This window comes from Thermus aquaticus (assembly GCF_001280255.1).
GTDB lineage: Bacteria > Deinococcota > Deinococci > Deinococcales > Thermaceae > Thermus > Thermus aquaticus.
Genome location: NZ_LHCI01000106.1, coordinates 470,358 through 524,360, shown reverse-complemented (window position 1 = coordinate 524,360; position 54,003 = coordinate 470,358). Strand labels below are relative to the sequence as shown.

The window sequence follows — 54,003 nt, the reverse complement described above, 5'->3', positions numbered from 1 at the left end:
ACGCCGAAGGGCACCCCGGCGGCGATGACCACCCGCTCCCCCACCTGGGCCAGGCCCAGGGCCTTCACGGCCTCGAGGGCCAGGCGCACCATGTCGTCGGTGTCCCGGGGGTCGGGGGCCAGGTGGGGAATCACGCCCCAGACCAAGGCCAGCTGGTTGCGGACCTCGGGGTTTGGGGTCAGGGCCAGGATGGGCACCTGGGGCCTGGTGCGGGCGATGCGCCGGGCGGAGCCCCCGGTGGCGGTGAAGACCACGATGGCCCTGGCCCCCACCGCCTCCACAATGTCGTCGGCGGCCTGGGCGATGGCGTCCTGGGTGGTGGGCGTGGGGGCGGGCCTCAGGACGTTGAGCTTCTGGATAAACTCCGGGGAGGCCTCCACCGTCCTGGCTATCCGGGCCATCATGGCCACCGCCTCCACCGGGTACTTGCCGGCGGCGGTCTCGGCGGAGAGCATCACGGCGTCGGTGCCGTCAAAGATGGCGTTGGCCACGTCGGAGGCCTCGGCCCGGGTGGGTCTTGGGTTTTGCACCATGGACTCCAGCATCTGGGTGGCGGTGATCACGGGCTTTCCGGCGGCGATGCACCGGAGGATGATGCGCTTTTGCACGATGGGGACCTCCTCCAGGGGCATCTCCACCCCCAGGTCCCCCCGGGCCACCATGATGCCGTCCGCCTCCTCCAGGATCTCCTCAAACCGCTCCACCGCCGAGGGCTTCTCAATCTTGGCCATGAGGCGGGCGCGGGAGCCGTAGCGGGCCAGGTAGTGGCGGGCGAGAAGAAGGTCGTCCCGGGTGCGCACGAAGGAGACGGCCACCCAGTCCACGCCGATCTCCGCCCCCAGGGCCAGGTCCTGGATGTCCTTCTCCGAGAGGGCGGGGATGGAGAGGTCGGCCCCGGGGACGTTGATGCCCTTGTTGTCGGAAAGGACCCCCCCCACCTCCACCACGGTGTGGATCTCGTCCCCCACCACCCGCTCCACCCGGAGGCGGATCCGCCCGTCGTCCAGGAGGAGGACCTGGCCTGGCACCACGTCATCGGGCAGGCCCCGGTAGGTAAGGGAAACCCGGGTCTCGTCCCCCTCGAGGGGAACGCGGGTGAGGACGAAGGGCTGGCCGGGCTTTAGCTCCACCCGGCCCTCCTTGAAGCGGCCGATGCGGATCTTGGGCCCCTGGAGGTCCTGAAGGAGGGCCAGGGTCCGGCCTAGCTCCTCGGAGACCTGCCGCACCCAGGCTGCCCGCCGCTTGTGGTCCTCGGGAGCCCCGTGGCTGAAGTTCATCCGGAAGACGTCCGCCCCCGCCTCGGCCAGGGCGCGGATGGCCTCTAGGGAGTCCGTGGCCGGGCCCAGGGTGGCCACGATCTTGGTGCGCTTAAAAGGCCCCATAACCCAGGAAGCGGGCCGCCGGTCCCAGCTCCTCCTCTATGCGCAGAAGCTGGTTGTACTTGGCCAGACGGTCGGAGCGGGAAAGCGAGCCCGTCTTGATCTGGCCGGCGTTGACCGCCACCGCCAGATCGGCGATGAAGCTGTCTTCCGTCTCCCCCGAGCGGTGGCTGATGACCGCCCGGTAGCCGGCCCGCTGGGCCAGGCGGATGGCCTCGAGGGTCTCGGAGAGGGTGCCGATCTGGTTCACCTTCACCAGGATGGCGTTGGCCACCCCGGCCTCAATCCCCCGCTTGAGCCTCTCGGGGTTGGTGACGAAGAGGTCGTCCCCCACCAGCTGCACCTTGCCCCCAAGACGCTCGGTGAGGAGGCGCCAGCCCTCCCAGTCGTCCTCGGCCAGCCCGTCCTCGAGGGAGCGGATGGGGTACTTCTCCACCCAGGCCTCCCAGAAGGCCACCATCTCCTCGGAGGTCAGGACCTTCCCCTCCCCCTCCAGGTGGTACCTGCCGTCCCGGTAGAGCTCGCTCATGGCGGGGTCCAGGGCCAGGGAGACCTCCTGGCCCGGGGTGTAGCCCGCCCGCTCAATGGCCATGAGGAGGAGCTCCACCGCCTCCTCGTTGCTCTTGAGGTCCGGGGCGAAACCGCCCTCATCGCCCACGTTGGTGCTGTAGCCCCTCTCCTTCAGAACCCCCTTGAGGTGGTGGAAGACCTCGGCCCCGATCCTCAGGGCCTCCCGGAAGCTTTCCGCCCCGGCCGGCACCAGCATGAACTCCTGGAAGTCCACCCGGTTGTCGGCGTGCTTGCCCCCGTTGATGACGTTCATGAGGGGCACCGGGAGGACCACCCCCTGCACGCCCCCTAGGTAGCGGTAAAGGGGAAGCCCCAAGGCCTCGGCCGCCGCCCGGGCCGTGGCCAGGGAAACGGCCAGGATGGCGTTGGCCCCCAGATTGGCCTTGTTGGGGGTGCCGTCCAGCTCCAGCATGGCGCGGTCCACCCCCTCCTGGTCCAGGGCATCCCGGCCGATGAGCTCGGGAGCGATGCGCTCCAGGATGTTCTCTACCGCCCGGCGCACGCCCTTGCCCAGATAGCGCCGGCCTCCGTCCCTAAGCTCCAGGGCCTCGTGGGTGCCGGTGGAGGCCCCGGAGGGAACCATGGCCCGGCCCCTCACCCCCCCTTCCAGCTCCACCTCGGCCTCTACCGTGGGAAAGCCCCGGGAGTCCAGGACTTCCCGCGCCCTCACGCTCACAATCGTGGTCATGGCAACCTCCCTCATGGGAGGAAGCAACTGGAAACGCTTCCTCCACCCGTCCTCTAGCTTACACCCGGAGGGGCACCACCACCGCCTGGTAGCCCCCCTCCTCCAGGGGGCGCACCAGGGTGGGGCTGGTGGGCCCCGAGAAGCCCAGCTCCGCCCGGCCCGAAAGGGGGGCCAGGGCCTCGAGGAGGTAGCGGGCGTTGTAGGCCAGGCTCATAGGAGCCCCCTCCAGGGAAACGAAAATCTCCTCCTGCCCCTTGCCGTAGTCCCCCTCGGCGGAAAGGAGGACCCGCCCCTCCTCCAGGAAGAGGTCCACCCGATGGTTCTGCTTGTCGGCCAGGACCGAGACCCGCTTCAGGGCCTCCCGGAAGGGTTCCACGTCCAAGGCCGCTTTGAGGGGGAACTCCTTGGGGATCACCCGCTCGTAGTCGGGAAACTCCCCCTCCATGAGCCGCACTGCCATGCGCAAGGCCCCCTCCTCCTGCCGCACCGCCAGGCCCAGGGTGCCGGGCCCCAGGGCCAGGACCACCTCGCCCTCGGCGCTCCTCAGGACCCGCACCAGCTCGTCCACGCTCCTGGCCGGGACCACGGCCTTCTTGGTGAAGGGCTGGGGCCTCTCCAGGTCAAAGAGGGCCAGGCGGTAGCCATCCGAGGCCACGGCCCGGAAGCCCCGGTCGGAGAACTCCAGCTGCACCCCCCGGAAGATGGCCCGGTACTCCTCGTTGCTAGCGGCGTAGCGCACCTGGGAAAGGGCCCGCTGAAGCTCCTCCGCCAGGAACTGGGCCCGCTGGGTGAAGGCCTCCTCCCCACCCTCTAGGTCGGGGAAGAGGAGCTCGGGGTAGCCCTCCATGGGGGCCAGGGCCAGCCGGGTGGTGAAGCGCCCCGAGGCCAGGGCCAGCTCGCTTCCCAGGCTGAGCTCCACCGTCTCGCCGGGAAGGCTTCGCACCAGCTGGAAGAAGGGCTGAGAGGGGATCAGGTACCGCCCTTCGCCCTCCAGCTGGGCGGGAAGGCGCACCTCCAGGTCCACCTCGCCGTTGCTGCCGAAAAGGACCAGGGCGTCCTTTTCGGCCGCCAGGCCCAGGTAGGTAAGAAGGGGGTTGGAGCTTCTAGAGGGGATGACCCGTTCCAGGAGGGCGATCCTCTCGGCCAACAGGTTTTTGGGAAGGGTTACGCGCATTTTGGGGTCCTCCTTCTTTTACTGTTACTAAAGGCTCTTTTAAAGATCTTAAAAGAATAGCCGTAGTAGTAATAGGGCCTGTGGATATGTGGATAAAGGGAGGAAAAAGCCCTCCTGGAGGGCAAAGGGCCTGTGGATAACTCCTGTGGAAAACCGGGCTTGGCCTGTGGATAAGGTGTGGATAAGTGGCGGGTTATCCACAGGCCTCGAGGACCCCCCAGTTTTCCACAGGTTGTCCACAGGGTTATCCACAGGTTGGGCCGGGTTATCCACAGGGTTATCCACAGGTTATCCACAGGCCTCACCCCACCTTCTCCCTGAGGGCGCGCAGGATGGCCTGGACCTCCCGGTCGCTTTCCGAGAGCTCCTGAACCTTTTGGATGGCGTAGAGCACCGTGGTGTGGTCCCGGCCCCCAAAGAGCTGGCCGATCTCGGGCAAAGAGGCCCGGGTGAGTTCCCGCACCAAGAACATGGCCATCTGCCGGGGCAGGACCACCTCCTTGCGCCGGCCGCCCCCCACCAGGTCCTCCGGGCGGAGGCCGAAGTGCTCCGCCACCGCCCGCACGATCTCCTGGGGGTCCACCTCTACCTCCCGGGGAGCGAAGATGTCGGAGAGGGCCTTGGCGGCCACCTGGCGGGTGAGCTCCACGCCGTTTAAGGAGGCGTAGGCCACCACCCGCATCAGGGCCCCCTCCAGCTCGCGGATGTTGGAGGTGACCTGGCGGGCGATGTACTCCAGGACGTCCTCGCCGATGCGGAGGCCCCTCTGCTCGGCGTTCATCTTCAGGATGGCGATGCGGGTCTCCAGATCGGGGGGCTGAATGTCGGTGATGAGCCCCCACTCAAAGCGGCTCCTCAGGCGGGCCTCGAGGGTGAGGATGTCCTTGGGAGGGCGGTCGGAGGAGAGGATGATCTGCTTGTGGGCCTCAAAGAGGGCGTTGAAGGTGTGGAAGAACTCCTCCTGCGTCCTTTCCTTGCCGGCGATGAACTGGATGTCGTCCACCAGGAGGAGGTCCACAGAGCGGTACCGCTCCCGGAACTCCGCCATGCGGTCCTCGCGGATGGCGTTGATGAGCTCGTTGGTGAAGGTTTCGGTGGAGACGTACTCAATCTTGAGGCTGGGGAAGCGCTTGGCCACCGAGTGGCCCACGGCGTGCATGAGGTGGGTCTTGCCCAGGCCCACCCCCCCGTAGATGAAAAGGGGGTTGTAGGCCTTGCCGGGCGACTCGGCCACGGCCACGGCCGCGGCGTGGGCCAGGTTGTTGTTGGGCCCCACCACGAAGTTCTCAAAGGTGTACTTGGGGTTGAGCTTGGACTTCCCCTGGTCGGCCTGGGGGGCGGCCTGGAAGATGTCCACCTGGACCGGCTGGGCGGCTCCGGGCACCACCAAAAGCTCAAAGCGGGGTACCTGGGCCCCCAGGAGGCCTAAAGCCTCCTGGATCAGGGGGGCGTAGTGCCGCTTGATCCAGTCCAGGGCGAAGGAGGTGGGCACCGCCAGCTCCAAAACCCCCTCCCGGATACCCAGGGGGCGGATCCTTTCAAACCAGGTGTGGTACTCCACCTCGGTGATGTTGCGGCGGATGTGCTCCAGAACGTGCTGCCAGACCGCCTCGTGCGTCAAGGCCACCCCCCGTCCAAGGGAACATTCTACGCCAGGGCCTTGGGTAAAGTGGAGGGCGGGATGGGGTACGACGTGGTGGTGGTGGGTGGGGGGCACGCGGGCCTCGAGGCCGCCTGGGCTGCGGCCGCCCTGGGGGTCCGGGTGGCCCTGGTCACCGTGAACCCGGAGCGCATCGGCATGATGCCCTGCAACCCGGCGGTGGGGGGGCCGGGGAAGAGCCAGCTGGTGGCCGAGCTGGTGGCCCTAGGGGGGCTCATGGGACGGGCGGCGGACGCCGCCGCCATCCACACCCGGGTCCTAAACCGCTCCAAGGGCCCGGCGGTGCAGAGCCTTAGGGTCCAGGTGGACCGGGACCTCTACGCCCTAAAGGCCCAGGAGATCCTGTCGGAAAGGCCCATCGCCGTGGTGCGGGGAGAGGTGGCCTCGCTCTGGGTGGAGGGGGGAAGGCTCCTTGGGGTGCGCACCGTGGACGGCCGGGGCATCCCCGCTAGGGCGGTGGTGGTGGCGGGGGGGACCTTCCTCTCCGGAGTGGTCTGGTACGGGCGGAAGTCCCGTCCCGCCGGAAGGCAGGGGGAGCCCCCGGCCCGCTTCCTCTCCCAGAGCCTGAGGGCGGTGGGGCACAGCCTGCGCCGCTTCAAGACCGGGACCCCGCCCCGGATCCGGGCGGACTCCGTGGACTTCTCGGAGCTTAGCCTGGTCCCCCCCGAGGTGCCTCCGGGGAGCTTCACGGGGAGGCCCGGCCCCTATGCCGACCGGCTTCCCACCTGGCAGACCCGCACCACGGGGAGAACCCACCGGCTCATCCTGGAGAACCTGCACCTTTCCCCCCTCTACGCCGGGGACATTCAGGGCATCGGGCCCCGCTACTGCCCCTCCATTGAGGACAAGGTGGTGCGCTTCGCCGACAAGGAGAGCCACCTCCTCTTCGTGGAGCCCGACGGCCTTGCCACCAGCGAGGTCTACCTGCAGGGCTTCTCCTCAAGCCTTCCCCCCGAGCTCCAGGAGGAGATGGTGCGAAGCCTTCCCGGCTTCTCCCGGGCGGTGATCCAGCGCTACGCCTACGCCGTGGAGTACGACAGCCTGGACCCCACCGAGCTCACCCGGGGCCTCCAGTCCCGCCTTCTGCCCGGGCTTTTCAGCGCCGGGCAGGTGAACGGCACTTCGGGGTACGAGGAGGCCGCCGCCCAGGGGCTTCTGGCCGGGTTGAACGCCGCCCGGTACGCCCTTGGACTGCCCGAGGTCCACCTGGGCCGGGAGACGGGGTACATCGGGGTCATGGTGGACGACCTGGTGGGCCGGGGGACCGACGAGCCTTACCGGATGATGACCAGCCGGGTGGAGCTAAGGCTTCTCTGCCGGGCCGACAACGCCGACGAGCGCCTGGTCCCCCTGGCCGTGGCCTGGGGCCTGAGGCCCAGGGAGGACCTGGAGCGGGTGCGGGCCAAGTACGCCCGGGTGGAGGCCGAGCTTAGGCGCCTCGAGGCCCTGCGGGTGGACGGGGTGAGCGGCCTCCAGTGGCTGAGGCGGCCCGAGAACACCTACGAGGCCCTTCTGGAGCGCTTCCCCTCCCCCACCCCCCTTTCCCCGGAGGAGCGGGAGCAGGTGGAGATCCGGGCCAAGTACGCCGGCTACATAGAGAGGCAGGAGAAGCTCCGGGAGAAGATGCGGGACCTGGAGGCCCTGCGCCTGCCCGAGGGGCTGGACTACCCCAGGGTCCCGGGGCTTTCGCGCGAGGCGGTGGAGAAGCTTTCCCGTTTCCGCCCCCGCACCCTGGCGGAGGCCGCCCGGGTGCCCGGGGTGCGGGACTCGGACCTCACCGCCCTGTTGGTCCACCTGAGGCGGGAGGGCTAGTGTTTCACGGGAAACAGGGGGGAGCGTGGGCCTGAGCCCGGAGGGTGAGAGGCTTCTTCTAGAAGGGGGCAGGGCCTTGGGTCTGGACCTCTCGCCCCACCTGAAGGCCTTTTCCACCCTCTACGACCTCCTCCTGGAAGGGAACCGCAAGGTGAGCCTCACCGCCTTGCGCACGGAAAGGGAGGTGGTGGCCAAGCACTTCCTGGACTCCCTGACCCTGCTCCTCCTTCCCCTCTGGGAGGGGCCCTTGCGGGTTTTGGACCTGGGGACGGGGGCCGGCTTCCCCGGGCTTCCCCTCAAGATCGTCCGCCCCGAGCTGGAGGTCGTCCTCCTGGACGCCACCCGGAAGAAGGTGGCCTTTCTGGAGGAGGTGGTGGCCGCTTTGGGGCTAAAAGGGGCCTTTCCCCTCTGGGGCCGGGCCGAGGAGGTGGCCCACCTCCCGGAGCACCGGGAGGCCTACCAACGGGTCACGGCCCGGGCCGTGGCCCACCTCTGCGTTCTGGCGGAGCTGGGCCTGCCCTTCTTGGGGCCAGGGGGAGTCATGGTGGCCCAGAAGGGGCCCAGGGTGGCGGAGGAGCTCGCCCCCCTGCCCAAGGCCCTGGGCCTCCTCGGGGGTAGTCTGAGGGAGGTCCGCTCCCTGCGCCTCCCCTTTTTGGAGGAGGAGCGGGCCCTGGTGGTCCTGGCCAAGGAGGTTCCCACCCCCGCCGCCTACCCCCGCCGCCCCGGGGTTCCCGAGAAAAAACCCTTATGCTAAAGGGCGAGGTGCGCCGCATCGCCGTGGTCAACCAGAAAGGGGGGGTGGGCAAGACCACCACCGCCATCAACCTGGCGGCCTACCTGGGCCGCATGGGCAAGCGGGTGCTTTTGGTGGACCTGGACCCCCAGATGAACGCCACCAGCGGCCTGGGCGTGCGCGCGGAAAAGGGGGTGCACCAGCTTCTGGAGGGGGAGCCCCTGGAGGCCTTGGTCCAGCCGGTGGACGCCTTCCACCTCCTCCCCGCCACCCCCGACCTGGTGGGGGCGGCGGTGGGGCTTGCGGAAAACCCCCTGGCCCTGGCCGAGGCCCTGAAGAACGAGGCCTACGACCTCACCCTGCTGGACGTCCCCCCAAGCCTCTCCCCCCTCACCTTGAACGCCCTGGGGGCGGCCCAGGGGGTCATCGTGCCGGTGCAGGCGGAGTACTACGCCCTGGAGGGGGTGGCTGGCCTTCTTTCTACCCTGGAGGAGGTGCGGAGCCGCCTCAACCCCGCCCTGAGGCTTCTTGGCATCCTCGTCACCATGTACGACGGCCGCACCCTGCTCTCCCAGCAGGTGGAGGCGGAGCTCAGGGCGCACTTCGGCGAGAAGGTCTTCTGGACGGTGGTCCCCAGGAACGTGCGCCTGGCGGAGGCCCCCAGCTTTGGCCGCACCATCGCCCAGCACGCCCCCACCTCGCCGGGGGCCCACGCCTACCGGCGTTTGGCGGAGGAGGTGATCGCCCGTGTCCAAGAAGGCTAGCGGTCTTGGGAGGGGCCTCGAGGCCCTCCTGCCCAAGGGGGGCGGCGGGGTGGTGCGCCTCCCCCTCTCGGCCATCCGGCCCAACCCCGGCCAGCCCCGGCGGCACTTCTCCCAGGAGAGCCTGGAGGAGCTGGCCCAGTCCATCAAGGAAAAGGGGCTCCTCCAGCCCATCCTGGTGCGGCCAAAGGGGGACGGGTACGAGCTGGTGGCCGGGGAGAGGCGCTACCGGGCGGCCCAGATGGCCGGGCTTACCGAGGTGCCGGCCCTGGTGCGGGACCTCACCGACCGGGAGGCCCTGGAGCTGGCCCTGGTGGAAAACCTCCAGCGGGAGGACCTCTCCCCCCTGGAGGAGGCCCGGGGCTACCAGGCCCTTCTTTCCATGGGCCTGACCCAGGAGGAGGTGGCCAAGCGGGTGGGCAAGGCCCGCTCCACGGTGGCCAACGCCCTGAGGCTTCTCCAGCTTCCGGAAGAGGTCCTGAGGGCCCTGGAGGCAGGAGAGATCACCGCCGGGCACGCCCGGGCCCTCCTCATGCTGGAGCCCGAGGACCGGCTTTGGGGCCTCAAGGAGATCCTGGAAAAGGGGCTTTCCGTGCGGCAGGCCGAGGCCCTAAGGGAGCGCCTGGGCCGAGAGAAGGGGCCCAAGGAGCCCTCCCCCCTCTCCCTGGAGCTTTCCCGGCACCTGGGCCTGCCCGTCAAGGTGCTGGGGGGACGTCGGGGCCGGGTGGTCATCCACTACCGCTCTTTGGAGGAGCTGGAGGCCCTTCTGGAGCGGCTCGGCTACCAGGCGTAGCCCAGGTCCACCCGCACCGCGCCCATCCGGTCCGTGCGGTAGACCTTCACCCCGTGGGCCTGCAGGCGCTCTAGGACCTCGGGGTGGGGGTGGCCGAAGGGGTTCTTCCCCACACCGATCAGGGCGATCCGGGGCCTGGTCTGGGCCAGGAGCGCCTCGGAGGTGCCGGTCCTGGACCCGTGGTGGCTCACCTTGAGGATCTCCACGGGGCCAGGGGCCAGCTTTTCCTCCACCTCCGCCGGAAGGTCCGCCAGGAGGAGGGCTTTGGCGCGCCCCAGGTCCAGGAGGAGGGCCAGGCCGTCCCGGTTGTCGTCGTGGGAGAGGTGGCGGGGCCAGAGGACCTGGATCCGCCCTTTCCCCACCCGGAGGGCCGTGCCCGCCCCGGGCCTCAGGGTGGGCACCCCTTTGGCCTCCAGGGCCTGGACCAGGGGGTGGTCCTGGGGAAAGGCGGGGGAGAGGAGGGCGAGGCCCACGGGAACCTCCTCCACCACCCGCAAAAGCCCCCCGAAGTGGTCGGCGTCGGGGTGGGTGGCCACCAGGACCTCGAGGGCCTCCACCCCCAGGGCCCTCAGGGCCCGCGCCACCTTCTCCCCCTGCTCCGGCCTCCCCCCGTCCACCAGGACCTCGGCCCCTCCCATGCGGGCCAGGAGGGCGTCCCCCTGGCCCACGTCCAAAAGCCAGAGGTCCACGGGCTTGGGGAGGCCCGTGGCCAGGCCCACCAGGGCGGGGAGGCTTGCCAGGAGGAGGGCTTTCCGCCAGGGGAGGAGGTGGTGGAGGGCGAGGAGCGGAGGAAGAGGCCCCAGGTAGTAGAGGGCGAAGCCCTGGGGGCTGATCTCCCCCAGCCGGAGGAGGGGCCCCTGGGAGGCCACCCCGGCCAGGAAGAGAAGCCCCTGGGCCAGGGGCTCCACGGCCCAGGCCAGCGCCCCGCCCAGAAGGAGCTTCAGGAAGCCCAGGGGGACCAGGAGGGCCACCACAGGGGCGGCCAGGAGGTTGGCCAGGGGGCTCAGAAGGGGCAGGAGGTGGAAGCGGTGCAGAAGGAGGGGAGCCAGGAAGGCCTGGACCGCCAGGCTGGCGGCCAGGCCCCCGAGAAGGTAGCCCTTAAGCCCCGGCGGAAGCCTGAGGGCGGGCAGGACCAGGGCCAGGCCCAGGACGGCGAGATAGGAGAGCTGGAAGCCCAGGCCGAGGATGGCCTCGGGCCTGAGGAGGAGCTGGAGGAAGAGGGCGAGTCCCAGGGCCTGGACCACCCCCGCCGCCCCCAGGCCCAGGAAGAGGCCCAGGAGGGAGAGGCCCGCCATGAGGCTCGCCCGGACCAGGGAGGGGCTTGGCCCCGCCAGGAAAAGGTAAAGGGGAAGGAGGGCCAGGGCCAGGAGGTAGCGCCACCGCCCCAGGGGGAGGAGGAGAACAGCCCCCACTAGAAACCCCACGTGGAGGCCGGAGACCGCGAGAAGGTGGGCCAGCCCGGCCTTTTGGAAGAGAAGGTAGGCGTCTTCCAGCCCCCTTTTGTCCCCCAGGACCAGGCCCTCGAGGACCTCCTTGGCGGGCGGGGAAAGGCCCTCTGCGAGCCGCGCCCTAAAGGAGGTCCGGGGGTCGGGCAGGGCCGAAAGGCGCTTGGCCTGTTCCACGTGAAACACGCCCTTGACCCCCTGGGCCAGGAGCCAGGCCCGCTCGTCAAACCCGCCGGGGTTGCGCCGGGGCTCGGGCGGGGCCAGGTAGCCCCGGAGGTGGTAGACCCCGTCCTCGAGGGGAGGGAAGTGCTTCACCCTGAGGCGGTGGCCCTCCCACCGGGTGAACCCCTCCCGGACGGCCAAGGTTCCCTCCACCCTAAGCCCGTAAGGGGGCTCCGGGACGGGAAAAAGGAGGCCCCGCAAGAGCACGAGAACGAGCCCCAGGAAAAAAGGGAGGCCAAGGCGGAGGCCCAGGGGGGCCAGGAGCAGAAGGGCGGGGTAGAGGAGGGCCAAAGCCCCCAGGAGGCCCCCCAGGCCCAGACCCACGCCGGAGGAAGAAAGGGCTCCTTTCACGGCCTCACGTAAGGGCGGATCCTTTCCAGGGTGCGGGGCCCAATGCCCTTCACCTTGAGGAGGTCCTCCACGGTTCCGTAGGGCCTCCCCTCCACGATCCTCCGGGCCAGGGTGGGGCCTATCCCGGGAAGGGCCTCCAGCTCCTCCAGGCTCGCTCCGTTCAGGCTCACGGGCTCCGGGGCGGGAGGGGTGAAGGAGGCTTCGGACAGGGCCTCCACCCGGACGGGGAGAGGCCTGGGGGCCAGCTTGGGCCAAAGGCTGAGGAGGGCCAGAAGGGCTACCGCCAGGAGGTAGCCAAGGACCACTCCGTCAGGGCCAGGCCGAGTCCTCCTAAGACCACGCCCAGAAGGGCCCAGAGGTCGGCACCCGGGTTCAGGGCCACGAAGGCCACGGTGTAGCCCAGGGTGAGGAGGGCGAGGACCTTGAGGGGAAGGGCCAAAGGGTTCCCGCCCCCCCGGGGCCTGGCCGGTGGGGTGGCCTCCTTGGCCTCCTGGGGCTCCGGGGCTAGCTCCACCGAGGCGGGCTTGGGCGTGGCCTCCTCCTCCCAGAGGGGGGCTTTGGGCGTTTCCCTGGGCTCTAGTGGCCGGGAGGCCTGGGTGGCCTTCCGGGCGCGGGCCACATGGGGCTTCAGCCCCTCCAGGAAGGCCTTGAGCTCCTCCAAGGGAAAGGCCCGAAGGGGGATGGCGAGGGCCTCTTCCTCACTCTGGACCAAAAGGCTTCCCCCTTCCCCCCGGCCCACCCGGCGGATGCGGGCAAGCTCCATCTTCTTTACCCCAGCCTCGTCCACCAGGACCAGGTGGGTTTCCGTCACCGCCAGAAATCCGCCTGGCCCCTCCAGGCGCGCCAGGGCCCGCTCTCCCAGGCGGGAAAAGGCTTCCTCGTACTTGCCCATGGCCCCATTGTATACTCCCCCTCGTGCCCCTCCGCCTAGGCCACCGCGGCATCGCCCTGGGGGTGCGGGAGAACACCCTCGAGGCCTTCAGGAAGGCCCTGGACTCGGGCCTAGACGGCTTTGAGCTGGACGTGCACCTGACCAAAGACGGGGTCCTGGTGGTCCACCACGACTTCACCCTGGGAGGCGCTTCCATCGCCGGCCTTTCCCTGAGGGAGCTTCCCCCCTACGTGCCCACCCTGGAGGCCGTTTTAGAGAGCTTTCCCGGCGCCTGGATCAACGTGGAGCTCAAGAGCCTGCCCCCCGAGACCGATGGCCGGGAGGAGGCTTTGGCTCGGCTCCTGGCCCGCTCTCCCTCGGAAAGGGTCTGGGTGAGTTCCTTTGACCCCCTGGCGCTGGTGCGCCTGAGGCGCCTCGGCGTCGCGCCCCTAGGCCTCCTCTACGAGAAGCCCGAGGCCCTGGAGCTGGCCCCCTGTCTGGGCGTGGCCTGGGTGCACCCCTGGGTGGGCCTCTTGGACGAAGAGGAGGTCCGCCGCCTGAGGGCCCGCTACCGGGTCCTGGCCTGGACGGTGAACGACAAGCGGGAGGCCCAGGCCCTCACGGCCTGGGGGGTGGATGCCCTGGTCACGGACTTCCCGGAGGTCCTCGTATAATGGGGGGGCTATGGCGAACCTGAAGAGCCTTCCCGTGGGTAAGAACGCGCCCCAGGTGGTCCACATGGTCATTGAGGTCCCCCGGGGTTCCGGCAACAAGTACGAGTACGACCCGGAGCTGGGGGTTGTCAAGCTGGACCGGGTCCTGCCGGGAGCCCAGTTTTATCCCGGGGACTACGGCTTCATCCCCTCCACCCTGGCCGAGGACGGGGATCCCCTGGACGGCCTCATCCTCTCCACCTACCCCCTTCTGCCGGGGGTGGTGGTGGAGGTGCGCCCGGTGGGCCTTCTCCTCATGGAGGACGAGAAGGGGAGCGACGCCAAGATCCTGGGGGTGGTGGCCGAGGACCAGCGCCTGGACCACATCCAGGACATCGGCGACGTTCCCGAGGGCGTCAAGCAGGAGATCCAGCACTTCTTTGAGACCTACAAGGCCCTCGAGGCCAAGAAGGGCAAGTGGGTCCGGGTCACCGGCTGGCGGGACCGCCAGGCGGCCTTGGAGGAGATCCAGGCCGCCATCGCCCGCTACGGCCGCTAAAGGGGGCTAAGCGCCCCGCCTGGCTTTTGGCCACGGCGGGGTGCCCTTTCCAGCCCCGACTTGGGCACCCCGTGTTGCGAAACCAAAGCGCGGGCGCTTAGGCTCCCAGGGATAGAATCCTCCTTGGGAGGTGTTTATGGTCTGCCCGGTTTGCGGCGAGCCCCTGGACCTGGAGGGCTACGAGGCGGGGGACCTCCTGGACTGCGAGGCCTGCGGGGCGGGGGACGAGGTGGTCCTCCGTTTCTCCGACGGGACCTTGGAGGAGGAGGTGCGGGCCCTCAAGGCCGACCCTCTGGAGGCCCTGAGGCGGCTGGAGGAGGGCGTGGGGGAGGAGGCCCCGAAGGAGGCGGAGGACGGGCGCAACCTGGAGCCCGACTACCTCACCGTCCACGTGGAAACCGACGGGGGGCCCCTGGCCCTGAGGCGGGTGGTCTTCCCGGGAGCGCCCGACCTTCTGGAGTTCACCCTGCCCTCGGGCTCCGTGTACGAGTTCCCCTTCCGCCAGGTGGTGAAGACCCTGAGGCCCATCCTGCTCTAGCCCCATGCGCCTGGTCCTGGTTCCCACCCCCATCGGCAACCTGGAGGACATCACCCTGAGGGCCCTCAGGACCCTGAAGGAGGCCGAGGTGGTGGCTTGCGAGGACACCAGGCGCACGGGGCTTCTCCTTCGCCACTACGGCATCCCCACCCCTACCCTGCGCCTGGACCAGCACACCCTGGACCGGGCCAAGGAGCTCCTCGCCCCCTACGCCTACGTGGCCTACGCCACGGATGCCGGCACCCCGGGGATCTCGGATCCGGGAGCGGAGCTGGTGCGGCTGGCCTTAGAATGGGGCTGGCGGGTGGAAGCGCTTCCTGGCCCCACCGCCCTCATCCCCGCCCTGGTGGCCTCGGGCCTGCCCACCCACCGCTTCACCTTTGAGGGCTTTTTGCCCAAGGCGGGAAGGGAGCGCAAGGAAAGGCTTCAGGCCCTGGCCCGGGAAGGGAGGACCGCGGTGCTCTACGAAAGCCCCCACCGCCTGAGGAAGACCCTAGAGGACCTCATGGAGGTCTACGGGGAGGCCCACCCCGTGGCCGTGGCCCGGGAGATCAGCAAGGTCCACGAGGAGGTCTTCCGGGGAAGCCTGAAGGAGGCTTGGGCCCGCTTCGCCGAGCCCAAGGGGGAGTTCGTCCTGGTCCTGGGGCCCAAGGAGGCCCCGGCCCCGGACGCGGAAAGGCTTCTTGCGGAGCTCAAGGGCCAGGGCCTTTCCGGGAAGGCCCTCTTCCGGGCCCTGGTGGCGGCCGGGGTTGCCCGCAACGAGGCCTACCGCCTCAGCATGGAGGAGAGATGAAGCGCATCGGCGTCTTTACCAGCGGGGGCGACGCCCCCGGCATGAACGCGGCCATCCGGGCCGTGGTGCGCCAGGCCTACGCCATGGGCGTTGAGGTCATCGGCATCCGTAGGGGCTACGCCGGCATGATCCAGGGGGAGATGGTCCCCCTGGGGGTGCGGGACGTGGCCAACATCCTGCAACGGGGAGGGACCATCCTCCTCACCGCCCGGAGCCAGGAGTTCCTCACCGAGGAGGGGCGGGCCAAGGCGGTGGCCAAGCTGAAGGCGGCGGGGATAGAGGGCCTGGTGGCCATCGGCGGCGACGGCACCTTCCGCGGGGCCATGCGCCTCATTGAGGAGCACAAGATCCCCGTGGTGGGGGTGCCAGGCACCATTGACAACGACCTTTTTGGCACCGACTATACCATCGGCTTTGACACCGCCGTCAACACGGCCCTGGAGGCCATTGACCGCATCCGGGACACCGCCGCCAGCCACGAGCGGGTCTTCTTCATAGAGGTCATGGGGCGGCATGCGGGCTTCATCGCCCTGGATGTGGGCCTGGCGGGGGGCGCCGAGGTGATCGCCGTGCCCGAGGAGCCCGTGGACCCCAAGGCCATCGCCGAGGGGCTTCTGGAGTCCCAGAGGCGGGGCAAGTCCAGCTCCATCGTGGTGGTGGCGGAAGGGGCCTACCCCGGGGGGGCTACGGGGCTTCTCAAGGCCATCCAGGAGCACCTCCAGGTGGAGGCCCGGGTCACGGTGCTGGGCCACATCCAGCGGGGAGGAAGCCCCACGGCCAAGGACCGCATCCTGGCGAGCCGCCTGGGGGCGGCGGCGGTGGAGGCCCTGGCCGGGGGGACCAGCGGGGTCATGGTGGGGGAGGTGGAGGGAGAGGTGGAGCTCACCCCCCTCAAGGAGGCGGTGGAGCGCAGGAAGGACATCAACCGGGCGCTTCTTGCCCTATCGCGGATTCTCGCCCTCTAGGGCCAGGGCCTTCCTGAGCCAGGGGGTCTGCCAGGCCAGGCGGAAGGCCTCGCGGGCGAAGGGGCTCTGTCCTATTCCCTCGTAGATGGGGGTGGGGAGGCGCACCGAGGGGTAGCGGAGGGTCCCCCCCACCACCTCCCAGGGGAAGCCGGTCCACAGGCTAAAGGCCAGGAACAGCCCCAAAAGAAGCCCTCCCAGGGCCCCGAGCAGGCCCTCGAGGCCCCGGGAAAGGGCGGGGAGGGGCAGGCTCTTGGCCAGCGTCCCCAGAAGGAGGCCCAAACCCAGGCCCCACCAGGGGCCCTTTAGCCCTAGCTGGGCCAGGACCAGGTAGAGGAGGACCCCAAGCCCCATCCCGGCCCCCAGAAGCCCCTCCCGGTAGCCCAGGGCCAGGCCCAGGGCCAGGCTGAAGAGGGCCAAAAGGTCCACCCAGGTCAGCATGGCTAGAGTTTACTCCCGGATGCCGAAGCCCCTCGCCCTTAGGGCGGCGAAGATGCCCGCCATGGCGGCGTCCACCTCCTCGTCTTTGAGGGTCCTCTCCGGGTGGCGGAAGCGGAGGTGGAAGGCCAGGCTCTTCTCCCCTTCCTTGAGGGGCGGGCCCTGGTAAAGGTCAAAGAGGGCGAGGCTTTCCAAATAGGGACCCGCCGCTTCCCGGATGACCCTTTCCACCTCTCCGTAGGGGATGGCCTCGGGAACCACCACCGCCAGGTCCCGCAAGGCCTGGGGGTAGCGGGAGGGGTCCCGGAAGGCCAGGGGCTTTTCCGGGAAGGGCAGGGTGAGCTCAAAGATCCAGACCGGAGGGAGCGCCAAAGCCCGGGCGATCCCCGGGTGGAGCTGGCCCAGGAAGCCCTTCGCTTCCCCTTCCACCAGGACCCGCCCCGAGACCCCGGGGTGGAGGAAGGGGTAGGGGTGGGCCTCCACCCGAAGCTCCAAGCCAAGCCTCCTAAAGAGGGCCTCCAGGTAGCCCTTGAGGAGGAAGAAGCCGGACAGGGCCTCTCGGGCCCAGGGAAGCTTCAGGCCCTCGCCGAAGAGGAGGCCCGCCAGGTGGGTCCTCTCCTCCCCCAGGCTCCCCGCCACGCCGTAGACCCGGCCCAGCTCAAAGAGGAGGGCCCGCTCCGGGCGGTCCAGGGCCAGGTTCTCCTTGAGGGTCTTGAGGAGGCCGGGGAAGAGGTGGGTCCTGAGGGCGGCCTTCTCCGGGGCCAGGGGGTTTTTCAGGCGCAGAGGGTAGGGGGGGAGGCGGAAGAGGGGGGCCTCCTCGGGGTCGGCGAAGCTGTAGGTGTAGACCTCCTGGAAGCCCAGGCCCGCCAGGAGCTCCTTGAGCCTCTCCTCCTTGCGGTAGGAGGCCTCCACGCTCCGGTTGTCGGGGGCGGGGAAGAAGGCGGGGAGGTCCAGGGGGATGGTCTCATAGCCCTGGATGCGGGCCACCTCCTCCACCAGGTCCTCCTCCAGGCGGAGGTCCAGGCGGTGGCTGGGCGGGGTGACCCGGTAGGGACCCTCCCCCTCCACCCGGCATCCCAGCCGCCTCAGGATGCTGATCTGGGCCTCCTCCGGGTACTGCGTGCCCAGGAGGGCGTTGGCGTACTGGGGGCGGAAGGGGATGGGCTCGGGCGGGCTGGGGTTTCCCACCTCCAGGATGGCCTCGGCCACCCGGGCCCCGGCCAGGGCCTGGAGGAGGCTCAGGGCCCGCTTCTGGGCGGGGATCTGGCCCAGGGGGTCCACGCCCCGCTCAAAGCGGTGGCTGGCCTCGGTGCGGAGGCCGTGGCGGCGGGCGGTCTTGCGGATGGCGACCGGGTCAAAGAGGGCCACCTCCAGGGCGATGGCCTCCGTGTCCGCCCGCACCTCGCTCTCCGCCCCGCCCATGACCCCGGCCAGGCCGATGGGCAGGCTCCTTTCCCCCTGGATGGCGGCGATGACCAGGTCCTCCGGGTGGAGGGCCCGCTCCACTCCGTCCAGGGTGCGAAGCCTCTCCCCCTCTCGGGCCCGGCGCACCAGGATCCCCTCCCCCACGAACCGGAGGTCAAAGGCGTGCATGGGCTGGGACCTCTCCAGCATCACGTAGTTGGTGATGTCCACGACGTTGCTGATGGGGCGCATGCCGGCGGCGAAGAGGGCCCGCTGCAGGGGGATGGGGCTTGGCCCTACCCGGAGGCCAAAGGCGTAGGCCAGGGTGAAGTGGGGGGCGCCCAGGGGGTCTTCCACCTCCAGGCGGAAGGGAAGGGGCAGGGCCTCGGCCCGGTAGAGGACCTGGGGCTCCACCAGGGCGTAGCCCAGGGCGTGGAGGTCCCGGGCCAGGCCCAGAAGGCCCAGGGCGTCCGGGCGGTTGGGGGTGACTTCTATCTCCAAGACCACCTCCCCGGGCCAGGCCTCAGCCAGGGGGGTGCCGGGAGGAAGGGCCTCAGCGGGGAACTCCAAAAGCCCCCCGCCGTACTCCCCCACCCCGAGCTCCTTGGGGGAGAGGGCCATGCCGAAGGAGCGCACCCCCTGGATGACCCGCTCCCCCACCTTCAGGCCCTGGAGCTCGGTTCCGGGCAGGGCCAGGGCCACGCCGATCCCAGCCCGGGCGTTCTCGGCCCCCGAGACCACCTCCACCACCTCTCCGGCGTCCAGGACCAGGCGCTTTAGGCCCGTCCCCGGGACGGGGTGGGCCTCGAGGACCCGGGCGAAGACCACCCCAGGAGGGATCTGGAAGAGGCGCTCCACGCGGTCCGTCTCAAAGCCCAGCCCCGCCAGGCGTTCCTCCAGGACCTCGGGGCTTTCCAGCTCGGGGACGTACTCCTTGAGCCAGGAGAAGGGCACCCTCATAGAACCCCCCGGAACTGCTCCAGGAACTTCAGCCTGCCGGCGAAGAAGTAGCGGATGTCGGGGATGCCGTAGCGCAGCATGGCGAGCCTCTCCACACCGAGGCCGAAGGCGAAGCCCGTGACCCCCTGGTAGGCGGGGGGAAGGCCCAGGCTTTGGCGGTACTGGTCCACCGCCTGGAAGACCCTAGGGTGGACCATGCCCGCCCCACCCAGCTCCAGCCACTTCCTCCCCTCGGGCCACCAGATGGCGAACTGGGCCCCGGGCTCCACGAAGGGGAAGTAGACGGGCTGGAAGCGCACCCGGGACTCAGGGCCGTAGAGGGCCTGGGCCAGCTCGTAAATCGCCCCCTTGAGGTGGGCCATGGTGATGCCCTCCCCCACCACCAGCCCCTCCAGCTGGTGGAAGACGGCCTCGTGGGTGGCGTCGGTCTGCTCAAAGCGGAAGACCCGCCCCGGCACCACGATGCGGAAAGGGGGGGTGTGGGCCACCATGTAGCGGACCTGCATGGGGGAGGTGTGGGTGCGCAAAAGAAGCCGCCCCTCCACCTCCTCCCCCAAGGGGCCCTTCAGGCGGAGGCCTTCTTCCTCCAGCCAGAAGGTGTCCCACATGTCCCGGGCGGGGTGGTGCTCGGGGATGTTGAGGGCGTCAAAGTTGAAGAACTCCCCCTCCACCTCGGGCCCCATGACCGCCTGGTAGCCCAGGCCCCGGAAGATGGCGATAAGCTCCTTTTCCATGAGGGTGATGGGGTGAAGCCCCCCTGCGAAGAGGCTTACTCCGGGCAGGGAGACGTCCAGGCGCTCCCCTTCCAGGGCCCGCCTTAAGGCCTCCTCCTCTAGGGCCTTTTCCCGCTCCTCCAGGGCCTTCTCCAGGGCCTCCTTTAGGGCGTTTAGGGCCTGGCCCCGCGCCTTTCTTTCCTCCAGGGGGAGGGCGGCGAGGGCCTTCATCTCCTGGGTGATGAGGCCCTTCTTGCCCAGGTACCGGGCCTTGAGGGCCTTCAGGGCCTCGAGGTCCTGGGCGCTTTGGATGGCGGCTAGGGCTTCTTCCAGCTCCCGCATCCTAAAGAGGATACCCCATTCCCCGCACCCAGCGGAGGAAGGCCTCGGGCGGCCTTGGGGCCTCCCCGCCGTCTTTCCAGGCGAAGCGGAGGTCCCTTAGGGGCCCTTCCCCCACCCCCATCCCCCGGGGGAAGAGGGGGCGGAGGTCCAAAGGCCCCACCTCCTCCCCCAAGAAGGCCTCCTGGAAGCGGGCCACCTCCTTCTCGTGGCCAAAGTGAAAGGCGTAGAGGGCATCTTCCAGGGCGAAGAGAAAGCGGGGCCTAGGGGAAAGCTCGGGGAAGGCCCCTTCCCAGGGCCTTTTCAGGAAGGCGAAGGCCCGCCCCGGCCTGAGGCGGAAGACTACCTCCAAAGCCTCCCCTAAAAGCCCAAAGCTCCCCACGAAGGGGCGCACCAGGTCGTACCCCTGGACGTTCTTGACCACAAGGCCCCCGGCCCGCACCACCTCCCCCTTGGGGGTGCGGAAGGTGAGGCCCAGGACCTCGGCGGGGAAGAAGAAGGTCTGGGCGAAGCCCCCCCGGGCCACAAGCCCCCCCACGCCCCCGGGAAGCTCCACCGGGGGAAAAGGGGGAAAGAGGCCCGTTCCCTCGAGGGCCTCGTAGACCTCCAATAGCCCCACCTCCCCCGGGGCCACCAGGTACTGATCGGCGGCGTGGACCTCCATGGGGCCATGGTACGCCCTGCCTAGGCCACTCGGAAACGGGGTATGCCCGACTCTTGAGCGAGAGGGGGCCTTGGGGCGGGGTTGTAGTGCTATAATGCCCTTGTCCCGGATAACCGGGAGAGGAGCTTGAAAGCCAGTTTTCCTGTTCGGGACGGCGATACTCGCTTATGCATCTCCTTTCGCCTTTCCTCCGCAGACTTTCCACCGGCCTAAACCCCCCAAAACCCTCGTTTTCTACCTACGCATATTCCAAGTTTCATCTTTCTCCCAAAACCCTCCTCCACGAGCCCCGTCCAGTACAGGAAAAAGGTAGGGGTAGGGTTGCAGAAGGTCTAGCCCCGTAAGGGGATTGCGACCCGTTCAGGACGATGTAATCAAACGGGCGAGTCAATGGATTCGTTGCAGAAGGTTTAGCCCCGTAAGGGGATTTGCCGGGCGTGGTGTGGAGGGGCGTCTACCTTACCGGAGCCAGGGCCAGGGCCAGGAGGGCCAGGGCCACGCCCAGGCCCACGGCCAGGGGAAAGCTGTGGAGGAAGAGGGGGTAAAGAAGGCCCGCCAGGGTGCCCCCCAGGTAGAAGGCCGCCACATAGGCCCCGCTCCCCCCGGGCCCCCGCCTCCCCGCCGCCCCCGAGGCCAGGCTCTGGGCGGTGAAGAGGGCCGCCATCATGAGGACGAAGCCCAGGGCCAGGCCGGGCGGGGGCAGGAGGAGCAGGGCCATGCCCAGGATGACCCCCAAGAAGGCCAGGCGGAAGGTGGCCACGGGGCCAAACCTCCGGGAGAGGAAGCCGGAGAAGGCGCTTCCCGGGATGCCGAAGAGGTAGGCCAGGTAAAGGAGGCCCACCTGGCCCGGCCCAAAGCCCATCTCCAGGAGGCGGTAGGGGAGGAGGTTGGCCAAAAAGAGGTTCAGGAAGAGGAGGATGCCCCCCACCAAATAGAGGGGCCAGGCCCTGAGGTCGTACCGGGGCGGGCCCAGGACGAGGAGGCTCTTTGGGGCGCGGAGGAGGAGAAGGCCCAGGATCAAGGCGGGCAGGGAGAGGAAAAGGAGGGCCTTTCGCACCCCAAACGCCTCGGCGAGGAGGCCCGACAGGACCCGGCCCAACCCCCCGCCCAGCACGTTCCCTGCCATGTACACCCCCGCCATCTCCAGGGCCTTTTGGGGGAAAAGGCGGGGCACCAGGGCGATGGCCAGGGCGGGGACCATGGCCGCCCCCACCCCCTGGAGAAGGCGGGAAAGGATCCAAAGGAAAAGGCTTGGGCTGAGGGCCCCCAGAAGCCCCCCAAGCCCCACCAAAAGGAGCCCCCCGCCCAGAACCCTCTCCGCCGGCCAGGGGAGCCTGGGTACCAGGGGCGAGAGGAGGACCAGGAGGAGGAGGGGGAGGCCCACGCCCGGCCCCGCCGCCCCCGGGGGCGCACCGAAGAGCCTTTCCAGGAGGGGAAGGAGGGGAACGACGGCGTAGAGGGCGCTGTAGAGGGCCACCCCGGAGAGGAGCACGGCCAGGCCCACCCCCTTATCCTAGGCGTATGCGGGCCCTAAAGGTGGCCCTCCTCCTGCCCCTTCCCCCCATGAGCTACCTGCCCCCCCTGGGGCAGGAGGGGGAGGCTCCCTTGGGCCTTCGGGTGGCCGTGCCCTGGCGGGGGGAGGTGCGGGTGGGGGTGGTGGTGGGGGAGGAGGAGGTGAGGCCGGGGCCCGGCCTGCGCCACGCCATCGCCTATCTGGACCAGACCCCCTACCTGCGCCCGGAGGAGATCCGCTTTGCCGAGGAGGCCGCCCGCTACCTCTTCGCCCCCCTGGGCCAGGTGCTGGCCGACTTCCTGCCCCCCTTCCCCGAGCTCAAGCACCGGGTCCGCCTCTACCCCGGCGCCGACCCCAAGGTCCTGCCCCCGGGCCTCGAGGGCCTTTCGGACTGGCAGGAGGCCAAAGGCTTTGACCCCAAGCTTTTAGACCTCCTGCGGGAGGCCGGGGTCCTGGAGGAGGAGGTGGCCTTCAAGGAGGGGAAGAGGGTGCTTCTGCCCCTCAAGGAGGACCACCCCGACCCCGAGCTCTCCCGCGCCCTTAGGCGCCTCAGGGAGATGGGCCACGCCGAGAGCCTCGCCGCCTGGGCCCGGGCCACGGGGCTTGGGGTGCGGCGGCTCAAGCGCCTTCTGGAGGAGGGCTATGTGGGCTACGGCCCCCCGCCGGAGGCCAGGGGGGAGGAGGGCGGGGTGGAGCCCCTCTTCCTGCCGGAGAGGCCCGAGCGCCTGAACGGGGGGCGGTTTTCCGAGAGGCTAAGGCTTTTAAAGGGGCTTCTGGCCCGGGGGAGCCACCTGGTCCTCTTTCCCGAGGTGAGCCTCCTTCTGCGCTTTCTGGCCTTCTTCCCCGAGGCCAGGGCCTACCACGGGGGGCTTTCCTTATGGGAAAGGGAGGCCCTTTTTAAAGACCCCGGGGGCGTGGTGTTCGCCACCTACGGGGGGCTTTTCCTCCCCTTCACCCCGGACTCCTTGGTGGTGGTGGAGGAGGGGAGCGAGAGCTACAAGCTCGCCTCCGGCACCCGGGCCTTCGTTCCGCCGCTGGCGGAGCTCCGGGCCAGGCTTTTAGGCGTTCCCCTCACCTACCTCTCCCTGGTCCCGGCGGTGGAGGTCCTGGACAGGCCCGGCCTCACCTTTCCCGTCCCCAAGCCCAGGGTCATGCTCCTGGACCTGAAGCGGGAGAAGGGCTACCCCTTCACCGGCCGGGCCCTGGCCCTTTTAAAGCAGGTGGAGGAAAAGGGCAGGCAGGCCGTGGTCCTGGCCGCCCGCAAGGGGTATAGCGCCCTCCTCCTCTGCGGCGACTGCGGCTACAAGCCCACCTGCCCCAACTGCGCCCTCTCCTTGCGCTACCACCGGGAGGGCCGGGACAGGCTCCTCTGCCACCAGTGCGGCCACCAGGAGCCCCCGCCCCTCCTCTGCCCGGAGTGCGGCTCCCCCCTTTTAGAGCCCAAGGGGCCCGGGCTGGAGTGGCTCACTCAGGAGCTCAGGCGGCACCTGGCCCTGCCCGTTCTGCGCTACGCCAAGGAGGGCAAGGACGACCTGAAGCCCCTCCTGGAGGGAAAGCCCGGGGTGGTGGTGGGGACCACGGCCCTTTTGCGGGGCCCGAGCCTCCCCGAGCTGGCCCTCGTCCTCCTGCCCTACGCCGACGGCTTCCTCTACGATTCCGACTTCCGGGCGGCGGAGCGGTACCACCGCCTCCTCTGGGCCCTGACCGAGCTCAGGCCCGGGCGGAGGCCCCTGATCCTCCTCCAGACCTACACACCCGACCACCCCGCCCACGAGGGGCTTCTGGAGGGGAGCGTGGAGGCCTTCCCCTGGGCGGAGAAGGCCCTGAGGGAGGCCCTCCACTACCCCCCCAAGGTGCGCATGGTGAAGCTGGAGGTGAGCCACCGCCAGGAGGCGCGGGCCCTGGAGGCCGCCTTCGCCCTAAAGGAGGCCCTGAAGGGGGTGGCCCGGGAGGAGGAGGTCCTGGGCCCCGCCCCCGCCCCCGTCCCCAGGGTCAAGGGGGTTTACGTCTACCACCTCCTCCTGAGGGGGAGCACGGAGCGCCTGCAGGAGATGCTTGCCCGCCTGGACCGGCGGCGGTTTAAGCTGGACCCCGACCCCCACCGCTTCGTGGGGCTTTTGGAGGACTGAGCGTGGAGGGCTGGCGGGCCTGGATAGAGGTGGACCTGGATGCTCTTTGGGCCAACTACCTCCTCCTCAAGGCCAGGGCCCAGGGGGAGGTGATCCCTGTCCTCAAGGCGGACGCCTACGGCCACGGGGCCCTGTCCATCGCCCGCTTCCTAGAGGAAAGGGGGGTGGGGCGGTTCGCCGTGGCCACCATCGCCGAGGGGCGGGCCCTCCGGGAAGGGGGGGTGTGGGGGGAGGTGCTCCTTCTGGGGAGCCTCCACCCCCTCGAGGCCGAGGCCGCCCTAAGGTGGGGCCTCACGCCCACCCTCTCCACCCTGGAGGCCGCCCGGGCCCTGGCTGAGAGGGCCCGGGCCCTGGGCCTCACCCCCAGGGCCCACCTCAAGGTGGACACGGGGATGAACCGGGTGGGCTTCCCCTGGGAAGAGGCCTTGGCCGCCCTGAGGGCCGTGGAGGCCCTGGGGGTGCGGGTGGAGGGGGTGTACAGCCACCTGGCCACGGCGGGGGAGGACGAGGCCTTCGTGGAGGTGCAACGGGGGCGGTTTCAGAGGGTGCGGGAGGCCCTGGGGCCGGGGTATTTCTACCACCTGGAAAACTCCTATGGCCTCCTCCTCCACGGGGGGGAAAACGCACGGGTGGGCCTCGCCCTCTACGGCCTGGTGCCGGGGTTTGGCCTGAGGCCCGTCCTCCGGCTTCTCGCTCGCCCCACCCTGGTCAAGCGCCTGAAGGCGGGGGACCGCGTGGGGTACGGGGGGGCGTTCGTGGCCCAAGGGGGGGAGTGGCTGGCCACCCTGCCCGTGGGCTACGCCGACGGGCTTCCCCGGGGGGCGGTGGCCTTCGTGAGGGGGCCTGGGGGCGAACCCTTTAGGGTGGCGGGGCGGATCTCCATGGACCAGACCACGGTCCTCCTCCCCGGTCCCGTAGACCTTTGGGCGGTCTTTGAAGTGCTCTCCCCGGACTTCGGCCCCACGGGCCTCCTGGCCTGGGCCGAGGCCCGGGGCACCATCCCCTACGAGGTGGCCGTCCACCTCTCCCGCCGCCTGCCCCGGGTCTACCTCCTGGAGGGGGTAGAGTGGGCCCGTGCAGGCGGTTAGGCTTTTTCAGGGTTATCTCTGGCACCCCAAGGAGGCTTCCTTGGACCCCAGGGCCCTCCTCCCTGGGGAGGTTCTGGGGGCGCGGCTCCTCATAGACCCCGTGCCCCCGCCCACCCCCTTCTTTGAGGACGGCACCCCCACGGCCACCCAGGCCTTTTACCAGGTCACCCTGCTCCTCCTCACCGAGGAGGCCCCGGAGGCCCTGAAGCCCCTGGCCGAAAGGGTGGCGGAGGCCCTTAGGGAGCACCTGGAGGGCCTCCCCCCCGGGGTGGGCTGGCTCCTCCTGGAGGACCTGAGGCCCCTCTAACGTTTCCGCAGGAGAAAGGCCAGGATGAGGGAGAGGCCCCCTAGGGCGAAGGCCAGGAGGCTTTCCCGCCTCAGATAAAGCCCCTGGGGCCAGAGGGGCTTCAGAACCCCGGTCTCGTAGGCCCGGGCCTGGTCCAGGGGGGTTTCCGCCAGGAGGTCCACCAGGGGCGGGCTTCCCGGTGGGGCCATCAGGGTCCAGGGGCCGCCATCGGGGCTTGTGGGGCGCAGGTACCAGGGGGCGAAGGGGTCAAAGAGGCCCACCCCGCCGTAGACCCCATAGTGCCCGGGAGGAAGGCCGGTGTCCAGGAGGACCCAGTCCCCCTCCCGCCAGGCCCGGACGGGCGCCTTTTCGCTTTTGGGGGTCCGCCTTTCCGCCCCGAAGCCCGTGAGGACGTAGGCCACCTCCCAGCCCTGTCCCTTAGGGGTGGAGAGGCCCGGCACCAGGGTCTCCTCCCCGCCCTCCGCCGTGTCCAGGAAGAGGACCACCGTGGCCAGGCTGAAGCCCAAGGGGCCCTCGAGGGGGTTGGGGTAGCGGGCCAGGCGCACCTTGAGGACGAGGCGCCCCTCCCTCGCCTCCCCCGCCACCGCCAGGAGGTCGGCGAAGCCCTCCCCCGCCTCCTGGTATAGGGCGGCCCGAGGGTACTGGTAGGCCAGGCCGTGGTCGTCCCCTAAGGGGTCTTGGAAGAGGAAAAGCACGCCCACGGTTATACCAGGTTCAGGAGGGCCTCCACCACCTTCCTGGGGTCGTGCTGGGCCAGGGGGCCCTCCTCCCGGAAGTCCCCTTCCACCACCCGCACCCCGTCCACGGCGAAGGGGCGGGGGTCGTAGGCCACGGGGAAGCGGCCCTCCGCCCGGTAGCGGGCCAGGACCTCCTCGGGGACGGGGGCGGTGTGCACCAGGACCACCTGGGGCCTTCGGCCCAGGTGCTGGGCGACGGCCTTGTAGTGGTCGTAGGCGGTGTAGCCGTCGGTCTCCCCGGGCTCGGTCATGAGGTTCACCACGTAGACCAGAGGGGCCCTGGCCTTCCTCAGGGCCTCCTTGAGGGGCCCGGGGAGGAAGCTTGGGATCACGCTGGTGTAAAGGCTTCCCGGCCCCAGGACCAGAAGGTCCGCCTTCCTTATGGCCTCGAGGGCCTCCGGCATGACCTCCCTGGGCTCCGGCACCAAAAAGACCTCCCGGATCCTGCCCCCCCTCTTCCTGATGGCCACCTCTCCCTCCACCTCCTCCCCGTCCTGGAAGCGGGCCTTGAGGCGCACGGCCTCGGGGGTGGCGGGGAGGACCTGGCCCCTCAGGTTCAGGATGGCGTTGGCCTCGAGGATGGCCTCGGCGAAGTCCCCCGCCACCTGGTAGAGGGTCACCAGGAAGAGGTTGCCGAAGGTGTGCCCCCGCATCTCCCCCCGGTCAAAGCGGTGGGCCAGGAGCTGGGCCAGGGCGGGGTGGTCGGAGAGGGCGGCCAGGCAGTCCACCAGGTCCCCCACCGCCGGCAGGCCGAAGGTGAGCCTAAGGCGGCCCGTGGAGCCCCCGTCGTCGGTGACGGCCACGATGGCCGTGGTGTTGGCGGTGTGCTCCTTGAGTCCCCTAAGAATCCGGGAAAGCCCCGTGCCCCCGCCGAAGGCCACCACCTTGGGGCCCCGTTCCAGCCTTCGCCGCACATAGACCCTCTCCGGCACCTCCTCGGGCTCGGTGAGGGCGGAAAGTAGGCTCCGGTTCATGGCCCTGATCCCGCCCACGAGGAGGAGGAGGCCCAAAAGGCCCAAGGCCAGGGCCCAGGGCCATAGGGGCAGGGCGGGCAGGAGGGGGGCGAGGCCTAGAGCCAGGAGGAGGACCCCGAGGGCCGCCACCAGGGCGTAGCGCTTGACCCGCATCCCCGGGTAGAGCCAGCGCAGGGCGGGGAAGCGGCGGAAGAGGCCCTCACTCCTTTTCCACATCCCGGTGGCTCACCTCCACCCGGAACCTGCCGGAAAGGTCCTCGGCCAGCCTCTCGGCCACGGCCACGCTGCGGTGCCGCCCCCCCGTGCACCCCACGGCCACGGTGTAAAAGGCCCGCCCCTCCTTCCTGGCCCCCTCCGCCGAGAGCCCCGCCACCGCGAGAAGGGCCCGGTAAAAGGGTTCCTCCTCCTCCCGGAAGACGTAGGCCCTGACCTCGGGGTCCAGGCCGGTCTTGGGCTTGAGGAGGGGGTCGTAGTGGGGGTTGGGGAGGGGGCGCACGTCTAGCACCAGGTCGGCCTCCTGGGGCGGCCCCCACTTGAAGCCGAAGGAGAGAAGGCGCAGGATGAAGCCTGCCTCCTCGCCCAGAAAGCGGGCCAGGGCCTCCTTTAGGGCCCTTGGGGAAAGGTCCGAGGTGTCCAGGACCAGGTGGGCCTTTTCCCGGAGGGCGGAGAGGATCTCCCTTTCCTGGCCGATCTCCCGCATGAGGTTTCCCGCCCCCAGGGGGTGGAGGCGGCGGGTCAGGTTGTAGCGGCGGAGGAGGACCTCGGGGCGGGCCTCCAGGGAGACCACGGTGGGCCTGAGCTCCCTTAAGGCCTCCTCGAGGTCGGGGAAGAAGGCCAGGGCCCGGGCATCCAGCACCACACCCGCCCGCTCCACGCCCCGGTTCTTAAGCTCCTCCAGAAGGGGCTTCCAGAGGCGGGGCGGGAGGTTGTCCACCATGAAGTAGCCCAGGTCCTCTAAAAACCCCTTGGCCGTGGTCTTGCCCGCCCCGGAGAGGCCGCTTAGGACCAGAAACCGCATCCACCTGACTATACCCGCCTCCTGAGCCAGAGGTTAAAGAGGGCCAGGAGGAAGAGGCCAGGAAGCCCCACCCCCACGAGGAGGTCGTTGGTGCGCTCCACTAGAACCAGGGAAAGCCCGGCCACCCCGTTCAGGGTGCCGTGGAGGAGGGCGGCAGGAAAGACCGAACCCCCCTTTTCCCGCACGTAGAGGAGGACCGGGGTCAGGAGGAGGGTGAAGAGGATCATCATGGGCACGCCCAGGAGGCGCTCGTCCGGGTAGTTATGGCCGAAAAGGAGGATCATGGGGGCGTGCCAGAGGCCCCAGTGGAAGCCGATCTCCAGGGTGGCGGGCCAAAAGCCCCGCTCCCTAACCCTTTCCCAAAGGTACCCCCGCCACATGAGCTCTTCCCCCAAGGCGACCAAGAGGTTCGCCGTGGCCCCGGCGAAAAGCCCCTGGAGGAGGACAAGGGCGAGGAGCAGGGGTTCGGGGAGGGGCGGTGGGCCCTCGGGAAAGGTCCAGGCCAGGCCCCTGTAGGCCCCGAAGGGGAGGCTGAGGGGGACGGAGAGGAGGGTGAGGGGAACGGGGAAGAGCCAGGCCAAAAGCCAGTAGCGGTTGGGCCGGAAGGCCAGGGGAAGCCTTATCCCCTCTCTCCGGGCGAAAAGGAGGGCCACCAGGCCCGGCACCCACATGTAGAGAACCCCCAGGGCCAGGATGGCTGGGGATTCCGGCCTAACCCCCAAGGCGTAGGCCAGGAGGGCCAGGCCCCAGGAGAGGCCGTAGGTCCAGTAAAGGGCCTTCATACCGCCTCCTTCCAGGAGATGAGGGGCTTGGGGTCATCGGGATTCAGGAGGAGGCCCGTGTCGTCCTTGAGGACCAGGAGAACCCCTTCTCCCCGCCTCGCCCCCACCAGGGCTTCCACGGGAAGCCCCTGGGGGAAAGCGGGGGTTCTGAAGCGGAAGCGCATCCGGTAGTAGCCGGGCATCTCGGCTTTGGGTCCGAGGGCGAGGAGGGGTAGGGCGTAGGCCGTGGGGACCACGGCCGCCACCTCCGAGCGGTGCACCCTCCTCTGGCCCCAAGCGTGGTGTATTGCCAGGAAAGGGCCCTCCAGAACGTAGAAGAGCTTTTCGGGAAGGCCCGCAAGCCAAACGAAGAGGGCTCCCATGACCAGGGCATCCACGGCCACCAGGGCGAGGAGGAAGGTTCTTTCCGAGGCCTCCGCTGTGGCCGCGAGGAAGCCCAGGGCCACGAGGGAGGCCAGGTAGAGGGCTAGAAGGAGCGCTTTAGGGTTCCCGTCCCTCTTGGGCTCCAGCCTCGTCCTCATCCTTCCACCGCCCCGCCCTTTTGGCCGCTTCCTTGAGGAGGTATTCTATCTGGGCGTTCACGCTCCGGAGCTCGTCGTGGGCCCACTTCTCCAGCACCCGGTAAAGCCTCGGGTCCAGCCTCAGGAGAAAGGCCTTTTTTCCCTCGGGCTTTCCCTTCACCCGCCTCCTTAGGTGTACAGCGTGCCCACGTTGACCACGGGCTGGGCTTGGGCCTCGGAGACCAGGGCCACCATGAGGTTGTTGACCATGGCCGCCTTCCTTTCCTCGTCCAGGGGAAGCCCCGCCGCCTCGGGGCCCGCCAGGGCCTCCCGCACCATACCCACGGCGGCCTCCACGAAGAGCCGGCGGGCGGCCACCACCGCCAGGGCCTGCTGCCGGCGGAGCATGGCCCGGGCCACCTCGGGGGCGTAGGCCAGGTGGGTGAGGCGGGCCTCGAGGACCTCCACCCCCGCCACCTTCAGCCTCTCCTCCACCTCGGCCTTCAGCTCCTCGGCGATCTCCTCGGGGTTGCCCCGCAGGGACTTGCCCTCGGCGTCATAGGGGTAGCGGCTCGCCAGGGCCCGGATGGCCGCCTCCGACTGGATGGCCACGAAGGCCTGGTAGTTCTCCACCTGGAAGAGGGCCTTGGCCGTGTCCACCACCCGGAAGACCACCACCGCGGCGATCTCAATGGGGTTGCCGTGGGCGTCGTTTACTTTGAGCTTATCCGAGGTGAAGTTGTGGACCCTTAGGGAGATGCGCTTTCTCGCCGCCAGGGGGTTGGCGAAGTGGAAGCCCGGCTCCCGCACCGTGCCCACGTACCGCCCCAAAAACACCAGGACCGCCTCCTTAGTTCCTGAAGACCACGTCCTCCCGGGCGAAGACCCGCACCGCCAGGAGGAGGGCCAAAGCCCCGTAGACCAGGGTGGAGCCCCAGGTGAGGGCTACCTGGAGGCCCTCCGCCTGCCCCTTGAGGAGGGCGTCCATGAGGAGGGCGGTGTTGAAGAGGGGGATCAGGTGATGCCAGGGTTGAAGCTCAAAAAAGCCCCGAAACTGGAGGAAAAGCAAAGGGAAAAGGGCGAGGAGCAGGAGGGGGGCCATGTAGCTTTGCGCCTCCTTGAAGCTCCGGGCGTAGAGCCCCAGGGCCACCATGACCGCCCCCATGAAGAGGGCCAGGAGAAAGGCGGTGAGGAAGAGGGCCAGGAAGCTTCCCCCGTCCATCTGGATCTGCCCTCCCAGGGAGAGGACCTGACCCCCTTTGCCGAGGAGCTCCCCGCCCAGGCGGGCGCTCAGAACCCCTCCCAGGGCCAAGCCCAATAGCCCCGCCACCCCGGAAAGGAGGGCCATGGTCACCGTGGCCAGAGTCTTGCCCAGGGCCAGGTGGAGGAGGGGAACGGGGGCGGCGAGGAGGGCCTCGAGGGTCCCCTTCTCCTTCTCCCCCGCGGTGGCGTCCACCGCCACCACCTGCCCCCCGGAGAGGATGAAGCTCACCAGGAAGAAGGGGAGGAGGAAGCCCAATAGCCCCCCCGCCTTTTCCCGAGGGGGCGAGGCGTCCACGGTCTCCACCTGAAAGGGATGGAGGAGGTCCAGGGAAATCCCCTTCGCCGCCAGGGCCTCGGCCACCTTCCTCTCTTTGAGGCCCTGGAGGGCGGCCTGCGCCTTGCCCACCGCCACCTGGCTTTCCGAAACCCCTCCCGCCAGGCGGCCGAAGACCCGGTAGCGGCCCCCCTCGTAGACCACGCCCACGGGGTACTTTCCTTCCCGCACCGCCTTTTCCGGGTCTTCTACGGGCTTTGGCGCCAGGTTGGCCTTAAGGAGGGCTTCCAGGGCCTCCTCGGGAAGCCCGGCCACGGCCACCTCCTGGACCTTGGCCGAGGTCCCTTCCAGGAGGCGGGAGAGGAAGAGGTGGGGGCCGAACATGAAGACCGGCATGAGGAGTACGGGGAGAACTAGGGTGGAGAAGACGAGCTTCCGGTCCCGGAAGACCTGGACCAACTCCTTCCACGCGATACGCCAGACGGGTTTCATGCCGCTTCCCTCACCTTTCGGATGAAGGCTTTTTCCAGGCTTCCTTCCCCCATGGCCAAAGCCTCTTCCATGCTTCCCTCGTAGACCAGGCGCCCCTGGTGCAAAAAGCCCACCCGGTCGGCCACCTCCTCGGCCTCGGGCATGACGTGGGTGGAGTAGAGGACGGTGTTCCCCAGGTCCCGGTAGGTCTTCACGAAGTCCAGGAGGGCCCGCCTGGCGAAGACATCCAGACCCGCGGTGGCCTCGTCCAGGAGGAGGACCGGGGGGCGGTGGAGGATGGCCCGGGCGATGACCACCTTCTGCCGCATGCCCGTGGACATCTCCAGGACCTTTTTCTCCAGGGTCTCCTCCATCTCCAAAAGGGCCACCACCCAGTCCAGGGCCTCCTTAAAGGCGCGGCCCTCGAGGCCGTAGAAGGAAGCGAAGAAGGCCAGGATCTCCCGCCCCGTGAGGCGGTCGTAGACCCGCATCCCTCCATTCACCAGGCCCAGGCGGCGGCGGACTTCCAAGGGCTCCTTCCCCACGTCAACCCCCGCCACCTCCGCCCTTCCCGCCGTGGGACGCACCAGGGTGGCGAGCATCCTCAGCGTGGTGGTCTTGCCCGCCCCGTTGGGGCCAAGGAGGGCGTAGACCTCTTCCCGCTCTACCTTCAGGGATAGCCCCTCCACGGCGGTCTTGGGGCCATAGCGCTTGGTGAGGCCTTGGGCCTGGATCACAAGCCCATTATAGCAGTGTGATATCACTTTGCAAGCCCCCCTGGGAGGGGGATAATGGAGGCGTGAAGGCCATGACCTTCTGGGTCAAGCCCAGAAGCTCCATAGAGGCCCTGCCCGAGGCCAAGGACCTGGTGCGGGACCTTCTGGAGCTCTTTTACGAGTACTTTCCCGAGTACGAGGGATGCCTGGGCTTCTCCCAGTCCCCCAGGCGGCCCCGGTACCTTTTCCTCTACATGGAAGGCCCCTGCGGGGGGCTTCTGCCCTCCGCCGCCCTATTCCTTAAAGATCTCCTAGAAAACGCCTTCCCCGGGGCCGAGGTCCGGGTCTACGGCAAGCCCTGGCCCTAGCGCCTTTTCTTGACCAGCCAGCCCTCCTCCCTGACCCCTTCCCGGGCGTTCACCACCCGGGCCAGGACGAAGAGGAGGTCGGAGAGGCGGTTTAAGTAGCGGATGGTCTCCGGGTTCACCGGCTCCTCCCGGCTCAGGGCCACCACCTTGCGTTCCGCCCGGCGCACCACGGTGCGGGCCAGGTGAAGGGCGGCGGCCGCCGGGTGCCCACCGGGCAGGATGAAGCCCCGGAAGGGGGGGCTTTCCTCCTGGTAGCGGTCTATGGCCCTCTCCAGGTTTTCCACGTCCTCGGCGTCCATGCGGGCAATGTTCTTTTCATAGGGGCTTCCCATGCGGGTCGCCAGGTCGGCCCCCAGGTCAAAGAGGGCGTTCTGGATGCGCTCCAGAAGGTCCTGAAGGTCCAGGTGCTCCTTGGGCAGAAGGCTTCGCGCCAGGCCGATGGCGCTGTTGGCCTCGTCCACCGTGCCGTAGGCCTCCACCCGGGGGTGGGCCTTCACCACCCGCTCGTCCCCGTAGAGCCCGGTCTCCCCCGCGTCTCCCGTTTTGGTGTAGATCTTCATGGCCCCATTGTAGGGCCCCAAAAAGGCGAACCCCCGGAAGGTTCCGGGGGACCTTGGCGGGCCCGAGAGGATTCGAACCCCTGACCTGCTGATCCGTAGTCAGCCGCTCTATCCAACTGAGCTACGGGCCCAAGCCAAGCTCAAACATACCACGCCCCAAGGGGACTTGTCAATAATGGAAGGGTGCGGGAACGGCGCCTGGAAGCCCTTTTGCTTCAGGCCCTGGCGCGGGAGCGTACCCTGGAGGAACTCCACGCCGCTCTCAGGCCCCTCCACCCAGGCCTCACCAAGGCCCGCCTCTTCGCCCTTCTGGTGCGGCTCAGGCGGGAAGGGCGGGTGGCCTTTGAGGGGGGGCGCTTCCGGCTAGCGGGGGAAAAGGTATCTCCGGACCCCTAGCCCATCTGATACCACCCCATGCTGGCCCAAGCCAGCATGGGGGCCCCTGCAAAAGGTTCCTGGGGAAGTTACCAGACATGGTGGGCCGAAGGAAACAGGCACCAAGGGAAAGGGAATGAGAGGTGCTATCCTGGGCCTTAATGCGGCCGGGGCTTTGCGCGAAACGCCTGGTGGTGAAGGTGGGGAGCGCCGTCCTGGCCGGGGAGGGGGGGCTGGACCCGGACGTCATGGGGGAGATCGCCCGCCAGGTGGCCCTTTTGCGCCAGGAGGGGCGGGAGGTGGTTCTGGTCTCCTCGGGGGCGGTGGCGGCGGGCATGGCCCTCATGGGCCTCCCCAGGCCCAAGGACATGCCCAAGAAGCAGGCCCTGGCTGCCATCGGCCAGCCCCTCCTTATGGCCGCCTGGCGGCAGGCCTTCGCCCCCCTGGGCCTCCACGTGGCCCAGGTTCTGCTCACCGCCGAGGACCTCTCCGCCCGGGAGCGCTACCTGAACGCCAAGGCCACCCTTAGGGCCCTTCTGGACCTGGGGGTGGTCCCCATCATCAACGAGAACGACACCGTGGCCTTTCACGAGATCCGCTTCGGGGACAACGACCAGCTTTCCGCCCGGGTGGCCGCTTTGGTAGAGGCGGGGCTTCTCCTCCTCCTTTCCGATGTGGACGCCCTCTACGAGGAGGACCCCAAGCTGAACCCCGGGGCCAGGGCCATCCTCGAGGTGGAGGACGTGGAGAAGGTCCTGGCCCACGCCGGGGGCGGGAACCCCCTGGGGAGCGGGGGGATGCGGAGCAAGCTCCTGGCCGCCAGGCTGGCGGGCCGGGTGGGCATCCCCACCCTCCTCCTCCCCGGCAGGCGGCCCGGGGTCATCCTCGAGGCCCTGAAGGGGGTTCCCATAGGCACCTACTTCCACGCCAGAAGGCGCTACCGCGGGGAGAAGGCCTGGCTCTACGGCCTCCTCCACCCCAAAGGGGAGCTCGTTTTGGACCGGGGGGCGGTGCAGGCCCTCAAGGAGCGGGGGGCGAGCCTCCTTCCCGCCGGCATCAAGGAGGTGCGGGGGCGGTTTTCCCGGGGGGAGGCGGTCCGCCTCCTTACGGAAAGCGGGGAGGAGGTGGGCGTGGGCCTGGCCAACTACGCCTCCGAAGAGGTGGCCCGGATCAGGGGCCGTAAGAGCGGGGAGATTGAGGAGGTCCTGGGCTACCGCTACACCGAGGAGGTGGTCCACCGGGACCACCTGGCCCTGAAGGAGGAAGGATGACGGGCGTGACCCTTTGGCAGCTGGCGGAAAGGGCGAAAAGGAGGCTTCCCGAGATCGCCAAGGGGAGGCGGGACCTGGCCCTTTTGCGGATGGCGGAGCTTCTAGAGGGCCGCTGGGAAGAGGTCCTGAGGGCGAACCGGGAGGACTTAGAGGAGGCGGAAAGGGCCGGGCTTTCCCGGGCCAAGCTGGACCGGTTGGCCCTGAAGGAGAAGGACCTGAAGACCCTCACCGAGGGGCTTCGCCAGATGGCCTCCCTTCCCGACCCCCTGGGCCGGATAGAGGGGCTCGCCAAGCGGCCCAACGGCCTCAGGGTGGGGAGGATGCGGGTGCCCCTGGGCCTCATCGGCTTCATCTACGAGGCCAGGCCCGGGGCCACGGTGGAGGCGGTGGCCGTGGCCCTCAAGGCGGGAAACGCCATGCTCCTTAGGGGCGGTAAGGAGGCCTTCCGCTCCAACCGGGCCCTGGTGGCCCTGTGGCACGAGGCCCTGAGGGAGGCGGGGCTTCCCGAGGAGGCGGTGACCCTGGTGCCCACCACCGACCGGGAGGCCATCCTGGAGATGTGCCGCCTGGAGCTTTTGGACCTCCTGATCCCCAGGGGCGGCGAGGAGCTCATCCGCCTGGTGCAGAAGGAGGCCCGGGTGCCCGTCCTGGCCCACGCGAAGGGGGTCAACCACCTCTACGTGGACGAGGGGGCGGACCTCTCCATGGCCCTGCGGCTGGCGGTGAACGGCAAGACCCAGCGGCCCGCGGTGTGCAACGCCCTCGAGGCCGTCTTGGTCCACGAGAAGGTGGCGGAGGCCTTCTTACCCCTCCTGGAGGAGGCCATGAGGGCCAAAGGGGTGGAGCTCAGGGCCTGCCCTAGGGCCCTTCCCCTCCTTAAGGAGGCGGTCCCCGCCCGGGAGGACGAGTGGGACCGGGAGTACCTGGACCTCGTCCTACGGGTCAAGGTGGTCTCGGGGCTGGAGGAGGCCCTGGACCACATCGCCCGCTATGGCTCCCGCCACACCGAGGCCATCTGCACCGAAGACCCCAGGGCGGCCTGGCGCTTTTTGGAGGAGGTGGACGCCTCCTTGGTCCTCTGGAACGCCTCCACCCGCTTCAACGACGGCTTTGAGCTGGGCCTGGGGGCCGAGATCGGCATCAGCACCTCCAAGCTCCACGCCTACGGGCCCATGGGCCCTATGGAGCTCACCACCCTGAAGTGGGTGGCCCTGGGGGAGGGGCAGGAGCGGGCGTGAAGGGTCTGGCGGAGGCCTGGCGGCTTATAGGGGCGGGGCGCTACGGGGAGGCCGAGGCGCTCCTCGCCCAAGACCCTTCCCCTGAGGCCCGCTTCGTCCTGGGGTATGCCCTGGCCTTCCAGGGAAGGCACGAGGAGGCCCTGGCCCTGTACCGGGCCCTCTACCGGGAATCGGGGAGCCACCGGGCGCTCCACCATGTGGGGATGGTCCTCCGCATGGCGGGTAGGCTAAAGGAGGCCCTCGCCGTCTTTGAGGAGGAAGCCCGCTTCCTTCCCCCTGACCCCCTGGCCCGCTCCGTGAACCTCTACGAGCGGGGCTACATCTGGCTCCTCCTCGGGGAGAAGGGGGAAAGCCTGGCCTTCCTCCGGGAGAGCCTCGCCGAGGCCGAGGCCGCCAAAGACCCCGTGGCCCAGGCCTGCGCTCACCGGGGCCTTTTGGAGTGGCACCTCCGCTTCGGCCAGGAGGAGGAGGCCCAAAGGCACAAGGAGGCGGCCATCCGCCTCTTCCTAAAGGCCGGGGACCCCAAGGGGGCGGAGGAGGTGGAGGGCCTTGCTTAGGGACCTCATCCGGATTTACCAGGAGGCCCACGTCCCCTTCTTCGCCGCCGCTTTGGCCTACTACGCCCTCCTCTCCCTCACGCCCCTCCTCCTCTTTCTGGCGGGCCTCTTTGGGCTCCTCCTCAAGGGGAACCCCACCCTTCAGGCCGAGGTCTTCCAAAGCCTCTCCGAGCTCACCATGGCCCTCTTCCCCGCCCGGCCAGAGCTGGCGGGGGAGACCCTGGCCTTCCTGACCCGAAGCGCCTTCCCCCTCACCCTGGGAAGCGGCCTCCTCCTCCTCTGGTCTGGGAGCAACTTCTTCGCCGCCTTGAGCTACGCCCTGGGCCTCGTCTTCGGGCGCCCCTTTGGCTTCCGCCACCGGTTTTTGGGCCTCCTCATGCCCCCCCTGCTGGCCCTCTCCCTCATCCTCCTTTCCCTCCTGGGGCTTTTCCTGGGGTTTCTCCTGCGCTACCTTCCCCCCGAGTGGCGAAGCCTATTGGGCCCCCTCGAGGCCTTCTTACCCCTTCTTGCTGCCTTTCTCCTTTTCCTCCTCACCTACGCCCTCTTCCGGGGCCTTAGGGGCTTTAGGGACTTCCTGCCCTTAAGCGCCGGGGCGGGGGTGGCCACCCTCCTCTTTGAGGGGGTGCGCCTCCTTCTGCCCAGGCTCCTGCCCCGCTCCCAGTACGAGCTCCTCTACGGGCCCCTGGCGGGCTTCGTCCTGGCCCTTTTGGGCCTTTACCTGGTCCTCTACGCCCTCCTTTTGGGGGCGGTGGTGGCCCGGGCCCTGAGGGCCTAGGGGTATGATGGTTCTATGCGCTGGGCCAGGCTAGCCCCCTAAGTGGGGAGGGGCCTGGCCGTCCCTTCCCAGGGAGGGGAAGGGTTTTTTTGAGGAGGCCGAGGATGGAGAAGTACAACCCCCACGCCATAGAGCCCAAGTGGCAACGTTTCTGGAAAGAGAAGGGCTTCATGAAGGCCAAGGAGGTCCCCGGGAAGAGGGGGAAGCAGTACGTCCTGGTCATGTTCCCCTACCCTTCCGGGGACCTGCACATGGGCCACCTGAAGAACTACACCATGGGGGACGTCCTGGCCCGCTTCCGCAAGGTCCAGGGCTACGAGGTCCTCCACCCCATGGGCTGGGACGCCTTCGGGCTTCCGGCGGAGAACGCCGCCCTTAAGTTCGGCCTCCACCCCCGGGACTGGACCTACGAGAACATCCGCCAGGCCAAGGAGAGCCTGGAGCTCATGGGCATCCTCTACGACTGGGACCGGGAGGTCACCACCTGCGAGCCCGACTACTACCGCTGGAACCAGTGGATCTTCATCAAGATGTGGGAGAAGGGCCTGGCCTACCGGGCGGGGGGGCTGGTCAACTGGTGCCCCAAGTGCCAGACGGTCCTGGCCAACGAGCAGGTGGTGGAAGGGCGGTGCTGGCGGCACGAGGACACCCCCGTGGAGAAGCGGGAACTCACGCAGTGGTACCTCCGCATCACCGCCTACGCCGACCGGCTTTTGCAGGACCTCGAGGGCCTGGACTGGCCGGAGAAGGTCAAGGCCATGCAGAGGGCCTGGATCGGCCGATCGGAGGGGGCGGAGATCCTCTTCCCCGTGGAGGGGAGGGAGGAGCGGATCGCCGTCTTCACCACCCGCCCCGACACCCTCTTCGGGGCCACCTTCATGGTCCTGGCCCCGGAGCACCCCCTCACCCTGGAGCTCGCCGCCCCCGAGCGGCGGGAGGAGGTCCTGGCCTACGTGGAGGCCGCCAAGCGCAAGACGGAGATTGAGCGCCAGGCCGAAGGGAGGGAGAAGACCGGGGTCTTCCTGGGGGCCTACGCCCTAAACCCCGCCACTGGGGAGAGGATCCCCATCTTCACCGCCGACTACGTCCTCTTTGGCTACGGCACCGGGGCCATCATGGCCGTGCCCGCCCACGACCAGAGGGATTACGAGTTCGCCAAGAAGTTCGGCCTCCCCATCAAGAAGGTGGTGGAGCGGCCGGGAGAACCCCTCCCCGAGCCCCTGGAAAGGGCCTACGAGGAGCCCGGCGTTCTGGTGAACTCGGGGCCCTTTGACGGCCTCATGAGTGAGGAGGCCAAGGGGCGGATCACCCGCTGGCTGGAGGAAAAGGGCCTGGGGAAGGCCAGGGTCACCTACCGCCTCCGGGACTGGCTCATCAGCCGCCAGCGCTACTGGGGCACCCCCATCCCCATGGTCCACTGCCCCACCTGCGGCGTGGTGCCCGTCCCCGAGGAAGAGCTTCCCGTCCTCCTCCCCGACCTCAAGGACATTGAGGACATCCGGCCCAAGGGGAAAAGCCCCCTGGAGGCCCACCCCGAGTTCTACGAGACCACCTGCCCCAAATGCGGCGGCCCCGCCAAGCGGGACACCGACACCATGGACACCTTCTTTGACAGCAGCTGGTACTACCTCCGCTACACCGACCCCCACAACGACCGCCTCCCCTTTGACCCCGGGAAGGCCAACTTCTGGATGCCGGTGGACCAGTACATCGGCGGGGTGGAGCACGCCGTGCTGCACCTCCTCTACAGCCGCTTCTTCACCAAGTTCCTCCACGACCTGGGGATGGTGGAGGTGGAGGAGCCCTTCAAGGGCCTCTTCACCCAGGGCATGGTCCTGGCCTGGACGGACTTCGGCCCTGTGGAGGTGGAAGGGGAGAGGGTCCGCCTTCCCGAGCCCACCCGCATCCGCCTGGAGGTCCAGGAAAGGGAGCTTTCCCTGGAGGACGTGAAGAAGATGGGGGCCGAGCTCAGGCCCCACGAGGACGGTACCGTGCACCTCTGGAAGCCCGCGGTGATGAGCAAGTCCAAGGGCAACGGGGTCATGGTGGGGCCCTTCGTGAAGGAGGAGGGGGCCGACATCGCCCGCATCACCATCCTCTTCGCCGCCCCTCCCGAGAACGAGATGGTCTGGACCGAGGAGGGGGTCCAGGGGGCCTGGCGCTTCCTGAACCGGATCTATAGGCGGGTGGCCGAGGACCGCTCCGAGCTGGAGAAGATCTCGGGTAGGTTCCAGAAAGAGGCGCTGGAGGGGGCCGACCGGGAGCTCTACGGAAAGCTCCACGCCACCCTCAAGAAGGTGACGGAGGACCTCGAGGCCCTGCGCTTCAACACCGCCATCGCCGCTCTCATGGAGTTCCTGAACGCCCTCTACGAGTACCGCCGGGAGCGCCCCGTCACCCCCCTCTACCGCACCGCCATCCGCTACTACCTGCAGATGCTCTTCCCCTTCGCCCCCCACCTGGCCGAGGAGCTTTGGCACTGGTTCTGGCCCAATAGCCTCTTTGAGGCGGGCTGGCCCGAGCTGGACCCGGAGGCCCTGGAGAAGGACGTGGTGGAGGTGGCCGTGCAGGTGAACGGCCGGGTGCGGGGCACCATCCAGATCCCCAAGGACGCCCCCCTGGAGGTGGCCCGGGCCGAGGCCCTCAAGGTGAAAAACGTCCAGGCCCACCTGGAGGGCAAGGAGATCGTCAAGGAGATCTACGTCCCGGGCAAGATCCTCAACCTGGTAGTGCGGGGGTAGGGAGGCTTAGGCGGGTGGCCTCGAGGCGGGCCACCTCCCCCTCATGGGGGGTGAGGAAAATCCCCTCCCCCCCTTCCCAGGCCAGGAGCTTCCCGTAGGCCAGGAAGAAGCCTTCGGCGTCCAGGAGGCCGTAGAGCCTCCCGGGCTCGGCGGGGCCTTCCAGGGGAAAGGCCCGGGGTATGGCCCCCTGGAAGTGGGCGAGAAGCCGCTCCAAGCGGGCCCTCCGCCTCTCGGCGGCGGTCTTCCTTCTGGCCTCGGGGAGGGGCTTGGCCAGGCGGAGCCTCAGGTCCTTGCGCCAGCTTAAGGCCTGGTAGAGGGCCTCGGAGCCCAGGATCAGGACCTCGGCGGGGCTTAGGGCGTCCACCTGAAGGAGGCGGTAGGTGGGGTCCAGAAGGCCGTCCGTGTCCCCGATGGCCGGGCTTCCCTTGGGGATGAGGCGGGCCAGGCGCAAGGCGGCCACCAGGGCCTTGGCCTCCACCCCCACCGGGGAAAGCGCCCCCACCAGGGCCCGGCGCACGGGGATAAGCCCGCCCCGGTGCCGGAAGAGGGTGAAGGTCCCGGGCAAGGACCCCTGCCCGGGGTCCAGGTCCAGGAGGTAGGCCTCGCCCGCCCGCTCCAGAAGCCTTTGGGCCAGGGTGGACTTGCCCACGTCCGTGGGGCCCAGGAGGAGGAGCATCGGGAAAGACTCTAGCACGCCCTGTGGTCTGACGCATTTTTGCCATTCGGCAGGAAAGTGTTATACTGACCCCACCATGACCCTGTGGTTTGAGGAAAGCAGAGAGGAGCGGGCAGTCCTGGGGCCCTTGCGGGAGTTCCTGAAGGCGGAGGTGGCCCCGGGGGCGGCGGAGAGGGACCGGACGGGGGCCTTCCCCTGGGACCTGGTGCGCAAGATGGCCCAGTTCGGGGTCTTCGGGGCCACGGTGCCCGAGGCCTACGGGGGCGCCGGCCTCCCCATGCGGCTTTTCGCCCGCATGGTGGAGGAGGTCGCCTACTACGACGGGGCTTTGGCCCTCACCGTGGCCAGCCACAACTCCCTGGCCACGGGCCACATCCTCCTGGCCGGGAACGAGAAGCAGAAGGCGGAGTTCCTGCCAAAGCTGGCCTCGGGGGAGGCCCTGGGGGCCTGGGGCCTGACGGAGCCGGGGGCGGGCTCGGACGCTGCCGCCCTCAAGACCAGGGCCGAGGCCGTGCCCGGGGGGTTTCTCCTAAACGGCACCAAGCAGTTCATCACCCAGGGGAGCGTGGCCGGGGTCTACGTGATCATGGCCCGGACCGACCCGGCCCCAAGCCCGGAGAAGAGGCACCTGGGCATCTCCGCCTTCGCCTTCTTCCGGCCCGAGAAGGGGCTTAGGGTGGGGAGGAAGGAGGAGAAGCTGGGCCTCAACGCCTCGGACACCGCCCAGCTCCTCCTGGAGGACCTCTTCGTCCCCGAGGAGGGGCTTTTGGGCGAGCGGGGGAAGGGCTTTTACGACGTCCTCAGGGTCCTGGACGGGGGCAGGATCGGCATCGCCGCCATGGCCGTGGGCCTGGGCCGGGCGGCCTTGGACTTCGCCCTGCGCCACGCCAAGGAGCGGGAGGCCTTCGGCAGGCCCATCGCCGAGTTCCAGGGGGTGTCCTTCAAGCTGGCGGAGATGGCCACCGAGCTGGAGGCGGCGAGGCTTTTGTACCTCAAGGCGGCCGAGCTCAAGGACGCCGGGAGGCCTTTTGCCCTCGAGGCCGCCCAGGCCAAGCTCTTCGCCAGCGAGGTGGCGGTCAGGGCCTGCGACGAGGCCATCCAGATCCTGGGCGGCTACGGCTACGTCAAGGACTACCCCGTGGAGCGCTACTGGCGGGACGCCCGCCTCACCAGGATCGGGGAGGGGACCAGCGAGATCCTCAAGGTGGTCATTGCCCGGCGTCTTCTAGAAGGGGTGTGAAGGTGAGGGCCTTGGGGGCCTTGAGGGCCAGCTGACCGCAGGCGGCCCCCACGTCCCGGCCCCGGCTCCACCTTATGGAGGTGGGCACTCCCAGGCGCCTAAGCTCCTCGGCGAAGGCCAGGATGCCTGCTTTGGGTGTCCCCTCCACCGGGGCGTTCTCCCAGGGGTTGAAGGGGATCAGGTTCACGTGGGCGCTGATCCCCTTGAGGAGCTTGGCCAGAAGCCGGGCCTGCCAAAGGTGGTCGTTCAGGCCCTTGAGGAGGGTGTACTCAAAGGTGACCCGCCGCTTGGTGCGCTCGTAGTAGCGGCGCACCGCCGCCATGATCTCGGCGATGGGGTAGCGGTGGGCGGTGGGGATGATCTTCCGCCTGGTCTCGTCGTCGGGGGCGTGGAGGGAGAGGGCCAGGCGCACGCCCACGTCCTCTTCCGCCAGGCGCAGGATGCCCCGGGGGATGCCCACGGTGGAGAGGGTGATGCGCCTTGGGCTCATGGCCAGGGCTTTGGGGTGGAGCATGACCCGGATGGCCTTGAGGACGTTCGTGAGGTTCAGGAGGGGCTCCCCCATGCCCATGAGGACCACGTTGCGGATCTCCCTGGGGGAGAGGCCCTGGTGGTGGGCGATGGCGAGAAGCTGGGAGAGGATCTCCGCCGCGGTCAGGTTCCGCCCAAAGCCCAAGGCCCCGGTGGCGCAGAAGGTGCACCCGGCGGGGCAGCCCACCATGCTGGAGAGGCAGACCGTCTTGCGGTTCTGGTAGGGCATGTAGACGGCCTCGGTCTTCTTCCCGTCCAGGAGGGTGAAGAGGTACTTGACGCTCCCGTCCTTGCTGGGGTAGGCCTCCACCAGCTGGAACTCGCTCACGCGCCACTCCCTGACCAAAGCCTCCCGCAGGCCCTTGGGGAGGTCGGTCATCTCGGCGAAGTCCAGGACCCCTCGGGCGAAGACCCAGTGGGCGATCTGGGCCTTGCGGTAGCCCTCGCCGGGGAACTCTTCGGGGAAAAGCTCCAGGATGGGTTTCACGCCACGCCCTCGTAGATGGCGTCTAGAGGCACAGGGCCTTCCAGGCGGGGTAGGTGGAGGACCTCTCCCAGGGCCTCCTCCTGGAAGCCCTCCGGGGTCCTGCGGTATAGGGTTCCGCCTCGGGTTTCGCTTTGGAGGATGAGGTAGCCCTCCAAGCTAGGTAGGCGGAGGTAACGGGCGAGCTTTTCCCGCCAGTCCTGGGCCTCGGTGCTGGGTGAAAGGACCTCCACCACCAAGCAAGGAGCGGTCTCGTAGAGGGGATGGGCCTTGGGGCCGCAGACCACCATCACATCGGGGTAGTAAAAGGTGTCCTCGGAAAGCTTGAGCTTCACCGTCTCGCTGTAGACCCGGCACCCCTTGGCCCGGGCCAGGGGTTTGAGGAGGGCCACCAGGTTGGTGACGATGAGGTTGTGGTCCAGGCCCGCCCCGGCCATGGCGTAGGGGATCCCCTCAAGAAGCTCGTGGCGAAGGGGGCTTTTCCTTTCCAGGGCCAGGTACTCTTCCTCGGTTAGGGGGCGCAGGGCCCGTTCGGTCATCTTCCCATTCTAGCGCAGGCGGCCGTAGCCTAAAAGCAGGCCCAGGAGGAGGAAGAAAAGCCCCAGGGGCCTGGGGCGGGCCAGAAAGCCCAGGAAGACCCCGAAGAGGAGGAGGCCCAGGGCCACCCGGCCCCGGCCCTCCCGGTAGGCCCTTCCCGAGAGGAAGCCCAGGAGGAGGGGCAGGGCCCAGAGGGCGAGGAGGAGGATAAAGGCGACGGCGGTGAAAGAGGTCATGCCCTTGCTTCCCGTTTCCCTTCCTGGGCCTCGGATGCGCTCCTTTGGGGCCCCCAGGCTGGCTTGGGCCAGCCTGGGATGGTATCAAAGCCGCCCTTCCTCCGGGGCGAAGCCCTCCACCCAGAAGCTTCCGTCCTGGCGGTGCTCCTTCTTCCAGACCGGGAGGACCTGCTTGACCCGGTCAATGGCGTACTGGCAGGCGGCGAAGGCCTCCTTGCGGTGGCGGGCCGAGACCACGATGGCGATGGAGGCCTCCCCGGGGTCCACCCGACCCAAGCGGTGCCAGAGGGCCACCCGGCCCAGGGGCCAGCGGGCCCGCATCTCGCCGATGATCTCCGCCATGACCCTTTCCGCCATCTCCGGGTAGGCCTCGTACTCCAAATAGGCCACCTCCTCTCCCCGGTTGGGGCTTCGGGTGGTGCCCAGGAAGCTCACCACCGCCCCGTACTCGGGGGCCGTGGCCCAGTCCACCAGGGCCTTCAGGTCCAAGGGTTCATGGGTGAGGCCGAAGCTGTCCTGCCCCCCCGAGACCGGGGGCAGGAAGGCCACCTCGTCGCCCTCCCTTAGGGGGGTTTCCCCCTGGGCCAGGGCCTGGTTCACGGCGGCCATGCCCCCCTGGAGGGAGAGGCCGGGGAAAAGCCTTTCCAGGGCCTCTTTGGCGTCCTTTACCCGGGCGCCTTCGGGAAGGTCCAGGTGGAGGCGGTCCTGGCCCGCCTGCTCCCGGTACAGGGCGAAGAGGCGCACCTCAACCCGCATGGGTACCAGTATAGACCTGGGAGAGGCTCTGGGCCACGGAGAGGGCCTCCGGGTAGCGCATCCGCATGGGGCCCAAAAGGACCAGCTCCCCCTGCCACTCCCCCTGCTCCAGGCCCGCCTGCACCTGGGCCAGCCCCTCCACCTCCCCCACCCGCACGTCCACCCGGCCCGGGGGGGTGAGGAGGTCCTCCTCGCCCCGCTCGTAGAGGCGGACCAGGCGCTCCAGGAAGCCTGGGTCCTGGGCCTCGGGCTCCTTGAGGACCTGGGCGAGGCCCTCCCGATAGGTGAGGGAAAGCCCGGCGGAAAGGGCCCGGCCCAGGAGGGCGAAGAGGTCCTCGAGGCCCTTGGGGGCCTCGGGAAGCTCCCGGAAGGGCCGGGAGAGGGCCTCCTCCGCCTCCCGAAGTTTCTCCTTGGGCAGGGTGTGGGGAAGCCGGACCTCCCGCACCCTGCCTCCCTCCAGCACCGCCACGGCCAAAGTGCCCTCGGGGAGAGGGGAGAAGTGGATCTGGAGGACCTTTGGGGCCCGCTTGGGGCGGAGGCGGAGCAGGGCGGGGTAGCCGGAAAGCCCCGAGGCCATCTTCACCAGGAAGAGCTCGGGCTCACGGGCCCCCTCCAGGGCCCTCAGGAGGCTTTCTTGGGTGGTCTTGGGAAGGGGAGCGGGGGGAAGGAGGGAGAGGGCGTACTGGCGGTAGGCTTGGCGGGTGGGCACCCTTCCCGCGGAAGCGTGGGGCTTGCTGAGGTAGCCCATCTCCTCGAGGGCGATGAGCTCGTACCGGGCCAGGGCGGGGCTAAGGCCCAGGGCCTCGGCGAGCCTCGCCGAGGGCACCGGAGCCTTGGTCCTTATGTACACCTCCACCAGGTGGTGGAGAATCCGCCGCTGCCTGGCCGTCACACCCCTATTGTACCGGGGTCACGGCCGCCTCGTCCTCCTCGCCGGTGCGGATGCGGTAGACCTTCTCTACGGGGATGACGAAGACCTTTCCGTCCCCTACTTCCCCGGTGCGGGCCGCCTTCAGGATGGCCTCCACCGTGGGCTTGACGAAGGGCTCGGAGACCCCGATCTCCAGGCGCACCTTCTCGTGGAGCTCCATCTTCACCGTGGTGCCCCGGTAGGTCTCCACCTTTTCCGTCTCCCCACCGTGCCCCTGGACCCGGCTGATGGTAAGCCCGCGCACCTCCGCCTTGAAGAGGGCTTCCAGGACCTCGTTGAGCTTTTCCGGACGGATGATGGCCACAACCAGCTTCATGCTTTACCTCCCGCAGGCTTGGGGGCAGGGGGTAGACCCTCGGAGAGCACCAGGATGGCCCCTTCCCCGCTGGCATAGGCCTCTTCCCCGTGCTGGGCCACGTCCAGCCCCGCGCCCTCCTCCTTGGGGGTTGCCCGCAAGGGGGTGAAGAGCCCCACCAGTTTGAGGAGGAGGAAGGTGCCCAGGGCGGAGTAGAGGATGGCCACGCCCACCGCCACCGCCTGGACGAAGAGCTGCCCCGGGTTCCCGAAGAGGAGCCCGTCCGCCACCCCGTTCCAGGCCTTTTCCGCCAGGATGCCGGTGAGGAGGGCTCCGGTGATCCCCGCCAGGCCGTGGGCCCCAAAGACGTCTAGGGCGTCGTCCAGCCGGGTCCTGGGGCGGTAGAGGAGGAAGAAGTAGCTGGGGAGGGCGCTGAGGCCACCCAGGACCAGGGCGGAAAGGGGAGAGACGAAGCCCGCCGCCGGGGTGATGGCCACCAGGCCCACGATGATGGCTGTGGCTGCGCCCACCGCCGTGGCTTTTCCGGTGCGCAGGAGGTCCAGGAGAATCCAGACCGCCAGGGTGGCCGCCGGGGCCAGAAGGGTGTTCACGAAGGCCAAGGCGGCGATCTCGCTGGCGGCCAGGGCGCTACCCCCGTTGAAGCCGAACCAGCCGAACCAGAGGAGGGCGGCCCCCAAGAGGGTGAAGGGGACGCTGTGGGGCAGGATGGCCTGGCGGCCGTAGTCCTTCCGGGCGCCCAGGACCATGGCCCCCACCAGCCCGGCGATGCCGGCGTTGATGTGGACCACCGTCCCGCCGGCGAAGTCCAAAGCCCCCATCTCGCCCAAGAACCCCCCGCCCCAGACCCAGTGGGCCAGGGGAGCGTAGACCAAGAGCCCCCATAGGGTGAGGAAGGCCAGGTAGGCGGGAAAGCGCATCCTTTCTACCAGGGAGCCTGAGACCAAAGCGGCGGTGAGGATGGCGAAGGTGCCCTGGAAGGCCATGAAGAGGAGATGGGGGATGCTCCCCTTGGCCTCGAGGCCCACCCCCTGAAGGAGGGCGTGGCCGAGCCCCCCTATCCAAGGGCTTCCCTCGGCGAAGGCCAGGCTGTACCCCAAAAGGGCCCAGCCCACCCCCACGAAGGCCAGGGCGGCAAAGCTCATCATCATGGTGTTTAAGGCGTTCTTGCTCCGCACCAACCCCCCGTAGAAGAAGGCCAGGGCCGGGGTCATGAGGAGGACCAGGGCCGTGGATACCAGCATCCAGGCCGTGTCCGCCCCGTTGATCCCCTCCGCCGAGGCCACGCCTGCTAGCCCTACTGCCGCTATGCCTATGAGGGTTTTCTTCCGCATACCCACCCCCTTGGGGGTTAGGGTAGAGGAGGGTGTGCAAAATGTCAAGCGTAATGTTGACAGTTGGCAAAGGCTATCCGCACACATAGCGGTGTACTTGGCCCATAGCGCGCATAGCGTTAAGCAAAAGCCGGGCATTAGGTCGCTTCTTCCGGAACACCGACTCCAAGAGTCTTCCCTTTCCGTAAACTGGAGGCCGTGACGTGGGAGGAGCTGGCCCAACGCCTGGCCGCGGGGCAGGACGAGCGGACCCTCTTCCTGCCCCCCGACCTCTCCCCGGAGGAGCTGGCCCGCTACGCCGCCGGCCTGGCCAACCACAAGGGGGGAACCATCTTCCTGGGGGTGAGCCCGGAGGGGCGGGTGCTGGGGGCCTCCGAGATCCACCCCCTGCAGATCACCCACGCCCTCTTCGGGCTCACCCAAGGCCTCCTGCTCCCTTACGTGGAGGTGGTGGAGGGCCCCGAGGGGCGGGTCATCGCCCTCCACGTGCCCCAAAGCCCGGCGGCCGTCTCCGTGGGGGCGGGCCGGGTGCCCTTCTGGGACGGCAAGCGCCTCACGGAGCTCAAGCTAGGCCAGGCCCTACCCGAGCCCGACTTCACCGCCCAGGTCCTGCCGGCGGCCAGCCTCTCCGACCTGGACCCTGTGGAGGTGCTGAGGCTCAGGCGCATCCTGGAGGAAAGGGGGAGCAACCTGGCGGCTTTGCCCGACCTGGAGCTCCTCTTCGCCCTGGGCCTTCTGGCGCGGGTGGAGGGGGAGGACCGCCCCACGGTGGCCGGCCTCCTTCTGGCGGGAACCCCTTTAGCCCTGCGCCGCCTCCTGCCCCAGGCGGAGGTGAGCTACTACCACCACGAGGGGGAGGAGGGGTACCGCTTCCGGGAGGACATCCTGAGGCCCATCCCCGCCCTTTTGGAGCGGCTTAGGGACCTGATCCAGGCCCGGAACCGGGTCCGCTACCTCACCGTGGGGCTTTTCCGCCTCGAGGTCTGGGACTACGACCAGGAGGTCTACCGGGAGGCCCTTCTGAACGCCTTGGTCCACCGGGACTGGCAAAGCCAGGACGCCATCCAGGTCCACCACCACCCGGACCGGCTGGAGGTCTCCAACCCCGGGGGCTTTCCCCCCGGCATCACCCCGGAGAACGTCCTCCGCCACCCCCCCAAGAGGCGGAACCCCCGGCTGGCCGAGGCCCTCTACCGCCTGGGCTACGTGGAGCGGGCGGGGAGCGGGGTGGACAAGATGTACCGCCTCCTCCTCAAGTACGGCAAGGAGCCCCCGGAGTACCGCCTCTACCCCGATGCCCTCACCCTGGTCCTCTACAACCCCGAGCTGGACGAGGCCTTCGTGCGGGAGCTGGCCGAGGCCCAGGAGCGCTTTGGGGCCTTCAGCCTGGACCACCTGATCGCTTTGGCCCACCTGAAGCGGGTGGGGGAGGCGGGGCTTGCTGAGCTGGCCAAGGCCCTCCAGCTCCCCGAGGAGGCCGCCAGGCGGGTCCTTTCCCGGATGGAGCGCATGGGGCTGGTGCGCCGGGAAGGAGGAGGCTACCGCCTGGCCAGGCGGGACCCCCTGGAGGAGAGGCTTCTCGCCCGTATGGACCGGCCCATGAGCCGGCGGGAGGTGGAGGCCCTCTTGGGGCTATCCCCCAAGGGCGCCTTGGCCCTTCTGAAGAGGCTGGTCCTCGAGGGCCGCCTGGAGCGCCTGGGCCGGGGCCCCGCCACCCGGTACGGGAAGCGGGGGTAAAGGTGGTCCACCTGGTCCTCTTTCAGCCGGAGATCCCGCAAAACGCCGGCAACGTGGCCCGCACCGCCGCCGCTTTGGGCTTCCCCCTCCACCTCATCCGCCCCCTGGGCTTCCGCCTTTCCCACCCCGGCCTCAAGCGGGCGGGCCTGGACTACTGGCCTTACGTGGACCTCAGGGTCCACGATACCTGGGAGGCCTTTTTGGCGGCTCTGCCCCCGGGGGCCAGGGTCTTGGCCTTCAGCGCCCGGGGCGAAAGGAACCTCTACCAGGCCCGCTTTCAGGAGGGGGATTACCTGCTCTTCGGCCCCGAGACCCGGGGGCTTCCCCCGGAGGTCCTGGGCCGCTTCCCGAGCCTTTACATCCCCATGCCGGGGCCCGTGCGCTCCCTGAACCTGGCGGTGGCCGTGGGGGTGGCCGCCTACGAGGCCTACCGCCAGCTCAGGGAAGCTGGACCAGGGCGTACCCCTGGGCGTGGATGACCTCCACCCCCAGGAGGGTGCGGTGGCGCCGCTCGGGGTTGGCTCCGAGGAGGGGGGTGTGGCCGTGGACGTGGAGCCGGGGGCGGAAGAGGCGGTGGAAGAGGAGGAAGGCGGAGGCCCCCCGGTGGGCGAAGTCCTCCCCGGCCGTGGGCCCCGGGGGCGGGGCGTGGGTGAGGAGGACGTCTACCCCGTGGCCCCTTAGAAGCCTCCGGGGAAAGGCTACGGGGAAGGGCTTCAGGGCCAGGTGGAAGAGCTCCCCCGGGGCGAGCTGCCCCTCCCCCTCCCGGTAGCGGGGAACGCCCCCGATGCCGTAGAGGAGGAGCCCACGGTAGCGGAAAAGCCGGCCGTGGAGGTTGACCACCCCCCCGGGCCGCTTCCGCCTTCCCTCCTCCCACACCCACTCCTCCCCGTGGTTTCCGGGCACGAAGAGGACGGGCACCCGGACCTTGGTGGCCACGTACTCCAGGTACGCCCCGGGCAGGTCCCCCGCCGCCAGGACCAGGTCAAAGGGGGGGAGGTTTTCGGGAAAGCGGGGGGAGTAGATGTGGGGGTGGGCCTGGTCGGAGAGAAGGAGGAGGCGTACGCTGCTCCCTCATTCTGCCAAAATGGGGGCGTGCAGGCCTACTCCACGGCCCACCTCTCCCTGGACTTGCCCGAGGGGCACCCCTTCCCCCTCTACAAGTACCGGGGGGTGGCCGAGGCCCTAAAGGGTCTCGTCCCCATCCTCCCCGCCCCCGAGGTCCCCCGGGAGGCCCTCTTCCTGGCCCACGAGGCCTCTTACCTGGAAAAGCTTTTCCGGGAAGGGCTTTCCCGCCAGGAGTCCTTAAGGCTTGGCCTCCCCTTCAGCCCAGGCCTTCTGAAGCGGGCCCTACACGCGGCGGGGGGGACCTTGATGGCTGCGGAGGACGCCCTTAGGACGGGCCTCGGCCTCAACCTGGCCGGGGGCACCCACCACGCCTTTCCCGACCGGGCCGAGGGGTACAGCCTCTTCAACGACGTGGCCGTGGCCGTCCGCTGGCTCAGGGCGAGGGGCTTTTGGGGGAGGGTCTTGGTGGTGGACCTGGACGCCCATCAGGGGAACGGCACCGCCTTCTTCTTCCGGGACGACCCCACGGTCTACACCCTCTCCCTCCACGGGGAGCGCAACTACCCCCTGAAGAAGGAGAAGGGCGACCTGGACGTGGGCCTGCCGGACGGGGTGGGGGACGAGGCTTACCTGAGGGCCCTGGACGAGGCCCTGGAAAAGGCAGAGGCCTTCCGCCCCCACCTGGTCTTCTACAACGCCGGGGTGGACGTGCTAAAGGGGGACCGCTTCGGCAGGCTGGCCCTTTCCCCCGAGGGCGTGAAGCGGCGGGATGCCCGCGTTTTCCGCCTGGTCAGGGCCCTGGGGGTCCCCCTGGTGGTGGTCATGGGCGGGGGGTACAACCGCGACCCCCGCCTCACCGTGGAGGCCCACGCCGCCACCTACCGCCTGGCCCTGAGTTCCTTGGCGTAGGTGGCCACGGCCTCCTCGAGGCTGAAGCCCAGGTTGCGGTAAAGCTCTAGGGCCCCGGTCTCGTGGTCGTGGGCCCGGACCCGGAGGAGACCCGCCCCCTTCTTCTCGGCCAGCCGGGCCGCCTCGGCCAGAAGGGCCCGGCCGATGCCCTGGCCCCGGGCCTTGGGGACGACCCCGATGTAGGCCACGCTGGCCTCGTTCCCCTCCACCTCCACCTCGGCCATGCCCACGGGCTCCTCCCCCTGGTAGGCCACCAGGAGGTGGACGTGGGGCTCGGCGAAGTGCTCTTCCAGCTCCTCGTCCGTCCACTTGAGCCTCAGGGCCCAGCCCTCCTCGCTTTCCCGGTAGAGCTCCCGGTAGACCCCTGCCCCGGGGAAGCCCTTCTTGATGCGCACGCCCTTGGGGGGCGGGTAGTCCAGGCCCTTGGGGTTTTTCACGAAGAAGTAGGTGGTGTGGAGGAGGTCGTACCCCGCCGCCTCCAGGACCTCCCGCAGGGGACGGTTGGCCTCCTGGGGAAAGGCGTAAAGCCGCTCCACGCCAAGCTCCAGGGCCCGGGCCTCGGCGGCCTGGAGGAGGGCGGGGAGGTCCTCCTTGCGGTAGGCCAGAGGCCCTTCCAAAGCGGCCCCATCCCAGAAGGGGTAGAGGCCCACGTCCCCCTCCACCCGCCCCTCCCGCTCCAGGACCAGGCCGTCCTCCAGCTCCTCGGCCAGGCCCTCGAGGTCCCGGGCCTCCGGGGCCAGGACTCCCCGCTCGGGGCTCTCGTCCATGTGGCGCAGGAGCTCAAGAAGCCCCGGAAGGTCCTTTCTGGCCACGGGCCGGATCATGCCCTCAGTTTACCCCCCCGACCGGGGGCAGATGTCCAGGTTCAGGGCCTTGACCACCCCTTCCTCCCCGTAGAAGTCCACCACGGAAAGCCGGGCGTAGTCCTGCTCCAGCCGAAGGCCCTCCTCCGGGGGAAGGGGCAGGGCCAGGCTCAGCGCGGCCCGGTTCACCGTGCAGTTCCCGATCACCAGGATGGCCTGGCCCCGGTGCTTCTCCAGAAGACCCCGCACCGCCCGCTTCCCCCTTTCCCAGGCCGCCCTTAGGCTTTCCCCTCCCGGCGGGGCGAAGCCCGCTTCGTCCAGAAGCCAGGCCTGCACTTCTTGGGGAAAGCGGGCCTCCAACTCGGCGAAGCTCCTTCCCTCCCAGGCCCCCCAGCTCCTTTCGCGAAGCTCGGGCAGGAGGGCGTACCCTACGCCCAGGGCCTCGGCGAGGAGCCTCGCCGCCTCCCTTTCCGCCAGGCTGTCCGCGCTGTAGACGTGGGCCACAGGGTGGGCCTTCAGGAGGGGAAGGAGGGCCAGGAGGGCTTCCTTTCCTTCCCGGGACAGGGGGAGGCCCGGGTGGCTGTAGAGGAGGTGGTGGGGGTTCTCCACGGGCCCCGCCCGGGTAAGGAGGAGGGTGGTCTTGGGGTGGGGGCCTTTGAGGAAGTGGCCTAAGAGGCCCATGCCCGTAGAATACGGGGGTGGAAAGGTGGGTCATCGTGAACCCGGCGGCGGGCCGGGGGAGGGTGGGGCGGCTTTCCGGGGCCATCCTGAAGGCGGCCCGGGAGCAGGGGGCCAGGGCCTTCCTCACCGAGGGCCCGGGCCACGCCACCGAGATCGCCCGGGAGGCGCCCGAGGGGGCCCGGGTGGTGGCCGTGGGCGGCGACGGCACCGTGCACGAGGTCCTGAAGGGCCTGGCGGGGACGGGCAAGGTCCTGGGCGTGGTCCCCATCGGGAGCGGCAACGATTTCGCCCGGATGCTGGGGCTTAGGGGCCTTCCCTGGCGGGAGGCCCTGGAGCACGCCCTCTTCGCCCCCGAGGAGGCCGTGGACCTGGGCCTGGTGAACGGGGAGGCCTTCGGGGCCTTTTTGGGCATCGGCTTTGACGCCCTGGTGGCCAAGAGGGCTCTGGCCGCCCCCTCCTTCCTGCGGGGCATGCCCCGCTACCTCTACGCCCTCTTCTCCGTCCTCAAGGACCTCCGCCTGCCCGAGGGCCGGGTTCTTGTGGACGGGGAGGAGGTCCACCGAGGAAAGATGCTCCTCCTGGCCGCCATGAACGGGCCCGCCTACGGAGGCGGCATCCCCATCGCCCCCATGGCCGACCCCAGGGACGGCCTCCTCTCCCTGGTTCTGGCCCGGGAGCTTTCCCGGCTGGGCGTGGTCCTCATCCTGCCCAGCCTCCTTTTGGGCCGGCACCTGGGCCACCCCCAGATCCTCTTCCTCGCCGGGCGGGAGGTGGCGGTGGAGTTCCCCCACCCCGTGCCCGCCCACGCCGACGGGGAGCTTCTTCCCGAGGCTTCCCGATACCGGGCGGAGGTGAAGCCCCTGGGGCTTAGGGTCGTGGGGAGGCGGGCCCTGGCCGGGGGGGAGAAGCCAGCGGCAAAGCCCGCACCGGCTTAAGTACCCCACCGCGGCTTTGGCCGCGGTGGGGGCACCAGAAAAGGCCTTCCCCAGCCCTGGCTTTGGCACCCCATGTTGCGAAACCAAAGCGCGGGCACTTAGAAGCCTTACGTTGGATGGCCGAGTCCCGCACAAACTCGTCCTTGGGTTGGGCCAAAGCGGAGGCCAAGCGGGCCACGGCTCTGCGCAAAAGGGCCACCTGTTCCTTAAGCTTCTCCTCCCTCCCCAAGGAGAATCCCCTCTCGTTCCACCTTTTCCCTGAGCCCTGGAGCCCAGGAGAGTTCCACTAGGTCCACCCTCTGCAGGATGGGGAGCTCTTCCAGCTCCTCCCGGATTTGGCTTAAGGTGGCCAGGTCCAGGGGAGGTTCCGCCCAAATGGCCAAGTCGTAGTCGGAGCGGGGCGTGTGCTCCCCTAGGGCCCGGGAGCCAAAAAGGTAAAGGCGATAACGCCGTCCCTCCTGGCGGGACGCCATCTTCTCCACCACCTTCTGCAGCACCGGGTCCACAGGTTCATTTTACCCCGTATACTCATGCCATGCGGGGCCTTTCCCAAAGGGTGAAGTCCATGAAGCCCTCGGCCACGGTGGCGGTCAACGCCCGCGCCCTGGAGCTGAGGCGAAAAGGGGTGGACCTGGTGGCCCTCACCGCCGGGGAGCCCGACTTTGACACCCCCGAGCACGTCAAGGAGGCGGCCAG

Annotated in this window: 58 protein-coding genes, 1 tRNA gene and 1 pseudogene (2 of these 60 running past the window's edge); 25 read left to right on the top strand and 35 right to left on the bottom strand. The window is 69.0% G+C overall.

Annotated elements, in window-relative coordinates; all coding sequences use genetic code 11:
• The 4 genes from pyk to dnaA form a co-directional block, all read right to left on the bottom strand.
• Nucleotides 1-1,382 carry the 5' portion of a pyruvate kinase gene (gene pyk / locus BVI061214_RS03785; protein WP_053767358.1) on the bottom strand. Its footprint begins 43 nt before the window's first position, so 1,382 of the gene's 1,425 nt are visible here — the first part of the coding sequence; it begins with the start codon at nt 1,380-1,382; its stop codon lies off the left edge, out of view.
• Nucleotides 1,369-2,637, bottom strand: coding sequence for a phosphopyruvate hydratase (gene eno, locus BVI061214_RS03780; RefSeq protein WP_053767357.1), 1,269 nt, complete (start codon nt 2,635-2,637; stop codon nt 1,369-1,371). The genes pyk and eno overlap by 14 nt, the downstream gene beginning before the upstream one ends.
• A 58-nt stretch (nt 2,638-2,695) precedes the next feature.
• Nucleotides 2,696-3,811, bottom strand: a complete 1,116-nt coding sequence (gene dnaN, locus BVI061214_RS03775) for a DNA polymerase III subunit beta (protein WP_053767356.1) — start codon at nt 3,809-3,811, stop codon at nt 2,696-2,698.
• 301 nt (nt 3,812-4,112) lie between these two features.
• On the bottom strand, nt 4,113-5,432 hold the full coding sequence (gene dnaA, locus BVI061214_RS03770) for a chromosomal replication initiator protein DnaA (RefSeq protein ID WP_053768575.1): 1,320 nt from the start codon (nt 5,430-5,432) through the stop codon (nt 4,113-4,115).
• A gap of 48 nt (nt 5,433-5,480) precedes the next feature.
• Between dnaA and mnmG the strand changes: the two genes are divergently transcribed.
• The 4 genes from mnmG to BVI061214_RS03750 are packed head-to-tail and all read left to right on the top strand — an operon-like array spanning nt 5,481 to nt 9,570.
• The gene (mnmG, locus tag BVI061214_RS03765) at nt 5,481-7,283 is read left to right on the top strand and encodes a tRNA uridine-5-carboxymethylaminomethyl(34) synthesis enzyme MnmG (protein ID WP_282953991.1); all 1,803 of its coding nucleotides are present in this window, start codon (nt 5,481-5,483) and stop codon (nt 7,281-7,283) included.
• A gap of 25 nt (nt 7,284-7,308) precedes the next feature.
• Nucleotides 7,309-8,037, top strand: a complete 729-nt coding sequence (gene rsmG / locus BVI061214_RS03760) for a 16S rRNA (guanine(527)-N(7))-methyltransferase RsmG (RefSeq protein WP_053767354.1) — start codon at nt 7,309-7,311, stop codon at nt 8,035-8,037.
• Nucleotides 8,031-8,780, top strand: coding sequence for a ParA family protein (locus BVI061214_RS03755; protein WP_053767353.1), 750 nt, complete (start codon nt 8,031-8,033; stop codon nt 8,778-8,780). The genes rsmG and BVI061214_RS03755 overlap by 7 nt, the downstream gene beginning before the upstream one ends.
• On the top strand, nt 8,764-9,570 hold the full coding sequence (locus tag BVI061214_RS03750) for a ParB/RepB/Spo0J family partition protein (RefSeq protein ID WP_053767352.1): 807 nt from the start codon (nt 8,764-8,766) through the stop codon (nt 9,568-9,570). Before BVI061214_RS03755 ends, BVI061214_RS03750 begins: the two co-directional genes overlap by 17 nt.
• Here the strand turns inward: BVI061214_RS03750 and BVI061214_RS03745 are convergent.
• Genes BVI061214_RS03745 through BVI061214_RS03735 form a run of 3 tightly spaced genes read right to left on the bottom strand, consistent with a single transcriptional unit; the run spans nt 9,558 to nt 12,480 of the window.
• Entirely contained in the window at nt 9,558-11,588 is a 2,031-nt protein-coding gene (locus BVI061214_RS03745) for a ComEC/Rec2 family competence protein (RefSeq protein WP_053767351.1), read from the bottom strand. The genes BVI061214_RS03750 and BVI061214_RS03745 overlap by 13 nt on opposite strands.
• Nucleotides 11,585-11,893, bottom strand: a complete 309-nt coding sequence (locus tag BVI061214_RS03740; RefSeq protein WP_053767350.1) for a ComEA family DNA-binding protein — start codon at nt 11,891-11,893, stop codon at nt 11,585-11,587. Before BVI061214_RS03740 ends, BVI061214_RS03745 begins: the two co-directional genes overlap by 4 nt.
• Nucleotides 11,866-12,480, bottom strand: coding sequence for a YcxB family protein (locus BVI061214_RS03735; RefSeq protein ID WP_053767349.1), 615 nt, complete (start codon nt 12,478-12,480; stop codon nt 11,866-11,868). The genes BVI061214_RS03740 and BVI061214_RS03735 overlap by 28 nt, the downstream gene beginning before the upstream one ends.
• 23 nt (nt 12,481-12,503) lie before the next feature.
• Here BVI061214_RS03735 and BVI061214_RS03730 point away from each other — a divergent pair, with 23 nt between their 5' ends.
• The 5 genes from BVI061214_RS03730 (at nt 12,504) to pfkA (ending at nt 15,967) form a co-directional block, all read left to right on the top strand.
• Nucleotides 12,504-13,133: a glycerophosphodiester phosphodiesterase gene (locus tag BVI061214_RS03730; RefSeq protein WP_053767348.1), complete on the top strand. Its 630-nt coding sequence runs from the start codon at nt 12,504-12,506 to the stop codon at nt 13,131-13,133.
• A gap of 10 nt (nt 13,134-13,143) precedes the next feature.
• Nucleotides 13,144-13,671, top strand: a complete 528-nt coding sequence (locus BVI061214_RS03725) for an inorganic diphosphatase (protein WP_053767347.1) — start codon at nt 13,144-13,146, stop codon at nt 13,669-13,671.
• A 136-nt stretch (nt 13,672-13,807) separates the two neighbouring features.
• Nucleotides 13,808-14,209 carry a hypothetical protein gene (locus BVI061214_RS03720; RefSeq protein WP_053767346.1) on the top strand — a complete coding sequence of 134 codons (402 nt, stop codon included), beginning with the start codon at nt 13,808-13,810 and terminating at the stop codon, nt 14,207-14,209.
• Between the two features lie 4 nt (nt 14,210-14,213).
• Entirely contained in the window at nt 14,214-15,002 is a 789-nt protein-coding gene (rsmI, locus tag BVI061214_RS03715) for a 16S rRNA (cytidine(1402)-2'-O)-methyltransferase (RefSeq protein WP_003049122.1), read from the top strand.
• Nucleotides 14,999-15,967 carry a 6-phosphofructokinase gene (gene pfkA / locus BVI061214_RS03710; RefSeq protein WP_053767345.1) on the top strand — a complete coding sequence of 323 codons (969 nt, stop codon included), beginning with the start codon at nt 14,999-15,001 and terminating at the stop codon, nt 15,965-15,967. Before rsmI ends, pfkA begins: the two co-directional genes overlap by 4 nt.
• Here pfkA and BVI061214_RS03705 read toward each other — a convergent pair.
• The 5 genes from BVI061214_RS03705 to BVI061214_RS03685 form a co-directional block, all read right to left on the bottom strand.
• Nucleotides 15,944-16,405, bottom strand: a complete 462-nt coding sequence (locus tag BVI061214_RS03705; RefSeq protein WP_053767344.1) for a hypothetical protein — start codon at nt 16,403-16,405, stop codon at nt 15,944-15,946. The two genes, pfkA and BVI061214_RS03705, sit on opposite strands and share 24 nt — an antisense overlap.
• Nucleotides 16,406-16,414: 9 nt before the next feature.
• On the bottom strand, nt 16,415-18,766 hold the full coding sequence (pheT, locus tag BVI061214_RS03700) for a phenylalanine--tRNA ligase subunit beta (protein ID WP_053767343.1): 2,352 nt from the start codon (nt 18,764-18,766) through the stop codon (nt 16,415-16,417).
• Nucleotides 18,763-19,821, bottom strand: coding sequence for a phenylalanine--tRNA ligase subunit alpha (gene pheS, locus BVI061214_RS03695; RefSeq protein ID WP_053767342.1), 1,059 nt, complete (start codon nt 19,819-19,821; stop codon nt 18,763-18,765). Before pheS ends, pheT begins: the two co-directional genes overlap by 4 nt.
• A 1-nt stretch (nt 19,822) precedes the next feature.
• On the bottom strand, nt 19,823-20,482 hold the full coding sequence (locus BVI061214_RS03690) for an FAD-binding oxidoreductase (protein WP_053767341.1): 660 nt from the start codon (nt 20,480-20,482) through the stop codon (nt 19,823-19,825).
• A gap of 454 nt (nt 20,483-20,936) precedes the next feature.
• Nucleotides 20,937-21,986: an MFS transporter gene (locus BVI061214_RS03685; RefSeq protein ID WP_053767340.1), complete on the bottom strand. Its 1,050-nt coding sequence runs from the start codon at nt 21,984-21,986 to the stop codon at nt 20,937-20,939.
• A 17-nt stretch (nt 21,987-22,003) separates the two neighbouring features.
• Here BVI061214_RS03685 and BVI061214_RS03680 point away from each other — a divergent pair, with 17 nt between their 5' ends.
• The 3 genes from BVI061214_RS03680 to BVI061214_RS03670 are packed head-to-tail and all read left to right on the top strand — an operon-like array spanning nt 22,004 to nt 25,519.
• Nucleotides 22,004-24,124 (top strand): primosomal protein N' family DNA-binding protein, encoded by a 2,121-nt coding sequence (locus tag BVI061214_RS03680; RefSeq protein WP_053767339.1) that lies wholly within the window; start codon nt 22,004-22,006, stop codon nt 24,122-24,124.
• Between the two features lie 2 nt (nt 24,125-24,126).
• Entirely contained in the window at nt 24,127-25,212 is a 1,086-nt protein-coding gene (alr, locus tag BVI061214_RS03675) for an alanine racemase (protein ID WP_053767338.1), read from the top strand.
• Complete coding sequence (locus tag BVI061214_RS03670; protein WP_053767337.1) at nt 25,199-25,519, top strand: DUF3208 domain-containing protein; 321 nt, start codon at nt 25,199-25,201, stop codon at nt 25,517-25,519. Before alr ends, BVI061214_RS03670 begins: the two co-directional genes overlap by 14 nt.
• On the opposite strand, the gene BVI061214_RS03665 is transcribed toward BVI061214_RS03670, so the two are convergent.
• From BVI061214_RS03665 to BVI061214_RS03625, 9 genes and pseudogenes are all read right to left on the bottom strand, one after another.
• The gene (locus BVI061214_RS03665) at nt 25,516-26,214 is read right to left on the bottom strand and encodes a glucodextranase DOMON-like domain-containing protein (RefSeq protein WP_053768574.1); all 699 of its coding nucleotides are present in this window, start codon (nt 26,212-26,214) and stop codon (nt 25,516-25,518) included. The genes BVI061214_RS03670 and BVI061214_RS03665 overlap by 4 nt on opposite strands.
• 8 nt (nt 26,215-26,222) lie before the next feature.
• Complete coding sequence (locus tag BVI061214_RS03660; RefSeq protein WP_156303214.1) at nt 26,223-27,446, bottom strand: gluconeogenesis factor YvcK family protein; 1,224 nt, start codon at nt 27,444-27,446, stop codon at nt 26,223-26,225.
• A complete protein-coding gene (gene rapZ / locus BVI061214_RS03655; protein WP_053767336.1) occupies nt 27,430-28,248 on the bottom strand; it encodes an RNase adapter RapZ in 819 nt (272 codons plus the stop codon). Before rapZ ends, BVI061214_RS03660 begins: the two co-directional genes overlap by 17 nt.
• Nucleotides 28,249-28,256: 8 nt before the next feature.
• A complete protein-coding gene (locus BVI061214_RS03650; RefSeq protein WP_053767335.1) occupies nt 28,257-29,030 on the bottom strand; it encodes a CPBP family intramembrane glutamic endopeptidase in 774 nt (257 codons plus the stop codon).
• Nucleotides 29,027-29,551, bottom strand: coding sequence for a hypothetical protein (locus tag BVI061214_RS03645; RefSeq protein WP_053767334.1), 525 nt, complete (start codon nt 29,549-29,551; stop codon nt 29,027-29,029). Before BVI061214_RS03645 ends, BVI061214_RS03650 begins: the two co-directional genes overlap by 4 nt.
• Nucleotides 29,511-29,711 (bottom strand): type II toxin-antitoxin system antitoxin, encoded by a 201-nt coding sequence (locus BVI061214_RS03640; RefSeq protein WP_053767333.1) that lies wholly within the window; start codon nt 29,709-29,711, stop codon nt 29,511-29,513. The genes BVI061214_RS03645 and BVI061214_RS03640 overlap by 41 nt, the downstream gene beginning before the upstream one ends.
• 8 nt (nt 29,712-29,719) lie before the next feature.
• Nucleotides 29,720-30,373 (bottom strand): annotated as a pseudogene (locus tag BVI061214_RS03635) (SPFH domain-containing protein); the annotation flags it as partial.
• A 7-nt stretch (nt 30,374-30,380) separates the two neighbouring features.
• A complete protein-coding gene (locus tag BVI061214_RS03630; protein WP_053767332.1) occupies nt 30,381-31,559 on the bottom strand; it encodes an ABC transporter permease in 1,179 nt (392 codons plus the stop codon).
• Entirely contained in the window at nt 31,556-32,275 is a 720-nt protein-coding gene (locus BVI061214_RS03625; RefSeq protein ID WP_053767331.1) for an ATP-binding cassette domain-containing protein, read from the bottom strand. Before BVI061214_RS03625 ends, BVI061214_RS03630 begins: the two co-directional genes overlap by 4 nt.
• A 71-nt stretch (nt 32,276-32,346) precedes the next feature.
• On the opposite strand from BVI061214_RS03625, the gene BVI061214_RS03620 reads away from it, so the two are divergent.
• Nucleotides 32,347-32,622, top strand: coding sequence for a hypothetical protein (locus BVI061214_RS03620; protein WP_211256792.1), 276 nt, complete (start codon nt 32,347-32,349; stop codon nt 32,620-32,622).
• Here the strand turns inward: BVI061214_RS03620 and BVI061214_RS03615 are convergent.
• Complete coding sequence (locus BVI061214_RS03615; RefSeq protein ID WP_003046284.1) at nt 32,619-33,182, bottom strand: cob(I)yrinic acid a,c-diamide adenosyltransferase; 564 nt, start codon at nt 33,180-33,182, stop codon at nt 32,619-32,621. The genes BVI061214_RS03620 and BVI061214_RS03615 overlap by 4 nt on opposite strands.
• A gap of 54 nt (nt 33,183-33,236) precedes the next feature.
• Nucleotides 33,237-33,313: transfer RNA gene (locus tag BVI061214_RS03610), tRNA-Arg, on the bottom strand.
• Nucleotides 33,314-33,365: 52 nt separating this feature from the next.
• Here BVI061214_RS03610 and BVI061214_RS03605 point away from each other — a divergent pair.
• From BVI061214_RS03605 to leuS, 6 genes are all read left to right on the top strand, one after another.
• Nucleotides 33,366-33,578, top strand: a complete 213-nt coding sequence (locus BVI061214_RS03605) for a hypothetical protein (protein WP_003046286.1) — start codon at nt 33,366-33,368, stop codon at nt 33,576-33,578.
• A 140-nt stretch (nt 33,579-33,718) separates the two neighbouring features.
• A complete protein-coding gene (proB, locus tag BVI061214_RS03600) occupies nt 33,719-34,828 on the top strand; it encodes a glutamate 5-kinase (RefSeq protein WP_053767329.1) in 1,110 nt (369 codons plus the stop codon).
• Nucleotides 34,825-36,066 carry a glutamate-5-semialdehyde dehydrogenase gene (locus tag BVI061214_RS03595; RefSeq protein ID WP_053767328.1) on the top strand — a complete coding sequence of 414 codons (1,242 nt, stop codon included), beginning with the start codon at nt 34,825-34,827 and terminating at the stop codon, nt 36,064-36,066. Before proB ends, BVI061214_RS03595 begins: the two co-directional genes overlap by 4 nt.
• The gene (locus BVI061214_RS14010) at nt 36,063-36,623 is read left to right on the top strand and encodes a tetratricopeptide repeat protein (protein WP_053767327.1); all 561 of its coding nucleotides are present in this window, start codon (nt 36,063-36,065) and stop codon (nt 36,621-36,623) included. The genes BVI061214_RS03595 and BVI061214_RS14010 overlap by 4 nt, the downstream gene beginning before the upstream one ends.
• Nucleotides 36,616-37,398: a YhjD/YihY/BrkB family envelope integrity protein gene (locus BVI061214_RS03585; RefSeq protein WP_053767326.1), complete on the top strand. Its 783-nt coding sequence runs from the start codon at nt 36,616-36,618 to the stop codon at nt 37,396-37,398. The genes BVI061214_RS14010 and BVI061214_RS03585 overlap by 8 nt, the downstream gene beginning before the upstream one ends.
• Nucleotides 37,399-37,502: 104 nt before the next feature.
• The gene (gene leuS, locus BVI061214_RS03580) at nt 37,503-40,139 is read left to right on the top strand and encodes a leucine--tRNA ligase (protein ID WP_053767325.1); all 2,637 of its coding nucleotides are present in this window, start codon (nt 37,503-37,505) and stop codon (nt 40,137-40,139) included.
• Here leuS and BVI061214_RS03575 read toward each other — a convergent pair.
• The gene (locus tag BVI061214_RS03575; RefSeq protein WP_053767324.1) at nt 40,117-40,815 is read right to left on the bottom strand and encodes a Clp1/GlmU family protein; all 699 of its coding nucleotides are present in this window, start codon (nt 40,813-40,815) and stop codon (nt 40,117-40,119) included. The two genes, leuS and BVI061214_RS03575, sit on opposite strands and share 23 nt — an antisense overlap.
• Before the next feature lie 76 nt (nt 40,816-40,891).
• On the opposite strand from BVI061214_RS03575, the gene BVI061214_RS03570 reads away from it, so the two are divergent.
• Nucleotides 40,892-42,055 carry an acyl-CoA dehydrogenase family protein gene (locus tag BVI061214_RS03570; protein WP_053767323.1) on the top strand — a complete coding sequence of 388 codons (1,164 nt, stop codon included), beginning with the start codon at nt 40,892-40,894 and terminating at the stop codon, nt 42,053-42,055.
• Here the strand turns inward: BVI061214_RS03570 and rlmN are convergent.
• The 7 genes from rlmN to BVI061214_RS03535 form a co-directional block, all read right to left on the bottom strand.
• Nucleotides 42,024-43,073: a dual-specificity RNA methyltransferase RlmN gene (gene rlmN / locus BVI061214_RS03565; protein ID WP_053767322.1), complete on the bottom strand. Its 1,050-nt coding sequence runs from the start codon at nt 43,071-43,073 to the stop codon at nt 42,024-42,026. The genes BVI061214_RS03570 and rlmN overlap by 32 nt on opposite strands.
• Nucleotides 43,070-43,609 carry a Uma2 family endonuclease gene (locus tag BVI061214_RS03560; protein ID WP_053767321.1) on the bottom strand — a complete coding sequence of 180 codons (540 nt, stop codon included), beginning with the start codon at nt 43,607-43,609 and terminating at the stop codon, nt 43,070-43,072. Before BVI061214_RS03560 ends, rlmN begins: the two co-directional genes overlap by 4 nt.
• A 9-nt stretch (nt 43,610-43,618) precedes the next feature.
• Nucleotides 43,619-43,843 carry a hypothetical protein gene (locus BVI061214_RS03555; RefSeq protein WP_053767320.1) on the bottom strand — a complete coding sequence of 75 codons (225 nt, stop codon included), beginning with the start codon at nt 43,841-43,843 and terminating at the stop codon, nt 43,619-43,621.
• Between the two features lie 84 nt (nt 43,844-43,927).
• The gene (locus tag BVI061214_RS03550) at nt 43,928-44,599 is read right to left on the bottom strand and encodes a molybdenum cofactor biosynthesis protein (RefSeq protein ID WP_053767319.1); all 672 of its coding nucleotides are present in this window, start codon (nt 44,597-44,599) and stop codon (nt 43,928-43,930) included.
• Nucleotides 44,589-45,491: an HrcA family transcriptional regulator gene (locus BVI061214_RS03545; RefSeq protein ID WP_053767318.1), complete on the bottom strand. Its 903-nt coding sequence runs from the start codon at nt 45,489-45,491 to the stop codon at nt 44,589-44,591. The genes BVI061214_RS03550 and BVI061214_RS03545 overlap by 11 nt, the downstream gene beginning before the upstream one ends.
• Before the next feature lie 4 nt (nt 45,492-45,495).
• Nucleotides 45,496-45,846, bottom strand: coding sequence for a P-II family nitrogen regulator (locus tag BVI061214_RS03540; protein WP_003046313.1), 351 nt, complete (start codon nt 45,844-45,846; stop codon nt 45,496-45,498).
• The gene (locus BVI061214_RS03535; RefSeq protein ID WP_053767317.1) at nt 45,843-47,177 is read right to left on the bottom strand and encodes an ammonium transporter; all 1,335 of its coding nucleotides are present in this window, start codon (nt 47,175-47,177) and stop codon (nt 45,843-45,845) included. The genes BVI061214_RS03540 and BVI061214_RS03535 overlap by 4 nt, the downstream gene beginning before the upstream one ends.
• 198 nt (nt 47,178-47,375) lie before the next feature.
• Between BVI061214_RS03535 and BVI061214_RS03530 the strand changes: the two genes are divergently transcribed.
• Both BVI061214_RS03530 and BVI061214_RS03525 read left to right on the top strand, forming a co-directional pair.
• Complete coding sequence (locus tag BVI061214_RS03530; RefSeq protein WP_053767316.1) at nt 47,376-48,914, top strand: ATP-binding protein; 1,539 nt, start codon at nt 47,376-47,378, stop codon at nt 48,912-48,914.
• Nucleotides 48,915-48,916: 2 nt separating this feature from the next.
• Nucleotides 48,917-49,393, top strand: coding sequence for a tRNA (cytidine(34)-2'-O)-methyltransferase (locus BVI061214_RS03525; RefSeq protein ID WP_003046319.1), 477 nt, complete (start codon nt 48,917-48,919; stop codon nt 49,391-49,393).
• On the opposite strand, the gene BVI061214_RS03520 is transcribed toward BVI061214_RS03525, so the two are convergent.
• Nucleotides 49,353-49,937 carry a metallophosphoesterase gene (locus BVI061214_RS03520; RefSeq protein ID WP_053767315.1) on the bottom strand — a complete coding sequence of 195 codons (585 nt, stop codon included), beginning with the start codon at nt 49,935-49,937 and terminating at the stop codon, nt 49,353-49,355. The two genes, BVI061214_RS03525 and BVI061214_RS03520, sit on opposite strands and share 41 nt — an antisense overlap.
• Before the next feature lie 69 nt (nt 49,938-50,006).
• Here BVI061214_RS03520 and BVI061214_RS03515 point away from each other — a divergent pair, with 69 nt between their 5' ends.
• Complete coding sequence (locus BVI061214_RS03515; RefSeq protein ID WP_053767314.1) at nt 50,007-50,888, top strand: histone deacetylase family protein; 882 nt, start codon at nt 50,007-50,009, stop codon at nt 50,886-50,888.
• Here BVI061214_RS03515 and BVI061214_RS03510 read toward each other — a convergent pair.
• Both BVI061214_RS03510 and BVI061214_RS03505 read right to left on the bottom strand, forming a co-directional pair.
• Nucleotides 50,858-51,712, bottom strand: coding sequence for a GNAT family N-acetyltransferase (locus BVI061214_RS03510; protein WP_053767313.1), 855 nt, complete (start codon nt 51,710-51,712; stop codon nt 50,858-50,860). The two genes, BVI061214_RS03515 and BVI061214_RS03510, sit on opposite strands and share 31 nt — an antisense overlap.
• Before the next feature lie 9 nt (nt 51,713-51,721).
• A complete protein-coding gene (locus tag BVI061214_RS03505; protein WP_053767312.1) occupies nt 51,722-52,372 on the bottom strand; it encodes a histidine phosphatase family protein in 651 nt (216 codons plus the stop codon).
• A gap of 17 nt (nt 52,373-52,389) precedes the next feature.
• Between BVI061214_RS03505 and BVI061214_RS03500 the strand changes: the two genes are divergently transcribed.
• Entirely contained in the window at nt 52,390-53,307 is a 918-nt protein-coding gene (locus BVI061214_RS03500; protein WP_053767311.1) for a diacylglycerol/lipid kinase family protein, read from the top strand.
• Nucleotides 53,308-53,513: 206 nt separating this feature from the next.
• Here BVI061214_RS03500 and BVI061214_RS03495 read toward each other — a convergent pair whose 3' ends face one another.
• Nucleotides 53,514-53,813 carry a nucleotidyltransferase family protein gene (locus BVI061214_RS03495; protein WP_248841716.1) on the bottom strand — a complete coding sequence of 100 codons (300 nt, stop codon included), beginning with the start codon at nt 53,811-53,813 and terminating at the stop codon, nt 53,514-53,516.
• A 29-nt stretch (nt 53,814-53,842) separates the two neighbouring features.
• Here BVI061214_RS03495 and aspC point away from each other — a divergent pair, with 29 nt between their 5' ends.
• On the top strand, nt 53,843-54,003 hold the 5' end (the start) of the coding sequence (aspC, locus tag BVI061214_RS03490; protein WP_053767310.1) for an aspartate/prephenate aminotransferase. The gene runs 991 nt beyond the window's last position; the window shows 161 of its 1,152 coding nt (coding positions 1-161); the start codon lies at nt 53,843-53,845; the stop codon falls past the right edge of the window.

Coding starts and splice junctions, on each gene's coding strand:
- eno (WP_053767357.1), bottom strand. CDS start 2,637: ATGACCACGATTGTGAGCGTGAGGGCGCGGGAAGTCCTGGACTCCCGG.
- dnaN (WP_053767356.1), bottom strand. CDS start 3,811: ATGCGCGTAACCCTTCCCAAAAACCTGTTGGCCGAGAGGATCGCCCTC.
- BVI061214_RS03755 (WP_053767353.1), top strand. CDS start 8,031: ATGCTAAAGGGCGAGGTGCGCCGCATCGCCGTGGTCAACCAGAAAGGG.
- BVI061214_RS03735 (WP_053767349.1), bottom strand. CDS start 12,480: ATGGGCAAGTACGAGGAAGCCTTTTCCCGCCTGGGAGAGCGGGCCCTG.
- BVI061214_RS03725 (WP_053767347.1), top strand. CDS start 13,144: ATGGCGAACCTGAAGAGCCTTCCCGTGGGTAAGAACGCGCCCCAGGTG.
- BVI061214_RS03720 (WP_053767346.1), top strand. CDS start 13,808: ATGGTCTGCCCGGTTTGCGGCGAGCCCCTGGACCTGGAGGGCTACGAG.
- rsmI (WP_003049122.1), top strand. CDS start 14,214: ATGCGCCTGGTCCTGGTTCCCACCCCCATCGGCAACCTGGAGGACATC.
- pfkA (WP_053767345.1), top strand. CDS start 14,999: ATGAAGCGCATCGGCGTCTTTACCAGCGGGGGCGACGCCCCCGGCATG.
- BVI061214_RS03705 (WP_053767344.1), bottom strand. CDS start 16,405: ATGCTGACCTGGGTGGACCTTTTGGCCCTCTTCAGCCTGGCCCTGGGC.
- pheT (WP_053767343.1), bottom strand. CDS start 18,766: ATGAGGGTGCCCTTCTCCTGGCTCAAGGAGTACGTCCCCGAGCTGGAA.
- pheS (WP_053767342.1), bottom strand. CDS start 19,821: ATGCGGGAGCTGGAAGAAGCCCTAGCCGCCATCCAAAGCGCCCAGGAC.
- BVI061214_RS03690 (WP_053767341.1), bottom strand. CDS start 20,482: ATGGAGGTCCACGCCGCCGATCAGTACCTGGTGGCCCCGGGGGAGGTG.
- BVI061214_RS03680 (WP_053767339.1), top strand. CDS start 22,004: ATGCGGGCCCTAAAGGTGGCCCTCCTCCTGCCCCTTCCCCCCATGAGC.
- BVI061214_RS03660 (WP_156303214.1), bottom strand. CDS start 27,446: ATGTGGAAAAGGAGTGAGGGCCTCTTCCGCCGCTTCCCCGCCCTGCGC.
- rapZ (WP_053767336.1), bottom strand. CDS start 28,248: ATGCGGTTTCTGGTCCTAAGCGGCCTCTCCGGGGCGGGCAAGACCACG.
- BVI061214_RS03650 (WP_053767335.1), bottom strand. CDS start 29,030: ATGAAGGCCCTTTACTGGACCTACGGCCTCTCCTGGGGCCTGGCCCTC.
- BVI061214_RS03645 (WP_053767334.1), bottom strand. CDS start 29,551: ATGAGGACGAGGCTGGAGCCCAAGAGGGACGGGAACCCTAAAGCGCTC.
- BVI061214_RS03630 (WP_053767332.1), bottom strand. CDS start 31,559: ATGAAACCCGTCTGGCGTATCGCGTGGAAGGAGTTGGTCCAGGTCTTC.
- BVI061214_RS03620 (WP_211256792.1), top strand. CDS start 32,347: ATGACCTTCTGGGTCAAGCCCAGAAGCTCCATAGAGGCCCTGCCCGAG.
- BVI061214_RS03615 (WP_003046284.1), bottom strand. CDS start 33,182: ATGAAGATCTACACCAAAACGGGAGACGCGGGGGAGACCGGGCTCTAC.
- proB (WP_053767329.1), top strand. CDS start 33,719: ATGCGGCCGGGGCTTTGCGCGAAACGCCTGGTGGTGAAGGTGGGGAGC.
- BVI061214_RS03595 (WP_053767328.1), top strand. CDS start 34,825: ATGACGGGCGTGACCCTTTGGCAGCTGGCGGAAAGGGCGAAAAGGAGG.
- leuS (WP_053767325.1), top strand. CDS start 37,503: ATGGAGAAGTACAACCCCCACGCCATAGAGCCCAAGTGGCAACGTTTC.
- BVI061214_RS03575 (WP_053767324.1), bottom strand. CDS start 40,815: ATGCTCCTCCTCCTGGGCCCCACGGACGTGGGCAAGTCCACCCTGGCC.
- BVI061214_RS03570 (WP_053767323.1), top strand. CDS start 40,892: ATGACCCTGTGGTTTGAGGAAAGCAGAGAGGAGCGGGCAGTCCTGGGG.
- BVI061214_RS03560 (WP_053767321.1), bottom strand. CDS start 43,609: ATGACCGAACGGGCCCTGCGCCCCCTAACCGAGGAAGAGTACCTGGCC.
- BVI061214_RS03555 (WP_053767320.1), bottom strand. CDS start 43,843: ATGACCTCTTTCACCGCCGTCGCCTTTATCCTCCTCCTCGCCCTCTGG.
- BVI061214_RS03550 (WP_053767319.1), bottom strand. CDS start 44,599: ATGCGGGTTGAGGTGCGCCTCTTCGCCCTGTACCGGGAGCAGGCGGGC.
- BVI061214_RS03540 (WP_003046313.1), bottom strand. CDS start 45,846: ATGAAGCTGGTTGTGGCCATCATCCGTCCGGAAAAGCTCAACGAGGTC.
- BVI061214_RS03535 (WP_053767317.1), bottom strand. CDS start 47,177: ATGCGGAAGAAAACCCTCATAGGCATAGCGGCAGTAGGGCTAGCAGGC.
- BVI061214_RS03510 (WP_053767313.1), bottom strand. CDS start 51,712: ATGATCCGGCCCGTGGCCAGAAAGGACCTTCCGGGGCTTCTTGAGCTC.
- BVI061214_RS03505 (WP_053767312.1), bottom strand. CDS start 52,372: ATGGGCCTCTTAGGCCACTTCCTCAAAGGCCCCCACCCCAAGACCACC.